The organism is Cellulomonas sp. P4_H4 (genome assembly GCF_056400865.1).
Genome location: NZ_JBFUKL010000006.1, coordinates 171,178 through 228,833, shown reverse-complemented (window position 1 = coordinate 228,833; position 57,656 = coordinate 171,178). Strand labels below are relative to the sequence as shown.

41 protein-coding genes and 1 rRNA gene (1 of these 42 running past the window's edge) are annotated in these 57,656 nt (G+C 71.1%); 30 read left to right on the top strand and 12 right to left on the bottom strand.

Annotation, left to right across the window (positions count from 1 at the left end; translation table 11 throughout):
• Positions 1–125 precede the first annotated feature (125 nt).
• A 5S ribosomal RNA gene (gene rrf, locus AC1DPN_RS17255) occupies positions 126–242 on the top strand.
• Positions 243–393: 151 nt separating this feature from the next.
• Here rrf and AC1DPN_RS17250 read toward each other — a convergent pair.
• The 7 genes from AC1DPN_RS17250 to glgX form a co-directional block, all read right to left on the bottom strand.
• On the bottom strand, positions 394–840 hold the full coding sequence (locus AC1DPN_RS17250; RefSeq protein WP_477086001.1) for an AAA family ATPase: 447 nt from the start codon (positions 838–840) through the stop codon (positions 394–396).
• 9 nt (positions 841–849) lie between these two features.
• A complete protein-coding gene (gene glgB, locus AC1DPN_RS17245) occupies positions 850–3,033 on the bottom strand; it encodes a 1,4-alpha-glucan branching protein GlgB (RefSeq protein WP_477086000.1) in 2,184 nt (727 codons plus the stop codon).
• 87 nt (positions 3,034–3,120) lie between these two features.
• The gene (locus AC1DPN_RS17240) at positions 3,121–4,377 is read right to left on the bottom strand and encodes a maltokinase N-terminal cap-like domain-containing protein (protein WP_477085999.1); all 1,257 of its coding nucleotides are present in this window, start codon (positions 4,375–4,377) and stop codon (positions 3,121–3,123) included.
• A complete protein-coding gene (treS, locus tag AC1DPN_RS17235) occupies positions 4,374–6,125 on the bottom strand; it encodes a maltose alpha-D-glucosyltransferase (RefSeq protein ID WP_477085998.1) in 1,752 nt (583 codons plus the stop codon). Before treS ends, AC1DPN_RS17240 begins: the two co-directional genes overlap by 4 nt.
• Positions 6,122–8,149, bottom strand: coding sequence for an alpha-1,4-glucan--maltose-1-phosphate maltosyltransferase (locus AC1DPN_RS17230; RefSeq protein ID WP_477085997.1), 2,028 nt, complete (start codon positions 8,147–8,149; stop codon positions 6,122–6,124). The genes treS and AC1DPN_RS17230 overlap by 4 nt, the downstream gene beginning before the upstream one ends.
• Before the next feature lie 77 nt (positions 8,150–8,226).
• Positions 8,227–9,873 (bottom strand): FAD-binding dehydrogenase, encoded by a 1,647-nt coding sequence (locus tag AC1DPN_RS17225; RefSeq protein WP_477085996.1) that lies wholly within the window; start codon positions 9,871–9,873, stop codon positions 8,227–8,229.
• Between the two features lie 38 nt (positions 9,874–9,911).
• Positions 9,912–12,098: a glycogen debranching protein GlgX gene (gene glgX / locus AC1DPN_RS17220; RefSeq protein ID WP_477085995.1), complete on the bottom strand. Its 2,187-nt coding sequence runs from the start codon at positions 12,096–12,098 to the stop codon at positions 9,912–9,914.
• 103 nt (positions 12,099–12,201) lie between these two features.
• Between glgX and AC1DPN_RS17215 the strand changes: the two genes are divergently transcribed.
• The 3 genes from AC1DPN_RS17215 (at position 12,202) to AC1DPN_RS17205 (ending at position 14,503) form a co-directional block, all read left to right on the top strand.
• Complete coding sequence (locus AC1DPN_RS17215; RefSeq protein WP_477085994.1) at positions 12,202–12,996, top strand: electron transfer flavoprotein subunit beta/FixA family protein; 795 nt, start codon at positions 12,202–12,204, stop codon at positions 12,994–12,996.
• A 22-nt stretch (positions 12,997–13,018) separates the two neighbouring features.
• On the top strand, positions 13,019–14,011 hold the full coding sequence (locus AC1DPN_RS17210; protein WP_477085993.1) for an electron transfer flavoprotein subunit alpha/FixB family protein: 993 nt from the start codon (positions 13,019–13,021) through the stop codon (positions 14,009–14,011).
• A 63-nt stretch (positions 14,012–14,074) separates the two neighbouring features.
• A complete protein-coding gene (locus tag AC1DPN_RS17205; protein WP_477085992.1) occupies positions 14,075–14,503 on the top strand; it encodes a PLDc N-terminal domain-containing protein in 429 nt (142 codons plus the stop codon).
• 13 nt (positions 14,504–14,516) lie between these two features.
• Here AC1DPN_RS17205 and AC1DPN_RS17200 read toward each other — a convergent pair whose 3' ends face one another.
• Positions 14,517–15,509: a phosphotransferase family protein gene (locus AC1DPN_RS17200; protein ID WP_477085991.1), complete on the bottom strand. Its 993-nt coding sequence runs from the start codon at positions 15,507–15,509 to the stop codon at positions 14,517–14,519.
• Between the two features lie 93 nt (positions 15,510–15,602).
• On the opposite strand from AC1DPN_RS17200, the gene AC1DPN_RS17195 reads away from it, so the two are divergent.
• The 8 genes from AC1DPN_RS17195 to AC1DPN_RS17160 all read left to right on the top strand — a co-directional run bounded on the left by AC1DPN_RS17195 (position 15,603) and on the right by AC1DPN_RS17160 (position 26,187).
• Positions 15,603–16,778 carry a cysteine desulfurase family protein gene (locus AC1DPN_RS17195; RefSeq protein ID WP_477085990.1) on the top strand — a complete coding sequence of 392 codons (1,176 nt, stop codon included), beginning with the start codon at positions 15,603–15,605 and terminating at the stop codon, positions 16,776–16,778.
• Entirely contained in the window at positions 16,778–17,878 is a 1,101-nt protein-coding gene (mnmA, locus tag AC1DPN_RS17190) for a tRNA 2-thiouridine(34) synthase MnmA (protein ID WP_477085989.1), read from the top strand. The genes AC1DPN_RS17195 and mnmA overlap by 1 nt, the downstream gene beginning before the upstream one ends.
• Complete coding sequence (locus AC1DPN_RS17185; protein ID WP_477085988.1) at positions 17,875–18,900, top strand: uroporphyrinogen decarboxylase/cobalamine-independent methonine synthase family protein; 1,026 nt, start codon at positions 17,875–17,877, stop codon at positions 18,898–18,900. Before mnmA ends, AC1DPN_RS17185 begins: the two co-directional genes overlap by 4 nt.
• A gap of 50 nt (positions 18,901–18,950) precedes the next feature.
• A complete protein-coding gene (locus tag AC1DPN_RS17180; RefSeq protein WP_477085987.1) occupies positions 18,951–19,298 on the top strand; it encodes a hypothetical protein in 348 nt (115 codons plus the stop codon).
• A 40-nt stretch (positions 19,299–19,338) separates the two neighbouring features.
• Positions 19,339–21,537, top strand: a complete 2,199-nt coding sequence (gene ligA / locus AC1DPN_RS17175; protein ID WP_477085986.1) for an NAD-dependent DNA ligase LigA — start codon at positions 19,339–19,341, stop codon at positions 21,535–21,537.
• A gap of 34 nt (positions 21,538–21,571) precedes the next feature.
• Positions 21,572–22,867: a GNAT family N-acetyltransferase gene (locus AC1DPN_RS17170; RefSeq protein WP_477085985.1), complete on the top strand. Its 1,296-nt coding sequence runs from the start codon at positions 21,572–21,574 to the stop codon at positions 22,865–22,867.
• A 143-nt stretch (positions 22,868–23,010) separates the two neighbouring features.
• The gene (locus tag AC1DPN_RS17165) at positions 23,011–24,063 is read left to right on the top strand and encodes a LacI family DNA-binding transcriptional regulator (protein WP_477085984.1); all 1,053 of its coding nucleotides are present in this window, start codon (positions 23,011–23,013) and stop codon (positions 24,061–24,063) included.
• 147 nt (positions 24,064–24,210) lie between these two features.
• Entirely contained in the window at positions 24,211–26,187 is a 1,977-nt protein-coding gene (locus AC1DPN_RS17160; RefSeq protein WP_477085983.1) for an adenylyl cyclase, read from the top strand.
• A gap of 97 nt (positions 26,188–26,284) precedes the next feature.
• Here the strand turns inward: AC1DPN_RS17160 and AC1DPN_RS17155 are convergent, their stop codons facing one another.
• A complete protein-coding gene (locus AC1DPN_RS17155; protein WP_477085982.1) occupies positions 26,285–26,956 on the bottom strand; it encodes a ThuA domain-containing protein in 672 nt (223 codons plus the stop codon).
• A gap of 63 nt (positions 26,957–27,019) precedes the next feature.
• Entirely contained in the window at positions 27,020–28,204 is a 1,185-nt protein-coding gene (locus AC1DPN_RS17150) for an ROK family protein (RefSeq protein WP_477085981.1), read from the bottom strand.
• A 154-nt stretch (positions 28,205–28,358) separates the two neighbouring features.
• Here AC1DPN_RS17150 and AC1DPN_RS17145 point away from each other — a divergent pair, with 154 nt between their 5' ends.
• The 11 genes from AC1DPN_RS17145 to AC1DPN_RS17095 all read left to right on the top strand — a co-directional run bounded on the left by AC1DPN_RS17145 (position 28,359) and on the right by AC1DPN_RS17095 (position 47,544).
• Positions 28,359–29,843, top strand: a complete 1,485-nt coding sequence (locus AC1DPN_RS17145; RefSeq protein ID WP_477085980.1) for a sugar ABC transporter ATP-binding protein — start codon at positions 28,359–28,361, stop codon at positions 29,841–29,843.
• Positions 29,840–30,910 (top strand): ABC transporter permease, encoded by a 1,071-nt coding sequence (locus AC1DPN_RS17140; RefSeq protein WP_477085979.1) that lies wholly within the window; start codon positions 29,840–29,842, stop codon positions 30,908–30,910. The genes AC1DPN_RS17145 and AC1DPN_RS17140 overlap by 4 nt, the downstream gene beginning before the upstream one ends.
• Positions 30,911–30,971: 61 nt before the next feature.
• Positions 30,972–32,024 carry a substrate-binding domain-containing protein gene (locus tag AC1DPN_RS17135; protein WP_477085978.1) on the top strand — a complete coding sequence of 351 codons (1,053 nt, stop codon included), beginning with the start codon at positions 30,972–30,974 and terminating at the stop codon, positions 32,022–32,024.
• A gap of 85 nt (positions 32,025–32,109) precedes the next feature.
• Complete coding sequence (locus AC1DPN_RS17130; protein ID WP_477085977.1) at positions 32,110–33,282, top strand: Gfo/Idh/MocA family protein; 1,173 nt, start codon at positions 32,110–32,112, stop codon at positions 33,280–33,282.
• 2 nt (positions 33,283–33,284) lie between these two features.
• A complete protein-coding gene (locus AC1DPN_RS17125) occupies positions 33,285–34,286 on the top strand; it encodes a sugar phosphate isomerase/epimerase family protein (RefSeq protein ID WP_477085976.1) in 1,002 nt (333 codons plus the stop codon).
• Between the two features lie 194 nt (positions 34,287–34,480).
• Complete coding sequence (locus tag AC1DPN_RS17120; protein ID WP_477085975.1) at positions 34,481–43,186, top strand: hypothetical protein; 8,706 nt, start codon at positions 34,481–34,483, stop codon at positions 43,184–43,186.
• Positions 43,183–43,587 (top strand): pilus assembly protein CpaE, encoded by a 405-nt coding sequence (locus tag AC1DPN_RS17115; RefSeq protein ID WP_477085974.1) that lies wholly within the window; start codon positions 43,183–43,185, stop codon positions 43,585–43,587. The genes AC1DPN_RS17120 and AC1DPN_RS17115 overlap by 4 nt, the downstream gene beginning before the upstream one ends.
• Positions 43,588–43,646: 59 nt before the next feature.
• A complete protein-coding gene (gene gatC / locus AC1DPN_RS17110) occupies positions 43,647–43,946 on the top strand; it encodes an Asp-tRNA(Asn)/Glu-tRNA(Gln) amidotransferase subunit GatC (RefSeq protein ID WP_477038583.1) in 300 nt (99 codons plus the stop codon).
• Positions 43,943–45,454 (top strand): Asp-tRNA(Asn)/Glu-tRNA(Gln) amidotransferase subunit GatA, encoded by a 1,512-nt coding sequence (gene gatA / locus AC1DPN_RS17105; RefSeq protein ID WP_477085973.1) that lies wholly within the window; start codon positions 43,943–43,945, stop codon positions 45,452–45,454. Before gatC ends, gatA begins: the two co-directional genes overlap by 4 nt.
• On the top strand, positions 45,451–46,947 hold the full coding sequence (gene gatB / locus AC1DPN_RS17100; RefSeq protein ID WP_477085972.1) for an Asp-tRNA(Asn)/Glu-tRNA(Gln) amidotransferase subunit GatB: 1,497 nt from the start codon (positions 45,451–45,453) through the stop codon (positions 46,945–46,947). The genes gatA and gatB overlap by 4 nt, the downstream gene beginning before the upstream one ends.
• 51 nt (positions 46,948–46,998) lie before the next feature.
• Positions 46,999–47,544 (top strand): GNAT family N-acetyltransferase, encoded by a 546-nt coding sequence (locus AC1DPN_RS17095; protein WP_477085971.1) that lies wholly within the window; start codon positions 46,999–47,001, stop codon positions 47,542–47,544.
• On the opposite strand, the gene AC1DPN_RS17090 is transcribed toward AC1DPN_RS17095, so the two are convergent.
• Positions 47,532–48,878, bottom strand: coding sequence for a cryptochrome/photolyase family protein (locus AC1DPN_RS17090; protein ID WP_477085970.1), 1,347 nt, complete (start codon positions 48,876–48,878; stop codon positions 47,532–47,534). The genes AC1DPN_RS17095 and AC1DPN_RS17090 overlap by 13 nt on opposite strands.
• Before the next feature lie 36 nt (positions 48,879–48,914).
• Between AC1DPN_RS17090 and AC1DPN_RS17085 the strand changes: the two genes are divergently transcribed.
• Entirely contained in the window at positions 48,915–49,088 is a 174-nt protein-coding gene (locus tag AC1DPN_RS17085) for a hypothetical protein (protein WP_477085969.1), read from the top strand.
• 44 nt (positions 49,089–49,132) lie between these two features.
• Positions 49,133–49,801: a 4a-hydroxytetrahydrobiopterin dehydratase gene (locus AC1DPN_RS17080; protein ID WP_477085968.1), complete on the top strand. Its 669-nt coding sequence runs from the start codon at positions 49,133–49,135 to the stop codon at positions 49,799–49,801.
• Between the two features lie 77 nt (positions 49,802–49,878).
• On the opposite strand, the gene AC1DPN_RS17075 is transcribed toward AC1DPN_RS17080, so the two are convergent.
• Entirely contained in the window at positions 49,879–50,496 is a 618-nt protein-coding gene (locus AC1DPN_RS17075) for a polysaccharide deacetylase family protein (RefSeq protein WP_477085967.1), read from the bottom strand.
• Positions 50,497–51,019: 523 nt separating this feature from the next.
• Here AC1DPN_RS17075 and AC1DPN_RS17070 point away from each other — a divergent pair.
• From AC1DPN_RS17070 to AC1DPN_RS17050, 5 genes are all read left to right on the top strand, one after another.
• A complete protein-coding gene (locus tag AC1DPN_RS17070) occupies positions 51,020–52,312 on the top strand; it encodes an extracellular solute-binding protein (protein WP_477085966.1) in 1,293 nt (430 codons plus the stop codon).
• Between the two features lie 8 nt (positions 52,313–52,320).
• Positions 52,321–53,334: a carbohydrate ABC transporter permease gene (locus tag AC1DPN_RS17065; protein ID WP_477085965.1), complete on the top strand. Its 1,014-nt coding sequence runs from the start codon at positions 52,321–52,323 to the stop codon at positions 53,332–53,334.
• Positions 53,334–54,221 carry a carbohydrate ABC transporter permease gene (locus AC1DPN_RS17060; protein ID WP_477085964.1) on the top strand — a complete coding sequence of 296 codons (888 nt, stop codon included), beginning with the start codon at positions 53,334–53,336 and terminating at the stop codon, positions 54,219–54,221. The genes AC1DPN_RS17065 and AC1DPN_RS17060 overlap by 1 nt, the downstream gene beginning before the upstream one ends.
• A gap of 131 nt (positions 54,222–54,352) precedes the next feature.
• On the top strand, positions 54,353–56,755 hold the full coding sequence (locus tag AC1DPN_RS17055; RefSeq protein WP_477086005.1) for a beta-xylosidase/alpha-l-arabinosidase: 2,403 nt from the start codon (positions 54,353–54,355) through the stop codon (positions 56,753–56,755).
• Positions 56,752–57,656: the 5' portion of a glycoside hydrolase family 43 protein gene (locus AC1DPN_RS17050; protein WP_477085963.1), read on the top strand. Its footprint extends 658 nt past the window's final position; the window shows 905 of its 1,563 coding nt (coding positions 1–905); it begins with the start codon at positions 56,752–56,754; the stop codon falls past the right edge of the window. Before AC1DPN_RS17055 ends, AC1DPN_RS17050 begins: the two co-directional genes overlap by 4 nt.

Here is a 57,656-nt window from a genome sequence, read left to right as displayed (position 1 = left end):
CCCTCGCAGCTGACCGGTACTAATAAGCCGACAACTTCATCACATTCATTCAAGTCAATGTGCTACGCGTCCACTGTGCGGTTCCCGAGAGACGAACGGGAACCCGTTTGACAACTCGACAACGTTACGGCGGTCATAGCGAAGGGGAAACGCCCGGTCCCATTCCGAACCCGGAAGCTAAGCCCTTCAGCGCCGATGGTACTGCACTCGCCAGGGTGTGGGAGAGTAGGACGCCGCCGGACATCATTCGGGAAAGCCCACCCCTTCGGGGGTGGGCTTTTCCTGTTTCTGCAGGTCGTCGACCGGTGGCCGGCGGATTGGATGTGCCGTTGTCGCGGCCATTGTTCGGTCGGCTGAGAGCCGTCATGGTGCGCGCGATCCGGGTGGCTCTGGTCAGTGCGTCGCGAGAAGCTGTTCGACCGCGTCGGCGAGCTCTGCGACCGGGTGGCGGCCGTCGAGCTCCATGTCAGCGCCCACGCGGAGGAGCGGTTCGACCGTCGTGACGTAGCGGGCGATGTCTGCGCGTTCCTGTGACGACTTTCCGTACGGGTTGTTGGTCCGGTCGGCCACGCGCTGCAGGAGCACCTCGAGGGGAGCGCTCAGCAGGACGACGTGCTCGAACCGGTCGTAGAAGCGGCCCTGGTTCTCCACCGTTCCCCCGACGACGATGTCTGGGTGGGTGTCGAGCAGGTGCGCGATCCGCGGTTCGTCCCAGGTGCCGTCGGGCGAGATCCAGCTGCCCTCGTCGGTCTCGATGCACTCGTGGCCACGCCGGCGTAGCTCGTCGAGAAGCGTCGTCTTTCCGGCACCGGACATGCCGGTGAGCAGGATCCGCGGCATGTGATGCGGTCAGCTGCTGGCTTCGAAGACCACGACTCCGAGCGGGGGGACGCGGATCGAGGCCGAGGCGGGTCGACCGTAGTGCGCGACGTCCTCGGCCTGGATCTCGCCGAGGTTGCCCACCCCGGAGCCTCCGTAGGCCTCGGAGTCGGAGTTGTAGATCTCGCGCCACGTCCCACCCTGCGGCAGGGCCAGTCGGTACTGCTCGTGCGGGATGCCGGCGAAGTTGACGACGACCGCCACCGGTGGCACGCCGAGGCCCTTGCGGAGGTAGGCGAGCGTGTTGCGGAAGGCGTCGTCGGAGTCGATCCACTCGAAGCCCTCGGGGCTGTGGTCGAGCTGCCAGAGCGCAGGGGTCTCGCGGTAGACGCGGTTCAGGTCTGCGACGGACCGCAGGACGCCCTGGTGGGCGGGGTCGTTCAGGGCGTGCCAGTCGAGCGAGCGCGACTCGGCCCACTCGGTCTGCTGGGCGAACTCGCTGCCCATGAAGAGCAGCTGCTTGCCGGGGTGCGTCCACTGGTAGCCGAGCAGCAGTCGGACCCCTGCCAGCTTCTGCCAGTGGTCGCCGGGCATCCGCTCGTAGAGGGAGCCCTTGCCGTGCACGACCTCGTCGTGGCTGATGGGCAGCACGAACCGCTCGGAGTACGCGTACACCATCGAGAACGTGACCTCGTTGTGGTGGTAGCGCCGGTGCACGGGCTCCTCGGCCATGTAGCGGAGGGTGTCGTTCATCCAGCCCATGTTCCACTTCAACCCGAACCCGAGGCCGTTGCCGTCGGTCGGGGCGGTGACGCCGGGCCAGGCGGTGGACTCCTCGGCGATCATCATGATCCCGGGCGTGCGGCGGTAGGCCGTGGCATTGGCTTCCTGGAGGAACGAGATGGCGTCCAGGTTCTCGCGGCCGCCGTACTGGTTGGGCCGCCACTGGCCGGCCTTGCGGGAGTAGTCGAGGTAGAGCATCGACGCGACGGCATCGACGCGCAGGCCGTCGACGTGGAACTCCTCGAGCCAGTACGTCGCGTTGGCTACGAGGAAGTTGCGGACCTCGGCGCGGCCGAAGTTGAAGACGTAGGTACCCCAGTCCGGGTGCTCGCCGAGCAGCGGGTCCGGGTGCTCGTACAGGGAGGTGCCGTCGAAATGGGCCAGGGACCACTCGTCCTTGGGGAAGTGGGCGGGCACCCAGTCGACGATGACGCCGATCCCCGCGCGGTGCAGGGTGTCGACGAGGTACCGGAAGTCGTCGGGGTGGCCGAACCTGGAGGTGGGCGCGTAGTACGACGACACCTGGTAGCCCCACGAGCCTCCGAACGGGTGCTCGGCCACGGGGAGCAGCTCGATGTGCGTGAAGCCCAGCGACAGCACGTGCTCGGTGAGCTGGTGCGCGAGGTCGCGGTACGACAGCCCGACGCGCCACGAGCCGAGGTGCACCTCGTAGACGCTGATCGGGGCCGTGTGCGGGTCGCGCGAGGTCCGGGAGGTGATCCAGTCCTGGTCGTTCCAGACGAATCCCTCCTCGATGACGACGGAGGCTGTCGCGGGAGGGATCTCGGTGCCACGAGCCAGCGGGTCGGCCTTCTGCCGCCACGAGCCGTCCTGGCCGAGGATCTCGAACTTGTACCGCGCGCCTGCGCGAACACCGGGAGCGAAGATCTCCCAGATGCCGCTGTCGCCGAGCGATCGCATGGCGTGCGACGCGCCCTGCCAGTAGTTGAAGTCGCCGACCACGCGGACGGCTCGGGCATTGGGAGCCCAGACGGCGAAGGACGTGCCGCTGACCTCACCGAGCTCGCCCGGGTAGGTGCGCACGTTGGCGCCGAGGACGGTCCACAGGGTCTCGTGGCGGCCTTCGCGGACGAGGTGGCGGTCGAGCTCCTGCACCGTGGGCAGGAACCGGTACGGGTCGTCGGCGACCGTGGTCAGTGCGTCGTACGTGACCTCGAGCCGGTAGTCGGGCACCTCGGCGACCGGCAGCACCGCCACCCAGATGCCGTCCTGCTCGTGACGAGCCGGGATCCGTCCGGACGCGGTCACCACGACGACCGCGTCGGCGAGCGGCCGAAGCGTGCGGATCGTGATGCCACTGCCGCCGGCGTGTGGACCAAGCACGTCATGTGGCGCGTACGACGCGCCGAACGCGACGGTGCGCAGCACGTCTGTGTCGACAGGGACCGGGGACGGTGCGGCCGGGCTCATCCCCCTACCCAACCACCCGCGAGGCGTTTGCGCAGGTCCGTAGCCTGAGTGACCTGCGACACCTGGTCGGAGACCCGGGTTCAGCGGTCACCTGGGCAGCGTGCCCGTGAGGCGCTCCAGGCCCGCGATCGGGATGGGTATCCAGGCAGGACGGTTGCGAGACTCGTACACGACCTCGTACAGGGTCTTGTCGAGCTCGAGCGCCCGCAGGAAGGTCGTCTGGTCGCCGGGGCCGTACCCGGCCAGCAGCCCTTCGCGCGCTTCCGAGGTCCACTGCGCGGCGGCGTCCCCGGTCAGCCCACCGACCGCGGCCGCATAGTCGATGGACCGGAGCAGGCCGGCCACGTCCCGCACCGCGAGGTCCGGCCTCGTGCGCTGTGCCAGGGGCGCGAGCGGCTCGCCCTCGAAGTCGGTGATGAACCACGTCCCGTGCGAGCGGAGCACCTGGCCCAGGTGGAGGTCGCCGTGCACGCGCTGCCGTGGGGGAGCGGTGGGCAGGCTGCGGACCTCGGCCACGGTGCTCGCGACCCCGTCGGCGAACCGGGCCAGGGAGGGCACTGCCGAGAGCGCCCAGGCGAAACGGTTCTCCAGGGCCCGTGCGACCTCTTCCGTCGAGGACGGTGAGTCGCCGTACGCCTCGACGAGCGCCTCGTGCATCCCGCGCGTCACCGAGCCGAGGGCAGTGGCGGGGCCGACGAAGGACTCGCCGCGGCGCGCGACCTCACAGGCCAGCTCGAAGCCGTCCTCCGCAGCGTCCACGAACGAGGCGAGCACGCCCAGGTAGCCCGGCTCGTCGGCACCCGGCCAGGTCGCCTGCAGCCACGCGAGCGGCGCAGGGACGTTCGGCCACCCCGTGGCGACGAGCCGTCGCGGGACGTCGACGTCGGGGTTCTCCCCGGGCGCGATCGCCCGCAGGACCTTGAGGATGCCGTCGCCGACGACCACCGAGGTGTTCGACTGCTCGCCGCTGATCATGCGGGCCGTCGACGGGTCGGCATCGATTCCTGGCCCGTCGGCCGCTGCGAGCCAGGCCCGCAGGAACGACGGGTGCGCTGCGCCGTCGAACAGGGGGAGACCGTCCAGCAATCCGACGACGTCGGCACCGGAGTCGTCGGTCTCGTCCGCCGACCCGCGGACCAGCGGGACCTGCAGCACCACGTCGATCGAACCCGCGCGCACGCGGACCAGCAGGATGCGCACGTCGTCGGCAAGGTCGATGCCCCCCACGACCGACAGGTCCGCCGGGACGTTCTTCGCCGGGTACCACCGCCGCTTCGGCAACCACTCCCGGACCGCCTCCAGGAGTCGGTCGTCGTCGGGCGTGATCCGGGCGGTGAGTGTCATGGTGACGTCAGTTCCAACCAGTAGAAGTCGCGCGATCCCAAGGTGAACGAGCAGGTCCCGTCGGGTCCGACGGCCGGGAAGTCAGCCCCGCCGAACACGTCGTGCATGGCCCAGCCGACGCGGCTGGACAGGGTGATCGTCGCGGCGCGCGCGGTCGCGGCCATGTTCGCGACGACCAGCAGCGTCTCGCCGGGGGTGTGCCGACAGAAGGCCAGGACCGAGTCGTTGTCGCTGGCCAGGACCTCGAACTCGCCGGCTCCCAGGGCGGGGTGCTGGCGGCGGACCGTGAGCATGCCGCGCACCCAGTGCAGCAGCGAGGTGGGCTGGGCCAGCTGCGCCTCGACGTTGGTGTGGCTGTAGTGGTGCACGAGCGACTGGACCAGCGGGAGATAGAGCTTGCCGGGGTCGGCGGTCGAGAAGCCCGCGTTGCGGTCCGGGGTCCACTGCATCGGTGTACGGACCGAGTCGCGGTCCGGCAGCCAGATGTTGTCGCCCATCCCGATCTCGTCGCCGTAGTACAGGCACGGGCTGCCGGGCAGGGACAGCAGCAGAGCGTGCGCGAGCTCGATCTCCTTGCGGGAGTTGTCGAGCAGCGGGGCGAGGCGTCGTCGGATCCCCACGTTGGCGCGCATCCGGGAGTCGGGCGCGTACCAGCCGTACATCGACGCGCGTTCTTCGGTGGACACCATCTCGAGGGTCAGCTCGTCGTGGTTGCGCAGGAACGTGCTCCACTGCGCACCGTTCTTCGGGATCGGCGGGGTGTCGGCCAGGATCTCGGTGATCTGCGTGGCCCGCTGGTCGCGGATGCCGTAGTAGATGCGCGGCATCACCGGGAAGTGGAAGCACATGTGGCACTCGGGCTCGTCGTCGGTGCCGAAGTAGTGCACGACGTCCTCGGGCCACTGGTTGGCCTCGGCCAGCATGATCCGGCCGGGGAACTCCTCGTCGAGCATCCGCCGGACCGTCCGCAGGAACGCGTGCGTCTCGGGGAGGTTCTCGCAGTTGGTGCCCTCGGCCTCGAACAGGTACGGCACCGCGTCGAGCCGGAAGCCGTCGACCCCGAGGCCCAGCCAGAACCGGCCGACGTCGAGCATCGCCTCGACGACCCGGGGGTTCTCGAAGTTCAGGTCGGGCTGGTGGCTGAAGAACCGGTGCCAGAAGTACTGGCGACGGACCGGGTCGAAGGTCCAGTTGGACGTCTCGGTGTCGACGAAGATGATGCGCGCGTCCTGGTAGCGCGTGTTGTCGTCGGACCACACGTAGAAGTCGCCGTAAGGACCCTCGGGGTCGGAGCGTGACGCCTGGAACCACGGGTGCTGGTCGCTCGTGTGGTTCATCACGAGGTCCACGACGATCCTCATGCCGCGGGCGTGCACCTGCTCGATGAGCTCCGTGAAGTCGGCCATCGTGCCGTACTGGGCGGCGACCGCGGTGTAGTCGGCCACGTCGTAGCCGCCGTCGCGCAGCGGGCTGGGGTAGAACGGCGGGAGCCACAGGCAGTCGATGCCGAGCCACTGCAGGTAGTCCAGCCGGTCGATCAGACCGCGGAGGTCGCCGCTGCCGGCACCTGAGGAGTCGGCGAACGTGCGGAGCATGACCTCGTAGAACACCGCGGTGCGGTACCACTCCGGATCCTGCACGAGGCCCGACTGCTCGGTCGTGGTGGGCAGGGGGAGGTGCCGGCTCGGCAGCGAGAGCTGCGACGTGATGGGCGGCGGCTCGCGAACCCTCCGGACCGAGTCCGTCATGGCGTCACCAGACGGATGACGTGCGCCGCACGGACGGCAGGGTCAAGCCGCACGAAGGCGGGGGACGACCACTCGTAGGCCTCGTCGGACAGCACGTCGTGCGCGACGACCGTGCGTCCCGGCGCGATGCCGAGCGCGGCGAGGTCCAGCTCGACCCATGCCTCTCGGGGCGCGGACGTGTCCAGGTTGACGATGACGAGGATGGTGTCGTCGCGACCGGTGGGCGAGTGGTCGGCCGACAGGTGTCGTGAGAACGCCACGATCGCGTCGTCGGACGTCGAGTGGATGCGCAGGTTGCGCAGCTGCTGCAGCGCGGGGTGGTTGCCGCGGATCTCGTTGAGCCTGCCCAGCAGCAGGTTGATACCGATGGGGTCGGCGACAGCCCACATGCGGGGCTTGAACTCGTACTTCTCGTTGTCGATCTGCTCGTCGACGCCCGGTCGCGGGACGTTCTCGACCAGCTCGTAGCCCGAGTAGATGCCCCACGTCGGCGCACCGAGGGCGGCCAGGATCGCCCGCACCGCGAAGCCCCGCACGCCCGTGGCCTGCAGGTACGGCGGCAGGATGTCGTGCGTCGTCGGCCAGAAGCTCGGCCGCATCCAGCTCCCCTGCTCGCCCGACACCTCGGCCAGGTACTCGACGATCTCGGTCTTGGTGTTGCGCCAGGTGAAGTACGTGTACGACTGGTGGAAGCCGATCTTGGCCAGCGTCTGCATCATCGCCGGCCGCGTGAACGCCTCGGACAGGAAGATGACGTCGGGGTGGTCCGCCTTCACGGAGGCCAGGATCCGCTCCCAGAAGTCGAGCGGCTTGGTGTGCGGGTTGTCCACGCGGAAGAGCGTCACGCCGTGGTCGATCCAGACCTGCAGCACCCGGCGGATCTCGTGGTAGATGCCCTCGGGGTCGTTGTCGAAGTTCAGCGGGTAGATGTCCTGGTACTTCTTCGGCGGGTTCTCGGCGTACGCGATCGTGCCGTCCGCGCGCGTGGTGAACCACTCGGGGTGCGAGGTGACCCAGGGGTGGTCAGGCGAGCACTGCAGCGCGACGTCGAGCGCGACCTCCATGCCGAGCGCACGGCTCTGAGCTACGAAGAAGTCGAAGTCCTCGAACGTGCCCAGCGAGGGCTCGATCGCGTCGTGCCCACCGTCCTTCGAACCGATGGCGTACGGCGATCCTGGGTCGCCCGGCTCGGCGTCGAGCGCGTTGTTGCGGCCCTTGCGGTGCGTGGTGCCGATGGGGTGCACGGGTGTCAGGTAGACCACGTCGAAGCCCATCCCCGCGATCCGGGGCAGGTCGAGCGCGGCCGTGCGCAGCGTGCCGGTCGTCCAGCTGTTCGTGTAGTAGTCGTAGGTCGCACCCGCCGAGCGCGGGAAGAACTCGTACCACGCGCCGGCAAGAGCCAGGGGCCGGTCCACGACGAGCGGGTACGACGGTGACGCCGACAAGGCCTCCCGGATCGGATGCGCGTCGAGCGCCGACCGCACGTCCGACGTCAGTCCCGCGGCGAGGCGGTCGCCCGGCGGCCTGGTGAGGTCCCGCAGTCCGGCGACCGCGTCGAGCAGCACCGACGCGATGCCCTTCGCGCCCTTGCGGCGGCTGGCCTTCTCGAGCAGCAGCGCACCCTCCGCGAGCATGAGCTCGACGTCGACGCCCGCCTCGACCTTGATCGACGCGTCGTGCGCCCACGTGCCGTACGGGTCGGACCATCCCTCGACGCGGAACGTCCAGGTGCCCGTGCTCGTCGGGACGACGCGTGCCTCGAACCGGTCGAGCCCGGGCGCGATGTCCACCATCCGGGCGCTCGCGCGGTCGACGCCGGTCGGGTCGGTGAGCACGACCGTCGCGCCGACGGCGTCGTGCCCCTCGCGGAACACCGTCGCGCGAATGGGGACCGCCTCGCCGACGACGGCCTTCGCGGGGAACCGCCCGGCTTCGGCGACGGGCGATACGTCCACGACAGGGATGCGGCCGATGTTGGAGACCGTCGGGGGGTTCTTGCCGACGGGTCCGGAGGAAGTCGTCACAGTCCCGAACCTAGCCGCAGGTCCAGGTGGCGGGCATCTGGAGGCGCGACTTTGGGATGCGTGCCGTGCCACGCGTCTCAGCGCAGCTGCGCCGCCAGCGCACGCCCCGTGGTGCGCCCCGTGAACAGGCAGCCCCCCAGGAACGTGCCTTCGAGGGCGCGATGACCGTGCACGCCGCCACCGCCGAAGCCCGCGGCCTCCCCGACGGCCCACAGGCCGGGCAGCACGTCGCCGTCCGGACGCAGGACACGACCCTCGAGGTCGGTGTGGAGGCCACCGAGCGTCTTGCGCGTGAGGACCGACAGGCGGACCGCGAGCAGGGGGCCGTGCGCCGGGTCGAGCAGGCGGTGCGGCTTCGCCACGCGGATCAGGCGGTCGACGACGAAGCGACGGGCCATCGCGGTCGCGACGACCTGCGGGTCCTTGCCCAGACCCGTGGTGACCTGCTGGTCGCGAGCCTCGATGAGCTGCTGGAGCGCCGCAGCGTCGATCCGGTCGGTGCCGGACAGCGCGTTCATCTTCGCGGCCAGCTCCGTCGGGCTGTCCGCCCAGAGGAACTCGTCGGACTTCTCGGCGAACGTCTCGACCGGTCCGACGGCACCCGGCTTGACCCGGTCGAGCAGCAGGCGCAGGTCCTTGCCGGTCAGATCGGGGTTCTGCTCGGACCCGGACAGGGCGAACTCGGCGCCGAGGATCGTCTTGTCGAGCACGAACCACGAGTGGTCGTCGCCGCGCGCGGTGAGGTGCTGCAGCGCGCCGAGCGAGTCGAACCCGGGGAAGAGCGGCGCGGGGAGCCGGTTGCCGTCCGCGTCGAGCCACAGCGAGCTGGGTCCGGCGAGGATGCGGATGCCGTGCCTGCGCCACACGGGCGAGTGGTTGGTGATGCCCTCGGGGTAGTGCCACATGCGGTCCTCGTGCACGACGGCGGCGCCCGAGTCGCGGGCCGCCTCGATGCCCGAGCCGTCCACGTGGTCGGGCACGCCCGACAGCATCCTGGCCGGCAGGGCGCCCGCGGACGGCAGCCACCTGGCGCGCACGAGATCGTGGTTCGCGCCGATGCCGCCGGTCGCGATGACGACGTCGGTCGCGTCGAGCTCGAACGGGCGGACCACGGTGCGGGTGCTCGGCACCGCGCGGTCGACGCCGTCGGACGCGAGCACGTCACCGCGCACACCCGTGACGACGCCGTCGGTCGTGACCAGACCCGTGACACGGTGCCGGAACCGCACGTCCACCAGCCCCGCGCGTCGAGCGTCGAGCAGCGCGCGGACGAACGGCTCGAGGATCCCCGGGCCCGTGCCCCACGTGACGTGGAAGCGCGGGACGGAGTTGCCGTGCCCGCCTGCCTCGTACCCACCGCGCTCGGCCCACTGCACGAGGGGGAACCAGCGCACGCCTTGGTCGGCGAGCCACGAGCGCATGTCCCCCGCGGCGAACGACACGAACCCCTCGGCCCACGCGCGGCCCCAGCGGTCGTGGTCGCCGAACTGCGCCGACCCGAACCAGTCGGCCAGGGCGAGCTCGGCCGAGTCCTTGACTCCCAGGCGACGCTGCTCGGGGGAGTCCACCAGGAACAGCCCGCCGAACGACCAGAACGCCTGCCCGCCCAGCGAGGCTGAGTTCTCGGCGTCGAGCAGCGTGACGTGCCGGCCGGCGGCAACGAGCTCGGCGGTGGCGACGAGCCCGGCGAGGCCCGCGCCGACGACAACGACGGTGTTGGTCATGGGCGTCACGGTACGCGTCTGGACGGATGTCCAGGAAGTTAGCCGAGCACGTACACCCGCATGCTCATGGGCTCGATCACGGTCGCCTCGCCCGGTTCGGCGTGCAGCCCGCCTTCGATGGCCGCAGCGGCCTCCTCGTTCGGGTGCTCCCAGACCGAGTCCCACGCGAGGCGCCACCGACCGCCGTGGTCGTCGGCAAGGACGAGGTGCATCGCGTCGAGCGACCCGTTGATCACCAGCAGGACGGTGTCCGCGTCCGGCCCCTTCGTGCTGCGGACCATCTGGAGCGTGCGCACCGACGGGTCGTGCCAGCGGGCGTGGTCGAACGGGATGCCGAGCGCGTCGTACCAGGCCAGGTCCGGTCTCGTGTCCGCCGCGTCCGACCGGCCGGAGAAGAACTCCTCGGCGCGCAGCGCGGGGTGCTCGCGACGGAGCAGGAGCAGCCAACGGGCCGTGGCGAGCATGTCCTTGCGCCATGGCAACAGGTCCCAGCGCATCCAGGAGATCTCGGAGTCCTGGCAGTAGGCGTTGTTGTTGCCCTGCTGCGACCGGCCCATCTCGTCGCCGGCCGTGATCATGGGGACCCCCGCGGCGAGCACGAGCGTGGCGAACAGGTTGCGGATCGACCGGCGGCGCAGCGGCACGATGTCGGCCGCGGGGGACTCCCAGCCGACCGGCCCCTCGATGCCGTGGTTCCACGACCGGTTGTCGTCGGACCCGTCCCGGTTGTGCTCGCCGTTGCCCGCGTTGTGCTTGTGGTCGTACGCCACCAGGTCGGCCATGGTGAAGCCGTCGTGCGCCGTCACGTAGTTGACGGACGCGACCGGCCCGCGGGACAACGGCGGGTCGCTGTGCCCGAACAGGTCGACCGACCCGGACAGGCGCGTCGCCAGGTCGCGCACACGGTGACCGGGCAGGCCGTGCGCGGCGCGAGCAGGGTCGGCGAGCCAGAACGAGCGGACCGCGTTGCGGAACCGGTCGTTCCACTCGCCGAACGGCTCGGGGAACTGACCCGTGCGCCAGCCGCCGGGGCCCACGTCCCAGGGCTCGGCGATCAGCTTGAGCCCGTGCAGGGTGGGGTCGGTCGACATGGCGACCAGCGCGGGGTGGTCGGGGGAGTAGCCGCCTCCGTCGCGACCCAGCGTGACGGCCAGGTCGAACCGGAAGCCGTCGACGCCCACGACGTCCGCCCAGTACCGCAGCGAGTCCATGGTCATCCGGACCACCTCGGGGCGGCGGAAGTCCAAGGTGTTGCCGGTGCCGGTCACGTCGTCGAGCGCGGCGGGCGCTCCGCCGAGGTGCGCGTAGTACGCCGAGCTGTCGAGGCCGCGCCACGAGACGTGCTGGCCGGGCAGGCCGCCCTCGCACGTGTGGTTGTAGACCACGTCGAGCAGCACCTCCAGCCCCGCCTCGTGCAGCGCGTGCACCGCGGTGCGCAGCTCGTCGAGCACGGCGGCGGGACCGGCGGCACGCGCCGCGGCCGTGGCGTAGTCCGCGTGCGGGGCGAAGAAGCCGAGCGTGCTGTAGCCCCAGTAGTTGCTCAGGCCCTTCTCGATGAGGTGCGGCTCCGAGGCGAACGCGTGGATGGGCAGCAGCTCGATCGCCGTCACGCCGAGACCGAGCAGGTGGTCGACCACCGACGGGTGCGCCAGCCCGGCGTAGGTGCCCCGGAGCTCCTCGGGCATGCGGTCCGAGAGCAACGTCAGACCGCGGACGTGGGCCTCGTAGATCACGGTCCGCGACCACGGCACCCACGGACGGTTGCTCGTCGGGTCAGGGCTGGTCAGCTCGCGGGGATCGACGACGACGGACAGCGGGACGAAGCCGGCCGAGTCGATCTCGCTCGCATCGCCGTAGGGGTTGCCCACCAGTCGCTCGTCGACGACGTGCCCGTAGGTCTCCGGGCCGTAGCCGAGCTCGCCCACGAGGCCGCGGGCGTACGGGTCGACCAGCAGCTTGGCGGGGTTGTAGCGATGCCCCGCGGCGGGCTCCCACGGACCGTGAGCGCGGAACCCGTAGCGCTGGCCCGCGACTACGCCCGGGACGCTCGCGCTGAACACTCCGTGCACCGGCCCCTCGAGACGGACGCGACGTTCCTTGGTCCCGTCGAACAAGCACAGATCGACCGCGGTCGCGTGCGCGGCGTACACGGCGACGTCCACGCCTTGGTCGGTCACGTGCACGCCGAGGTGCGGGGGGCGACGGCGTGGGGAAGGCGAGGTCACCTCGACATTGTGGGGGAACCTGCGCGTACTTGTGCGACCGGCATGTTTCCGGCAGGCGACACAGGCGCCTTGTGCACCCGCCGCGGCAGGTAACCTTCCGCGGGTGAGGATCGTCGTGTGCGTGAAGCATGTCCCGGACATCCAGTCGGAGCGGGCACTGGGCCCCGACAACCGCGTGGTGCGGGACGGGGGTGACGGAACCATCAACGAGCTCGACGAGAACGCCCTCGAGGCGGCCATCGCGCTCGTCGAGGCGAACGACGGTTCCGTCGTCGCCCTGACCGTCGGTCCCGACGACGCGGCCGACGCCGTGCGCCGTGGGCTGCAGCTCGGTGCCCAGGAGGCCGTGCACGTCGTCGACGACGCCATCGGGGGGTCCGACGCCGTCGGCACGGCCCGTGTGCTGGCCGCCGCGATCAAGCACCTGGACGCGCAGGAGCCGGTGGACCTCGTCCTCACGGGCATGGCCGGCCTCGACGCGCTCACCTCGCTGCTGCCGACCGCGATCGCCGAGCTGCTCGACCTTCCGGCGCTGCCGCTGGCCGCCGAGCTCACGGTCGACGTCGACGCCCGCACGGTGCGCGTCCGGCGGAACCTGGACCACGCCTCGGAGGTGCTCGAGGCCTCCCTGCCCGCCCTCGTCTCGGTCACCGACCAGGCCAACGAGCCGCGCTACCCCGGCTTCAAGGGCATCATGGCCGCCCGCAAGATCCCGATCACGACCCTGACGCTGGCGGACCTCGACGTGGACGCCTCGAGCGTCGGCTCGCTCGGGGCCCGCACAGAGGTGCTCGACGCCGCCGCCCGACCGCCGCGCGAGAACCGCGTGCTGATCAACGACACCGGTGACGCCGGCGTCCGGCTCGCCGCGTACCTCGTCGACAACCAGCTCGTCTGACCTTCCAGAACAGGACCCTGCTGTGACCGTCGCCGCACACCCGCCCGTGCTCGTCCTCCTCGACCACACCGAGTCCGGCGCCCTGCGCTCTCCGGTCCGTGAGCTGCTGACGCTGGCCCGCGAGCTGGCGGGCGGCGAGGCCGTGCACGCGGCCTGGGCGCTGGACGGAGTCGAGCCGTCGGCCGAGGTCGTCGCCGAGGTGGCGTCGCTCGGTGCCACCCACGTGCACCGGCTGGCCGCGGACGCCGACCTGCACCTGTCCGCCGTGCTCGCCGAGGCGCTCGCCTCGCTGCTCGACTCCACGGGCGCCGGTCTGCTGCTGCTCGAGGCGTCGTTCGAGAACTCGGAGGCGGCTGCCCGCCTCGCGATCGCGACCGGAGCCGGCGTCGTCACGGACGCCGACACGTTGTCCCTGGTCGACGGCCGGTTCGTCGCGGCCAAGACCGTCTTCGCCGGCACCTGGACCACGTCGTGCGCGATCACGGCGCCGCTCGCGGTCGTCACCGTCAAGCCCAACAGCGTCGTGGTCTCGACCGTCGACGGCGGTGCGCCGGTCGTCACGGAGCACGCGGTGACCGTGAGCGACAAGGCGCGCCGGGTCGTGCTGGTCGAGCGGACCGTGCGCCCCGAGAGCGGCCGCCCCGACCTGGGCAGCGCGAGCATCGTCGTGGCCGGGGGACGCGGCACCGAGGGCGACTTCTCGCTCGTCGAGGAGCTCGCCGACGTGATCGGCGGCGCTGTCGGCGCGACGCGCGTGGCCACCGACGAGGGCTGGATCGGGCACGACGCGCAGATCGGCCAGACCGGCGTCACCATCGCGCCCAAGCTCTACGTCGGCATCGGTGTCTCCGGTGCGGTGCACCACCGCGGCGGCATGCAGGCCTCCGGCACGATCGTCGCGGTCAACTCCGACCCCGACGCCCCGATCTTCGAGATCGCGGACTTCGGCGTCGTCGGCGACCTGTTCACGGTCCTGCCGCAGGCCGTCGCGGAGATCCGTCGCCTGAAGGGTTGAGCCGATCCGGGGAACCGGCTGACGGCGCACGCATCCCTCCGCTACGGTGCGGCTCAGTTCCGCGTGATCGTCGCGTCGGAGCCTGACCAGGGGGGCACCGTGCTGCGCGTTCTGCCGTATGTCATCGAGATCGCGCTGCTGGTCTACTGCCTGATCGACTGCATCCAGACGGACGAGTCGCGGATCCGGAACCTGCCCAAGATCGCGTGGGTGTTCGTCATCATCATCCTGCCGATCATCGGGTCGATCGCCTGGCTCGTCGCGGGACGGCCCGAGCACTCGTCACGTGGGCGCCAGGTGCCGTGGCCGTCGACCCGGACCGCCGGGTACCCCGAGTACGAGCGGCCGCGCTACGGCTCGCCGGACGACGACCCGGAGTTCATCGCGAGCGTGAAGCGGTCCGACGACGACCACGAGAAGATGCTGCGCGACTGGGAGCAGCAGCTGCGTGAGCGTGAGTCGAAGCTCCCCAAGGACGACGAGGACCGCTAGCCCGCTCGAGCGGTCAGGACAGGTCGCGCAGCCAGCGCAGCGTCGCGACCGCCTGGGCGGCCTGGAAGCGACGCAGGTTCGGGATGCCCAGCGGCGCGGGCTGGCGCGAGCCCCACGCGAAGTACCCGGCGAGGCCGGCGAGAGCCGCGCGCAGCTCGTCGTCGTGCACCCCGTCGGAGACCGCGTGGCTGCGGAAGTTCTTGGCCGCGTCGCCACCTCCCTGCAGCGCGACGCTCGGGAGCATGAAGGCGAGGTCGAGCCAGGGCGCGCCCACGCTGGCGTGCGGCCAGTCGATCAGCCAGACGCGGTGGTTCTGGTCGGGGTCGATCAGGACGTTGTCAGCGCGCAGGTCTCCGTGCACGAGCGCGTCGCCCGAGCACACGCGCAGCGACTCCTGCTCCCAGAGGACGAGCTGCTCGCGGTTGTCGAGCGCCCACCGGCCGAGCTCGCCACCCACCTCGGCGTAGCCCTCCTGGACGACGTCGTCGAGCGCGGTGAGCTTGCGCCACCCGGTGAAGTCCTCGGCGAGCTGGTCGTCGGTGCGGGGCAGGTGGTGCCCGGGCAACGGCTCCGCGTCTGCGAGCGCTCCCAGCGCGTCGGCGACGGCCTCCAGGTCTGCGGGCTTCCAGGGCAGCTCGGGGGAGCGGCCGTGCACGACCTCGAACCCGAGGATCACCCAGTCGTCGTCGTCGGACGACCACAGCAGCGGCGGCGCGGGCACCTGCGGGGGAAGGCTGTGCGCGACGCGGATCTCGGCGCGGGCGAGGTCGGGAGACAAGGGGTTCTGCTCCCCGGAGACCGCCTTGACGAAGACGCCCCGCCCGTCGGCCAGCTCGAGGACCGCCGCGAAGCCCGGGCTGAAGCCGCTGGTGGCGCTGATCTCGGCGGTGACCTGGGAGCCCGCGAGCTCCGCGATCCGGGTCCGGATGTGCCGGGGGAGGTCGCGCCAGTCCAGACGCTGGCCACTGAAGGCAAGCGGCAGGGCGATGACGTCGTCGGCACTCACGCGCACATCCTGCCAGGTGAAGTCGGGACGCTGACGGGCCATCCCACCTACCGGCTGCACAGGTGGGCTCGGATCCGTTCGTAGACTGGGCGCGTGAGCGTGTATCTCGACCATGCGGCGACCACGCCCATGCTCCCGGAGGCCACGCGGGTGCTCACCGAGCAGCTCGCGCGCACGGGCAACCCGTCGTCGCTGCACGCGTCCGGTCGGGCCGCGCGGCGCGTCGTCGAGGAGTCGCGCGAGTCGCTCGCCGCATCCCTGGGGGCACGCCCCAGCGAGGTCGTCTGGACCGGCGGCGGGACCGAGGCGGACAACCTCGCCGTCAAGGGTCTGTTCTGGGGCCGACGAACCCACGACCTGCGACGACGCCGGATCCTCGTCTCGGCGGTCGAGCACCACGCGGTCCTCGACCCGGCCTTCTGGATGGCCGAGCACGCCGGTGCGGAGCTGGTGCTCCTGCCGGTCGACGCGGACGGCGTGCTCGTCGTCGACGCCCTGCACGAGGAGCTGGCCGCGCACGCCGACGAGGCGGCCCTGATCTCGGTCATGTGGGCCAACAACGAGGTCGGCGCGCTGCAGCCGCTGGCCGACGTGGTCGCGCTCGCGCACCAGTTCGGCGTGCCCGTGCATGCCGACGCCGTGCAGGCCGTCGGGCAGGTCCCCGTCGACTTCGGGGCGTCCGGGCTCGACGCGATGACGCTCACCGGGCACAAGGTCGGCGGACCGGGCGGCGCAGGCGCGCTCCTCGCGCGGCGTGGCCTCGAGCTGACGCCGGTGCTGCACGGTGGCGGGCAGGAGCGCGGGGTGCGGTCCGGGACGCTGGACGCGGCGCTCGTGGCGTCCTTCTCGACGGCCGTGGTCGCCGCCGTCGCCGGGCAGGCGTCCTTCGCCTCGCGCGTGGGGGCGCTGCGCGACACGCTCGTCGACGGCGTCCTCGGCTCGGTCCCCGGTGCGACTCTGCGTGGCCCGCGCTCCGAGCGGCTCCCCGCGAACGCGCACTTCACGTTCGCCGGCTGCGAGGGGGACTCGCTGCTCTACCTGCTCGACTCCGCAGGCGTCGAGGCGTCGACCGGGTCCGCCTGCCAGGCCGGCGTGCCGCGCCCGAGCCACGTCCTGCTCGCCATGGGGGTGGACGAGCTCGACGCGCGTGGTGCGCTGCGGTTCAGCCTCGGCCACTCGTCGGTCGCGTCCGACGTCGACGCGCTGCTCGAGGTGCTGCCCGCCATCGTCGACCGCGCGCGTGCCGCCGGGATGGCGACGGTCTCCTGATGCGCGTCCTCGCAGCCCTGTCCGGGGGAGTCGACTCCGCCGTCGCGGCGGCGCGCGCGGTCGACGCCGGGCACGACGTGGTCGGCGTGCACATGGCCCTGTCGCGCACGCGCGACCAGTTCCGCACCGGCTCACGGGGTTGCTGCTCGATCGAGGACGCCGGAGACGCCCGGCGGGCCGCCGACGTGCTCGGCATCCCGTACTACGTCTGGGACCTGTCCGAGAAGTTCGAGGACACCGTCGTCGCGGACTTCGTCGCCGAGTACCAGGCGGGGCGCACGCCGAACCCGTGCGTCCGGTGCAACGAGCACATCAAGTTCGCCACGCTGCTCGACAAGGCCGTGGCGCTCGGATTCGACGCGGTCGCGACGGGGCACTACGCGCGTGCCGTCGTCCTGCCCGACGGAACGCGTGAGCTGCATCGCGCGGTGGACTCGGCCAAGGACCAGTCGTACGTGCTCGCGGTGATGGGGCCTGACCGCCTGGCCCGCTCGCTGTTCCCGCTCGGCGACGTCGCCTCCAAGGAGGAGACGCGGCGCGAGGCAGCCGCGCGCGGGCTGTCGGTGTCCGCGAAGCCCGACTCCTACGACATCTGCTTCGTGGCCGACGGCGACACGCAGGGCTTCCTGCGTTCGCGGCTGGGGTCGCAGCCGGGGGACATCGTCGACGAGTCCGGCACGGTGCTGGGCGAGCACGACGGCGCGTACGCGTACACCGTCGGGCAGCGCCGCGGGCTCTCGATCGGGCACCCCGCCGCCGACGGGAAGCCGCGGTACGTGCTCTCGGTCGAGCCGGTGAGCAACCGGGTCGTCGTCGGCTCGGCCGCCGACCTTGCGGTGGATGTCGTCCAGGCCGACCGCGCCGTCTGGTTCGCCTCCGTGACGGGGGACTTCGACTGCTCGTTGCAGGTCCGGGCGCACGGGGCCGCGGTGCCCGCGCGAGCTTCTGTGCTCCCGGACGGCTCCGTCTCGGTGTTCGTCGACGGCGCCCTGCGCGGCGTCGCACCCGGGCAGTCCGCGGTCCTGTACGACGGCACCCGCGTCCTCGGTCAGGCGACCGTGACCGCCACCAGCCGCGCCGCCGTCGGCGCAGCGCGGTGAGCCGGCCGTCGGTCACCGGCTCCGGGCCGTGGCCGGGTACCGACGCGCTCGAGGCGCAGAGCGTGGTCGTCGGCGACCTGCTGGACACCCCGTCGGAGGTGGCGGGGCTGCCGTTCGGCGTGACTCTCGCCGACCGCGGGCCGTGGAGCGACCCCGTCGGACGGGCCGCCGCACTGCTCGCCGACCTGCCCACCGAGCTGGGGCCGCACGGATGGAAGCTCGCGTCGCACGACGGTGGTGACCTCGGGCGGGCGCAGTCGTTCGTCCGGGAGGACCTCGACGCGCTCGCGGTCGCGGCGCACGGGTACGTCGGCCGGTTCGTGGTGCCGGTGCTCGGTCCGATGACGCTCGCCGCGTCGCTGTACCTCGCGCGGGGTGACCGCGTGCTGTCCGACGCCGGTGCCGTGCGCGAGCTCGCGGCGTCGCTCGGTGCCGGGCTGTCCGATCATCTGGCCGCCCTGCGTCGTGCCGTGCCGGGGATCGAGCCCGTCGTGCTGCTGCACGAGCCGCTCCTGGCGCAGGTGATGGCCGGGGTGCTGCCGTCGTTCTCGGGGTACTCGGCGCTGCGGTCAGTGCCCGGGCCGGTCGCGGCGTCGCACGTCGAGGCGGTCGCCGACTCCTGCCGTTCCGCCGGCGCGACGTCGGTCGTGGTGCACGGTGGCACCGCGTGGACGTCGCTCGGGGCGATCCGCGCCTCGCGTGCCGACGGCTTCGCGCTCGCGGTCACCTCCCTGGACGACCGGTCGTGGGAACGCGTCGCCGAGCTCGTCGAGGGGGGCCTGGCGTTCTGGCCCGAGCTGCCCCCGCAGGCGTCGTCGCAGTGCGCCGGACCCGACGTCGCGGGTCAGGCCGACCTGCTGATGCGCCCGTGGCGGTCGGTCGGGCTGCCGGCGACCGGGTTGCGGGACGTCGTCCTGCTCACCGGCGACGCGACCGGCCGGGGGACGCCCGACGACGCCCGCGCGGTGCTGGCCGGGCTGGTCCGTGCCGCGCGTCTCGTCGCAGAACGAGCCGAGTCCTGATGCGCGGGTCGCTCGTCGCGCGTACCTCCCCTCAAGCCCGTGGAGCCCTGATGCGCCGCTCTCTCGTCCTGCTCGTCGCGTCCGGAGCCGCGATCGTCGGCCTGGTCCTGCTCCTGGTCGCCTTCATCGGCGTCGGCGCGAAGACCCTCGAGATGCAGCAGACGTCGGACATGCCCTGCCTGCAGGCGTACACGGCGGACCTGCCGGGTGCAGACGTGCGGTACACGGCCTTCCCGCCGCAGAGCATCTGCACCTACGACGTCGACGGTTCGAAGACGTCGGTCGTCGTCGCGTCGGCCTCGGCGGTGACGTCCGGACTGGGGTGGGGGCTCGCGCTCGTGGGCGGCGGCGTGTGCATCGGGATCCTGCTCGCGCCACGGTTCCGCCGCACGACCTGAGCTGCGCTCGGGTGTCGGTGCCGCAGGCCATGATGGGTTCGTGAGCGAAGAGATCGACGACGCCCCTGCGCCCGTGAGCGCGTCAGCCGACCGGGAGATTCCTGCCGAGGCCCGGCACCGCTGGAGCGAGCTGGCGGAGCTGGTCAACGCGGACCAGTTCGCGTACTACCTGCGCGACGCACCGGTGTCGTCGGACAAGGAGTACGACGAGCGCCTGCGCGAGCTCCAGGCCCTGGAGGACGCACATCCCGGGCTCCGCACGCCGGACTCGCCGACGCAGCGCGTGGGCGGCACGTTCTCCACGGAGTTCGCCTCGGTCAGCCACGTGGAGCGGATGCTGTCGCTCGACAACGCCTTCTCCGACGAGGACATCGCCTCCTGGGCCGAGCGGGTGCGCCGTGACCTGGAGGCGGACGCGCAGCTGCACTACCTGTGCGAGCTCAAGATCGACGGTCTGGCCATCGCGCTGCTGTACGAGAAGGGCCGCCTGACCCGGGCCGCGACCCGTGGGGACGGACGCACCGGTGAGGACGTGACGCTCAACGTGCGGACGATCTCGACGATCCCGGACGTGCTCGCCGGGGACCCGACGACGCACCCCGACCTGATCGAGATCCGCGGCGAGGTGTTCCTTCCGGTCGAGGCGTTCGCGCAGCTCAACGCCGCGCAGGTCGAGGCCGGCAAGAGCCCGTTCGCCAACCCGCGCAACGCGGCGGCGGGGTCGCTGCGGCAGAAGGATCCCCGGGTGACGGCGTCCCGCGACCTGCGCATGTACGCCCACGGGATCGGGGCGCTGCGCTGGCCCGCGGGCGGCGGGCTGGGCATCGAGCGTCAGTCGCAGGTGTACGACCTGCTGGCGTCGTGGGGTGTGCCGGTCTCGGGGCACTCGCGCGTGGTCGAGGGGCTGGACGGCGTGCGGGAGATGATCACGCACACCGGGGAGCACCGGCACGACGTCGAGCACGAGATCGACGGCGTCGTCGTGAAGGTCGACGAGATCGCGCTGCAGCGGCGGCTCGGCGCGACCAGCCGGGCGCCCCGGTGGGCGATCGCCTACAAGTTCCCGCCCGAAGAGGTCAACACCAAGCTCCTCGACATCCAGGTCAACGTCGGACGCACGGGCCGGGTCACGCCGTTCGCTGTGATGGAACCGGTGTTCGTCTCGGGGTCGACCGTGGCGATGGCGACGCTCCACAACGCGAGCGAGGTCAAGCGCAAGGGCGTCCTGATCGGCGACACGGTGGTGCTGCGCAAGGCGGGCGACGTGATCCCCGAGGTCGTCGGGCCCGTGACCGACCTCCGCGACGGGACCGAGCGCGAGTTCGTCATGCCGACGCAGTGCCCGTCGTGCGGGACGACGCTCGCGCCCGCGAAGGAGGGCGACGTCGACATCCGTTGCCCCAACCAGCGCTCCTGCCCGTCCCAGCTGCGCGAGCGGTTGTTCCACGTCGCCTCACGGGGAGCGTTCGACATCGAGGCGCTGGGGTGGGAGGCGGCCAGCGCACTCCTGAACGCCGGGGTGGTCACCGACGAGGGTGACCTGTTCTCACTCGACGCCGACGCTCTGCGCCGCGTGCCGTTGTTCACGCTGTCGACGAGCTCGAAGGTCGGTGGTGTCGTGCGCGACGCCGGAGACCTCAACGCGACCGGCACCGCCCTGCTCGGCAACCTCGAGCACGCCAAGGAGGCGGCGCTCTGGCGCGTGATCGTCGCGCTGTCCATCCGGCACGTCGGGCCGACGGCGGCCCGCGCTCTCGCCCAGCACTTCGCCTCGATCCCCGCGATCGCGCTCGCCTCCGAGGAGGAGATCGCCGCAGCCGAGGGCGTCGGGCCCACCATCGCGGGCGCCGTGGCGGCGTGGTTCGAGCAGCCCGGCGAGCAGGACAAGTGGCACGCGGCGATCGTCGAGAAGTGGGCGGCCGCGGGTGTGCGGATGACCGAGGAGCGCGACGAGTCGGCACCACGGACGCTCGAGGGGCTGACCGTCGTGGTGACCGGTGGGCTGGAGCGGTTCAGCCGGGACGGCGCCAAGGAGGCGATCCTGGCTCGCGGCGGGAAGTCGGCGGGCAGCGTCTCCAAGAAGACCGACTACGTGGTGGTCGGCGAGAACGCCGGGTCCAAGGAGACGAAGGCGCGCGAGCTCGGGCTGCGGATCCTCGACGAGGCCGGTTTCGAGCTGCTCCTCGCGCACGGCCCGGCGGGCGTGGGCGACACCGCTGACGGGGCGGCGGCGGAGTGAGCAGGCCCGAGGGGTGGCATGTGAGGGTGGCACCGTGAAGGTGGCGCGGGCGACCGGGCCGACGGTCCGGCTGGCGCGGCCCGAGGAGATCCCCGGTGCCGGCGCCCTGACCGCGGAGGCGTACCTCGCGGACCGGCTGCTCGACGAGGACGACGAGTACGAGGCCCAGCTGCGGGACGCGTCGAGGCGTGCCCGCGAGGCGATCCTCCTGGTCGCGACGGTGCCGAACGAGGACGCGGCGGACAGTCACGACGTCGTCGGCACGGTGACGCTCGCGCCGTACGGGACGAGCTATGCCGAGGTCGCGGAGCCAGGCGAGCTCGAGGTGCGCATGCTGGCGGTCGCTCCGCAGGCGCGCGGCAGGGGGATCGCCGAGGCTCTCATGCGTGCGGCACTCGGCCACGCGGTCGCGTCCGGCGCGCGACGTGTGGTCCTCTCGACGCTGGACTCGATGGTCACGGCGCACCGGCTCTACGCGCGGCTCGGGTTCGTGGTCGTGCCGGAGCGTGACTGGGGGCACGAGTACATCCACCTGCGCGTGCAGACGTGGACACCACCCGAGGCGCCAGGGGCTCTCCTCGAGTCGCGGACGTGGCCGCCGCTGCGCGTCGTCGAGGCGGACGGCTGGCGCATCGGGATCTCGGACGGGCTGACGCGACGCGCGAACAGTGCTCTGATGGTCGACGTGCCCGCAGACCCGGCGCTCGCGCTGGACCGCGTCGAGAAGGTCTACGCGGACGCCGGCCTGCCGAGCGTCGTCCGCGCCCCGCGCCCGCACGCGCCGGGGACGGACGCAGAGGAGCGGGCGTGCTCGGACATCTCAGCACTGCTCGATGCCCGCGGGTACACGACGGCCTCCGAGACGGACGTGCTGGTCCGGTCACTGGTCGACGAGCCCGCCCTGCCGGATCGGCTCGACCTGCCGGGCGTGCAGATCGCGGTCCGCGACGAACCGGATGACGCGTGGCTGGCTCTGTGGCTCGGCGTGAAGGACGCCGCGGCGGATCGGAGCACCGGACACGCCATCCTGACCGGCGCCCCGGCGCTCTACCTGTCGATGACGTCGACCCACGACCTGGTGCCGGTCGCCGTCGTGCGGGCGGCGTTCGCAGACGACTGGGTGGCGCTGTCGTGCCTGGTCGTCGACGGCTCCGCACGTCGTCGTGGTCTCGCCCGTGCGCTGACCCTCGCGGCCTTGCACGAGGCGCGTGAGCGCGGAGCACGGCGGGTGTTCCTGCAGGTCGAGGCGCACAACGCGGCCGCGGCTGCGCTCTACTGGGGGCTGGGGTTCCAGCCCGCGGACCGGTACACCTACCGCGAGCGCCACTAGGCGGCCGGGGACGGGGGACCCGTGCTGGTCGGCACCCGGCGCCGCGAACCCGGTCGGGGCGGGAGACCGTGACCGGTGTCGTCGTTTTCCTGGCCTGGCCGCTACGGTGACGCACAAGTGGCAGCCGAGGGGAGTCGTTCAACGTGGCGGTCGACATCCGCGAGGTCGCTCGCCGCAGCGGGGTCTCGGTCGCCACCGTGTCCCGTGCACTCAACGGCCGTCCCGGTGTGAGCGCGGACACGCGCGCACGCGTCGCGCAGGTCGCGCGCGAGCTCGGCTACCTGCCCAACCAGCAGGCGAGGTCACTCGTCCGTAGGCGGTCCGACACCGTCGGCCTCATCTGGGACACCGGCTACGCGTCCGCCGGCATACGGACACTGTTCCTCCAGGATCTGCTCGTCGGGTTGAAGCTTGCGCTCGCGGACACGGGCTACCACCTGATGCTGGTGTCCCCGAAGGCCGCCGCCGAGGACCTGCACGCGTTCGAGCACGTGGCCGCACAGCACGGCCTCGACGGCGTCGTGCTCATGGGGGTCGACGAGCATCTGCCCGCCGTCGACGCGCTCATCACGTCAGGTCTGCCGGTCATCGGGCTCGACCTGCCGGTCCGCGGCATCCGCGCGAGCTATGTCAGCACCGACAACAGGGCGGGGGCCGCCCTGGCGGTGCGGCACCTGGCGGCGCTGGGCCACCGACGCATCGCCACCATCGCCGGCCCGGCCGACCAGCTGCCCGCCATCGAGCGGCTGGCGGGCTACACAGAGACGATGGCGGAGCTCGGGCTGGCGGTGCCGGACGGGTATGTCGTGCACGGCGACTACTTCCTGGACACAGGGCACGAGGCGATGACCGCGCTGCTTGCTCTCGACGTCGCACCGACCGCCGTCTTCGTCGCGGGCGACAGCATGGCCGTAGGCGCGTGCCGCGCGGTCAGCGAGTCCGGGCTGCACGTTCCGCGCGACGTCTCGATCGTCGGGTACGACGACGTCGAGATCGCGGCGGTCGTCCGGCCGGCGCTGTCCACGATCAGGCAGGACTTCCTCGCGATGGGCAAGGCCGCCGCCGAGCTGCTCACGGACCTGATCACGGCACGGCACGCGGGCGAGACCCCGACCGAGGGGTCCACGCAGCCACGACTGCTGCCGGCGGTCCTGGTCGCCCGGGAGTCGTCGGGGCCGGTCCCCACCAGCCCCTAGCGGGTGTTCCGCGGGGCCCGGACGGAATCCGTGCGCCCGAATGATGGTGGTTCGGTCGACGTGCGGCTCTTGGGCGCCTATATTCCGAACGTAAACGTTTCCATGCCCGTTTTCGCCGTCTCGACAGAAGGTAGGACAACGATGTCCGTGCCCACCCCTCACCCCAGCAGGGTGCGTCGACGGATCGGCCGCCAGGTGCTGATCGGCCTGACCGCCCTGTCCATCGGCATCGCAGGAGCCACTGGCGCCGGCGCCCAACCGACGCCCGGATCGAGCTCTCCCGACCTCGGCCCGAGCGTCACGATCTTCGACCCGAGCATGTCGACCGCCGACATCAAGGCCAAGTTCGACGCGATCACTGCCGCTCAGTTCAACAACGAGTTCGGCCCGCGTCGCGACGCGATCTACTTCCTCCCGGGCACCTATGGGACCCCCGAAGCGCCCTTGAACGTGCAGGTCGGCTACTACACGGAGGTGGCCGGGCTCGGCGCCTCGCCGACCGACGTCGTCATCAACGGCACCATCAACGTCTACAACCGCTGCCTCGCGGACGCCGAGACGAGCAACTGCATCGCACTGACCAACTTCTGGCGGTCGATGTCCAACCTGACCATCAACGTCAAGGGCGGCCTGACCGACGTGCTGGGCGAGGCCGCGCCGCGTCCCTCCTGGTGCACCGACACCGAGTTCTGGGCCGTCTCGCAGGCTGCGCCGCTGCGCCGCGTCAACATCAACGGCGGCCTGTCGTTCATGGACTACTGCTCCAACGGCCCGCAGTACGCGAGCGGCGGGTTCATGGCCGACTCCAAGAGCAACGCGGCCGCGGTCGTCAACGGCTCCCAGCAGCAGTGGTACACCCGCAACAGCGAGATCACGTCGTGGTCGAACGCCGTGTGGAACGCGGTCTTCTCCGGTGTCGTCGGCGCTCCCGCGGAGACCTTCCCGAGCCCCAACCCCTACACCGTGCTGGACACGACCCCGGTCAGCCGTGAGAAGCCGTACCTGTTCGTCGACGCGGCGGGCACGTACAACGTCCGGGTCCCCTCCGCTGCGGTGAACAGCAAGGGCATCACCTGGGGCGCCGGCCTGACGCCGGGACGCACCCTGCCGATCAAGGACTTCTTCGTCGCGAAGCCGGGCGACTCGGTGCAGAAGATCAACAGCGCCCTGGCCAAGGGGCAGAACCTGATCCTGACCCCGGGCGTCTATGACGTCGCCACGACGATCAAGGTCAAGCGCGCCGACACGGTCGTCCTGGGCCTGGGCTACGCGACCCTCCACTCGATCGGCGGAGCAGTGCCGCTCGAGATCGCCGACGAGGCCGGTGTCATCGTCGCCGGCATCACGGTCGACGCGGGCGAGGTCAACTCGGCCGCCCTCCTCCGGGTCGGCAAGAAGAACGGGCAGGGGCACTCCAACCGTGCCGACGCCACAAACCCGACGACCCTCAGCGACGTGTTCTTCCGCGTCGGCGGCCCGTACATCGGCCGCACGGACGTCGCGCTCGAGGTCAACTCCGACAACGTCCTGCTCGACCACGCGTGGGTGTGGCGTGCCGACCACGGCGACGAGGGGTTCCCGACGGACACCGTCGTGCGTTCCGCGATCGACGCTCAGCGCGCGGCCGACGGTCTTCCGCTGCTCAACGACGACGACACCCGGTGGGTGACGAACACGGCGCGCAACGGCGTCGTCGTCAACGGTGACAACGTCACGGCGACCGGCCTGTTCGTCGAGCACTTCCAGCAGTACAACACGGTCTGGAACGGCGAGAACGGCACCACGATCTTCTACCAGAACGAGCTGCCGTACGACCCGCGCACGCAGGCGGACTGGACGACGCCGGACGGCACGCTCGGCTACGCCGCCTACAAGGTCGGGGACAGCGTCACGACTCACCACCTCTACGGTGGCGGCGCCTACGTCTTCAACCAGAACAACCCGTCGGTCATCTCCGAGAACGGCTTCGAGGTGCCGACGACTCCCGGCGTCCAGGTGAAGCACGTGATGACCGTCAACCTCAGCCAGGGCACCATCCGCCACGTCATCGACGGTGTGGGCACCCAGGCCGACAACACGAACACAGGCACGCCGCAGTTCGTGACGCAGTACCCGGCGCCGTGACGACGTACGCCGGGTAGTCCGCAGCACGACGGCGCCGGTGCATCCCAGTGATGCACCGGCGCCGTCGTGTGTCCCGGCGGGCCGACCGCCGACTGCGTCAGCCGGCGGAACGGGCCGCCCACAGGAAACCGCGTTCGATGATCGTGCGGACGGGCGGCAGCTCGAGGTCGGCCAGGAAGTGCCCCGGCGCACAGACGAAGACTCGGCCGTCGCCCCAGTGGCGCTTCCAGACCGCGGGCGAGGTGACCGGCGCGTGCCACTTGTCGTCGGGACCGGGCGTGATGGTCGTGGTCGCGAGCACGTCGTTGAGGTCGTCGGCGAGCAGCCAGTACTGCTCGGAGTGCAGGCTGAAGTCCGAGAGGCCCTCGACGACCGGGTCGTCGGCACGCCCGGGCACGACGTTGACGGTGTGGTCGACGATCCCACCCGGATGCGCCGCGAACTGGGCGCCGACGAGCTGCAGGTAGTCGGTGGCCATCCGGAACGAGTCGATGACGCCGCCGTGCCAGCCTGCGAACCCGGTCCCGGCGGCGATGGCGTCGCGCAGGCCGTGCAGCTCGTCGGCGAGGATCTCGCCCATGGTCCAGCACTGCACGACGAGGTCGGTCGACGCCATGAGGGACGCGTCCGCGTAGACCTCCAGGGACCCTTCGACGACGACGTCGAAGTCGTGCTCGCGCAGGAACGGCACGAAGAGGTCGACCGCCTCCTCGGGTGCGTGCCCGTCCCACCCGCCACGGACGACGAGCGCTCGGCGTTGCTGTGACACGGGGTGCTCCTAGGGGATGAGGGCGTCGGTGGCCACGGAGAAGACGGGGGACGTGCCGGCTGTTCAGGAGATGAGCGAGTCGATGGCCGCCGCGGACAAGACGTGCTCAGAAGCCATCGCCGACGCCCCCAGCACGCCGGCGCGGCCCTTGGTCCGGGACGCGACGATGCGCAGGTGCTGCGTGGCGAGCGGCAGTGACCGACGGTAGACGACCTCGCGGATGCCGGCCAAGAGGTGCTCGCCGGCCTCGGCGACGATGCCGCCGATGACGATGACCGACGGGTTGAGCATGCTGACGCAGGCAGCGAGCACGTCGCCGATGCGCCGGCCGGCCTCACGGACCTCGCGGCTGGCATCGGGGTCGCCCGCGCGGACGAGGGCGACGACGTCGGCGCTCGTCCGCGCGTCGACGCCGATCGCGCGCAGCGCGTCGGCGATGGCCGGCCCGCTGGACACGGCCTCGAGGCAGCCGAAGTTGCCGCAGCGGCACGGCAGGTCCGCGCCGCCGGGGACGGCGATGTGGCCGAGGTCGCCCGCGGCACCCTGCGCACCGCGGCGGATCTGCGCGTCGGAGATGATGCCGGCGCCGATCCCGGTGGCCACCTTGACGAAGAGCAGGTGGTCGACGGTGGGCCACTGCGAGGTGTGCTCGCCGAGGGCCATGACGTTGACGTCGTTGTCGACGAGCACGGGGACGTGCGCGAGCCGGCGGGACAGGTGCCCGGGCACGTCGGCGTCGTCCCAGCCGGGCATGATCGGCGGGTTGATGGGTCGCCCGGAGGAGTGCTCGACGGGTCCGGGGAGCCCGACGCCGACGCTGACGAGGTCGGTCAGCGGCCGCCCGGCGGTCGCGAGCAGGTCGAGGCCCAGCGCGACGACGCGGTCGAGCACGATGCCCGGACCCTCCGCGATCGCGATGGGCTCACCGACCTCCGCGAGCACCGTGCCGACCAGGTCGGTGAGCGCGAGGCGCGCGTGCGTGGCACCGAGGTCGACAGCGAGGACGACTCGCGCGGCGGGGTTGAACGCAAAGGTGGCGGGCGGCCGACCGCCCGTGGAGGTGGCCTCTCCGGCAGGTGCGACGAACCCTGAGGCGAGCAGCAGCTCGACTCGCGCGGCGATCGTGGAGCGGGCCTGGCCCGTGAGAGTTGCCAGGTCAGAGCGGGTGCGCGGCTGGCCGTCGCGGAGCAGCTGGAACATCTCCCCGGCGCCCGTCGGCCTGGGGGCGAACTTGAGGAGCTCGTCCATGCGCACAGTGAACCATTTCGTCTTGTGTAGGTCACGTTCGCATAACTCTGACACACATCTATCGACTTTTGCTTGACGGGCGACAGAAGTCGGTCCTACGTTCTCCGACATGGTCAGTGCAGACCCCACGCAAGACACACCAGTGCTGCTGCAGATGCGCGGCATCGTCAAGCACTTCCCCGGCGCCCGGGCGCTCGACGGCGTCGACCTCGAGATCCGGGCCGGCGAGGTGCACTGCCTGCTCGGTCAGAACGGCGCGGGCAAGTCCACGCTCATCAAGGTCCTGGCGGGCGCGCACCAGCCCGACGAGGGCGAGATCCTGGTGGACGGCAAGCCCGTCACCATCCCGCACCCGGTCGCGGGCCTGAAGCTCGGCATCGCGACGATGTACCAAGAGCTCGACGTCGTCGACGGCCTGACGGTCGCGGAGAACATCTACCTCGGGCACGAGCTCGCGGTCGGTGGCTTCTCTCAGCGGCGGGCGGCGACGGCGCACACGCGGGCGATCCTCAAGCGACTCGGCCACGGCGACATCTCGCCGCACCGTGAGGTGGGCCAGCTGTCCGCCGCCGGCAAGCAGATCGTCAGCATGGCTCGGGCCCTGTCGCACGACGCCCGCGTCATCGTGATGGACGAGCCGTCGGCGGTGCTCGACTCCGAAGAGGTCGAGAACCTGTTCCGGGTGGTCCGCGAGCTCACGAGCTCGGGCGTCGCCATCGTCTACATCTCCCACCGGCTCGACGAGATCCGGCAGATCGGCGACCGGATCACGGTGCTCAAGGACGGCCGGACGGTCGCGACGAGCCTCGCCGTGGCCGAGACCCCGACGGCCGACCTCATCCGGTTGATGACCGGCCGCAACGTCGAGTACGCGATCCCCCCGCGCCCGCGGGTCTCCGACGACGCAGCGACGCTCCTGCACGTCGAGGGTCTGGGCCTGGCGGGCTCGTTCAGCGACGTCTCGTTCGACGTGCGCGCGGGCGAGGTCGTCGGCCTCGCCGGGCTCGTCGGATCGGGCCGCACGGAGATCCTCGAGACGATCTTCGGCGCTCGCAAGCGGACCGCGGGCACGGTGGCGGTCGGGAACGAGACGCTGCGCGCCGGCTCCGTGAGCGGGGCGGTCAAGGCAGGCATCGGGCTGTGCCCCGAGGAGCGCAAGAGCCAGGGCCTGATCCTCGACGAACCGGTCTACCGGAACATCACACTCTCCACCTTCGCGCGAACCGCATCCGCGTCGTTCCTGGACGAGGGCGCTGAGCGCCGCGTCGCCAAGGAGCAGATCGACGCGCTCGACGTCCGACCGTCCGACCCCGCTCGCGCTGCACGGACGCTGTCCGGCGGCAACCAGCAGAAGGTGCTCCTCGCGCGCTGGCTGGTGCACGGCTGCCGGGTCCTGCTCCTGGACGAGCCCACCCGAGGCGTCGACGTCGGCGCCCGGTCCGAGATCTACGCCCTCATCGCGGAGCTCGCGAAGGGCGGCGCCGCGGTCGTCGTGGTGTCCAGCGAGATCGCCGAGGTGATCGGGCTGTCCGACCGGATCCTCGTGGTCTCCGAGGGTCGCGTGGTCCACGACGGGCCCGCGACCAACATCGACGAGCACCGCGTGCTCGACCTCGTCATGGAAGGAAGTGCCGCGTGAGTGAGCAGACGACCCCGGGAGCAGCCGTACCCGGCCAGTCCATGACCGACGCCGCCGTGGCCGAGCCTGTCCAGGCCAACGGTCCCGCGAGAGCGCCCCGCAGGGGGATCCTGCACGGCCCGGCCGGACGGAACCTCGGCCTGGTGATCGCCCTCCTCGCCATCTGCATCTTCGGCGTGGCGACGGCCGGAGAGCGTTTCGCGAGCATCGACAACGCGCTCACCATCCTCCGTCTCGCCTCGGTGACCGGGGTGGTGAGCATCGGGATGACGTTCGTCATCATCGGCGCCGGGATCGACCTCTCGGTCGGCTCGGTGATCGGGCTCGCGTCCGTCTGGGCGTCCACGCTGGCGACCCAGACGATGGCGCAGGACCTCAACTGGGGCGTGATGGTCGTGACCGCGCTCGCGGTGGGTCTCGCCGCGGGCCTGGTCAACGGGGTGCTCATCGCCTACGGCAAGGTCGTCGCGTTCATCGCGACCCTCGCCATGATGGTCTCCGCCCGCGGCCTGGCCGAGATCATCGCCCAGCGCAAGACCCAGGTGGTCTCGGTCCAGGGGTTCCTCGACTTCTTCCGCGGCGACCTGATCGGGATCCCGACGCTCGTCTGGATCTTCGCTCTCGTCTCGCTGGCCGGGTGGATCCTGCTCAACCGCACCACGTTCGGCCGGCGCACCATCGCGGTCGGCGGAAACCCCGAGGCGGCCCGTCTCGCGGGCATCAAGGTCAAGCGCCACACGATGTACCTGTACGCGCTGTCCGGCCTGACGGCGGGCATCGGCGGCGTGATGATGCTCGGCCGCACCACAGCCGGCAGCTCCACGAACGGCTTGTTCCTCGAGCTCGACGTCATCGCCGCTGTCGTCGTCGGCGGCACGCTCCTGATCGGCGGCCGCGGCACGATCGTCGGCACCGTCCTAGGCGTCCTGATCTTCACCACGCTCTCCAACGTGTTCACGCAGAACAACTTGTCCAGCTCGGCGCAGGCCGTGGCCAAGGGCGTGATCATCGTCGGCGCCGTGCTGCTCCAGCAGCGCATCGCAGGTCGCTCCCCCGCAAGAACCTGACGACACCACGTCGTCGACAAGCAGCACCTCACCCCGCACGTCCGATCAAGGAGGATCAGTCATGTCCGCACCTCTGCGCCGCAAGTGGCTCGCCGTCGCCGGCGCCACCGCAGCCTTCGCCCTCATCGCCGCCGGCTGCACGTCCAACACCCCGGAGCCGGAGGACACCCCCGCCGCCGAGGCGCCGGCCGCAGCCGCGGGCGGGAACGACGAGCCGGGCGACACGGTCACCATCGCCTTCTCGGGCCCCGCCGCCGACCACGGCTGGCTGGGCGCGATCAACTCTGCCGCCAAGGCCGAGGCTGAGAAGTACTCCGACGTCGAGTTCAAGATGGCTGAGGGCACCAACGACGTCAGCGTGCAGATCAGCCAGATCGAGCAGTTCATCAACGACGGCGTCGACGCGATCGTGCTCCTGCCGAGCGACGGCGCGGCACTGACCGAGGTCGCCACGAAGGCGATGAACGCGGGAATCCCCGTGGTCAACGTCGACCGTGAGTTCAGCGACCCGAATGCGGCCCGCACCACGGTGCTCGGCGACAACTACGGCATGGGTGTGAGCGCCGGCGAGTACATCTGCGAGCAGATCGGCGGCACCGCCGGTGCCAAGGTCGCCGAGATCGCGGGCATCGACTCGCTGCCGCTGACGCAGGACCGCAGCCGGGGCTTCAAGGACGCGCTGACCAAGTGTGGTCTCAAGGTCGACGCCCGTGTCGCCGCGGACTTCACCGTCCAGGGCGGCGAGGAGGCGGCCGCCGAGCTGCTGCAGGCTCAGCCGAAGCTCGACGCCATCTGGAACCACGACGACGACCAGGGCATCGGCGTGCTGGCGGCCATCGACGCCGCGGGTCGCGACGAGTTCTTCATGGTCGGCGGCGCCGGCTCGAAGAACGCCATGGACGCCATCAAGGCCGACGACACGGTGCTCAAGGCGACGGTCATCTACCCGTCCACGCAGGGAGCCGACGGCGTCAAGCTCGCTCGGCTGCTCGCGCAGGGCAAGGGCATGAGCGACCTGGTGGACAGCGAGGTTCCCCGCACCGTCCAGCTGTACGCGCCCATCGTCACCAAGGAGAACGTGGACCAGTACCTGCCCATCGGCTTCGCGTCCTGACCTCCGACCACGCCGGTGCTGCCGGGTGGGCCGTCCGCGGCGGCACCCGGCAGCACCCGGCAGCACCGACAGAAAGGCAAGAGGCATGACAGACCGTCTCGGCGTCGGCATGGTCGGCTACGCATTCATGGGCGTCGCGCACTCGCAGGCCTGGCGCAACGCACCGCACTTCTTCGACCTGCCGCTGCGTCCGGACATGGCGGCGATCGCGGGTCGCGACGAGGCTGCCGTGACCGCTGCGGCGACGCGGCTCGGCTGGTCGAGCGTGGAGACGGACTGGAAGGCGCTCGTCACACGCGACGACATCGACCTGGTCGACATCTGCACGCCCGGCGACACGCACGCCGAGATCGCCATCGCGGCGCTCGCGGCGGGCAAGCACGTCCTGTGCGAGAAGCCGCTCGCCAACTCGGTGGCCGAGGCCGTCGCGATGGCGGAGGCCGCCGAGCAGGCTCGCGCGAACGGGCAGCTCGCGATGGTCGGGTTCACCTACCGGCGCGTGCCCGCCATCCAGCTCGCCCGTCAGCTCGTGGCGGACGGCCGGATCGGTGCCGTGCGGCACGTGCGCGCGCAGTACCTGCAGGACTGGATCGCGGACGCGAACGCGCCGCTGTCGTGGCGCCTGGACAAGCAGAAGGCGGGCTCCGGAGCGCTCGGCGACATCGGTGCGCACATCATCGACCTCGCGCAGTTCGTGACGGGCGAGTCGGTGACCGGTGTCTCGGCGATCCTGGAGACGTTCGTGCACGAGCGGCCGGTGGCCGAGTCGTCGAGCGGGCTGCACGGCACGGCCGGCACGTCGACGGGTCCGGTCACCGTGGACGACGCGGCGATCTTCCTCGGCCGGATGTCCGGCGGGGGACTGGCCACGTTCGAGGCGACCCGGTTCGCGTGGGGCCGCAAGAACGCGATCCGGCTCGAGATCAACGGCTCGGCGGGCTCGCTGGCGTTCGACTTCGAGGACATGAACGTCCTGCACTTCTTCGACGTGGCGCAGCCCGCTGTCGAGGCCGGCTTCCGGCGCATCGTCGTCACGGAGCCCGAGCACCCCTTCGTGGGAGCGTGGTGGCCGGCGGGACACGGGCTCGGGTACGAGCACGCGTTCACGCACCAGGCCGTGGACCTGGTGACGGCGATCGCAGAGAAGCGGCAGCCGGAACCCAGCTTCGCCGACGGGCTGCGGATCCAGCGTGTGCTGGACGCGGTCGAGCGGTCGGCGGACTCGAACAGCACGTGGACACCCGTGGAGGGGGACTGACGATGGCACGACCGATCACCCTGTTCACCGGCCAGTGGGCCGACCTGCCGTTCGAGGAGGTCGCTCGCCTGGCCAGCGGCTGGGGCTACGACGGCCTGGAGATCGCCTGCTGGGGCGACCACCTGGACCCGTGGCGCTGGGACGACGACGAGTACGTCGCGGGCAAGCTCGCGCTGCTCGAGAAGTACAACCTGAAGGTCTGGGCGATCTCGAACCACCTCAAGGGCCAGGCCGTGTGCGACGACCCCATCGACCAGCGACACCGGGACATCGTCTCGGACCGCGTCTGGGGCGACGGTGACCCCGAGGGCGTCCGGCAGCGCGCGGCCGAGGAGATGAAGCACACCGCGCGCCTGGCCGCGAAGCTCGGTGTCGACACGGTCGTCGGCTTCACGGGGTCGAGCATCTGGAAGTACGTCGCGATGTTCCCGCCGGTCGGCGCGGACACGATCGAGGCGGGCTACCAGGACTTCGCCGACCGCTGGAACCCGATCCTCGACGTGTTCGACGAGGTCGGCGTCCGGTTCGCTCACGAGGTGCACCCGAGCGAGATCGCGTACGACTACTGGACGACCGTGCGCACGCTCGAGGCGATCGGGCACCGGCCGGCCTTCGGGCTCAACTGGGACCCCAGCCACTTCGTCTGGCAGGACCTGGACCCGGTCGGCTTCCTGTGGGAGTTCCGGGACCGGATCTACCACGTCGACTGCAAGGACACGAAGAAGCGTCTGGGGAACGGCCGCAACGGCCGGCTCTCCAGCCACCTGCCGTGGGGCGACCCGCGGCGCGGCTGGGACTTCGTGTCGACCGGCAACGGGGACGTGCCCTGGCAGGACTCCTTCCGGGTGCTCAACTCGATCGGCTACGCGGGGCCGATCTCGGTGGAGTGGGAGGACGCGGGGATGGACCGGCTCGTGGGGGCTCCGCAGGCCCTGGAGTTCGTCCGTCGCAACGCGTTCGACCCGCCTGCTGCCTCGTTCGACGCGGCGTTCAGCACGCGCTGAGGGGGCGCGCACGCGCGGGAGAGCGTGCGCGTCCGGGGGAAAGGACGAGCGTCGTCCGCGCCGTGGTTGAGGGGCCACGGCAGCGGACGACGCTCGACCTGCGTGTAGGTGCTAGCCCACCGGATGGGTCAGGAGTGACAGGTGAGACGCCGGCATTTCGGGCCAAACCTTGAGAAATCAGGCAGCATACGAGGATGACTGGCACCCACGCGGTCCAGGACGTGCGTGCCCGGTGGATGCGTACGTCGGTGCTGGCCTGCGTGCTCGCCCTGGTGGGCGTGCTCTTCGGGCCGATCACGGTGGCCGTCGCGGCGCCCGGGATCCAGCTGTCCAAGGACGCACCAGGAGAGGTGCTGGCGGGCGAGCCGATCACCTACACGCTCACGGTGACCAACCCGCCGAGCAACCCGGACGCCGCCCCCGAGTACAACCTCGCGTTCCGCGACGTCATCCCCCCGGACGTCAGCTACGTGGGCGGCTCGACGACCCCGGCCGGCGCGGGCGACCCCGTCGAGGTGGTGGATCCGGACACCGGCCAGACGACCCTGACCTGGTCGAACGTGACCGACCTGTCGGTCAATGGCACGACGGTCCTGACGTTCCAGGTGCTGCCCGACCCGGCGGTGTACCCCGTCGGGACGACCGTCGAGAACACTGCCGACGTCTACAGCAGCACCGACCCGTTCGTCGCCCCGGAGTTCGACGAGCTCGGCGTGATCGTGCCGGACACGGCCACGGAGAGCGCGACGTCGAACCCGACCACGACCGTCATCTCGGCCCTGCAGATCACGAAGTCCGAGCCGAGCCCCGAGGGCGAGCTGCTCCGAGGGGTGCACGACAACGACACGGTCTACTCGCTCACCGTCGAGACGGCACCGGCGGGCGGCAGCAGCGGGCTCGTCGTGACCGACTACATCCCGGCGCGGCTCGAGTACCTGGGCTGCGGCGGCGTGGACAACTCGGCCGCCCCCGAGTACCCGGGTGCCGCGTCGCTCGACGCGACTCCCGTGCCCGCCGACTGCCTGACCCCGACCTCGGTCACGACGGTCCAGGACCCGCCGCCGAACGGGACGACGACCTACCCGGCCGGGGTCTACACGCGCGTGCAGTGGACGGTCCCGGACCTCGCGGCGTCGAGCAGCTTCACGCTCCGCTACGCGGCCGGTGTCCCGCTGCGCGCGAACGTCCTGTTCCCCGACCCGGCACCGGGCGGGCTGCTCCAGACCGCCAACCTCGACAACAACACGGGTGCCTCGACGCGCGAGACCGCCACCGAGCAGTCCGCCACGAACGTCGCGCAGGTCACCGGGACGTTCGCGGGGACGACCGCGCCGGGTGTCCCGCCGACCGTCTCCGCCTCGGACACGCTCACCGTGTCGGTCGAGGACGTGCGGATGCGCAAGAGCGCCGACCGCACCCAGTTCAGCTCGGGTGGGACCGTGCGGTACACCCTCACGGTCGAGTCGAGCGAGTACGTGAGCGCGTCCGGCATCGTGCTGGCAGACACGCTGCCGAACGGGACGTGCCCGCTGGGGGGCCCGGGAACCAACTACACACCGGCCGCCAACCCGTCCTGCGCGGGCGCGCTGGCCACGGTGCCGTCGGTGCCGTTCGCAACGGTCGACTTCAACGCCGACGGCACCTTCGACCTCACGTTCGACCCGTTGGCCGAGGGTCCGGACGCGACGACGACCGTCTCCTACTCGGCGGCGATGCTCCCGACCTACCTCGGCGGCACGCTGGTCGGACAGGCGACCTCGACCGGCGACACGTTCACCAACCACGCGTCGCTCACGGCCACCACGACGCCGGTCGCTGGAACGGGGGAGACCGGGACGGTCCAGGTCGACGACCAGTCCGAGTGGACCCTGACCACGGGCTCGGAGTCGATCGACAAGCTGATCGCGCCGCGGTCGCTCTCGGGCGGGACGTGCCCGACGGACGCGAGCGTCTACGGCGAGCCGTCCGCGTTCGCGCCCGACGAGACCCTGTTCCGCAAGGGTGACCGCGTCTGCTACCTCCTGACCGTCAGCTTCTCGCCCCTGACCGAGACCCGCAACGCCCAGGTCACCGACTTCCTGCCGCCGTCCATGACGTACGTGAACGGGTCGGCGACCGCGGCGAGCACCAGCTCCGATGCACCGTTCAGCGTGAGCTCGACGACGACCGCCGTGCGGTTCCTGATCGGCGACGCCGGACCGGCGGGGAACCGGTTCGTCGCGCCGGGCGCCGTGTTCGCGGCCGTGATCCAGGCGAACGTGACCAGGGCGGCTCCGGGCACGACGGCGCTGACCAGGTCGAACCTGATGAAGCTGCGCGCCGAGAACTCCGCCGGGATCGCCCAGACGCTCCGGGACAGCCTCGTCATGCAGGGAGCGCCCGTCCCGCCGGTGCAGGTGGTCAAGGGCGTCGAGTCGGTCGACGCCCCCGCGAGCGGCCCGAACCCCGTGAACAGCAACGTCGACGGCTCCGAGGTGCGGGCGAGCTCCGTCGCGACGTTCCGCATCGACGTCACCAACGCCGGCACCGCGGGTACCGCGAACGGCTACGAGGTGGGCGCGCTCGACGTCTGGGACAAGCTGCCGGTCCAGCTCACGTGCGACGACGTCGACGAGAGCACGGTGCGGTTCGAGCCACCGCAGACGGTGGCCCCGACGGTCGTGTGCACCGACCCCGGAGAGCCGGGGCACCCCGCGTTCCTCGGTTCCGCGGACCTGAGCCTCCTGCGCGTGACGTTCCCGATCGACGGCACGCAGCCGGACCTCTCGGGGCAGGGCATCGGCCCGGGGGCGACCCAGTCGATCCTCTACGACACGACGATCCCCGACCCGGCGGGCGTGGGCACCGTGTACACGGACACCGCCTACGTGCGCAGCTACGAGGCGCTGACCAACGTGCCCGGCGGTGGGACGGTGACGTTCTACCCCCGGCAGAACGTCGACCTCACCGTGCTGCCGACGCAGTGGGACGCGCCGGCCGCCTCCGACCCGTCGAACGTGAGGGTGCCCGGTCCCGAGGTCGACAAGGCCGGTACGACGTCGATCGTGGAGACGAACAACGACCTCGAGAACGAGGCGACGATCGGCGAGCTCGTCACCTACACCTACGGCGTGCGGATCCTCGCGGGGACGGCGGCCTTTGACGGGACGCTGCGCGATCCGTTGCCCACGGGGTTCGACCAGGTCGGCGCCGCCACGCTGACCTATCACCCGGACGCCGACAGCGCCGCGACGGCGCCCGTCCCGGCAGGCGTCTCGGTCGACCCGGGCACGGGGACGGTGACGTTCCCGCCGACGTACAACAACGCCACCGCGCTCGACCAGCGCTTCGAGGTGGTGCTCACGGCCCGGGTCACCGCGGCAGCCATGAGCACGACGCAGAACAACCTGCAGGCGATCAACACCGCTCGGTTCGACAGCCTGGCCACGCTCGGCGGCTCGGCGCTCCCGCCGGCGACGGCCTCGTGGACCATCACGATGCGTCAGCCGCGTCCGGACGTCGCGAAGGCGAACGACGCGGGCGGGCCCGTGCCGGGCGGGACGACGATCGCGTACACGGTGACGGCGCGGAACGTGAACACCGACGGCTCGGGCACCGCCCGCACGCCGCTGCACGACACGTTCCTGGTCGACTGCCTGCCCGCGGGGATGATCTTCGACGCCTACGGCCCCGACCCGGGCGACGCACCCGCACCGGGCGGCACCGCGAACGGCTGCGCCGCGGGCACCACCGCCCTCGTGTGGGACGTCGGCACGATCGAACCGGGCGCGACTGTGACGCGCACGTACACGGCCGACGTCCCCCTCGACGCCGTCGCGGGAACGTCCTACGTCAACAACGTGACGCTCTCGGGCTCGACGCTCGACGACGGCAAGACGAGTCCGACAGAGCCCGACAACGACGACGAGCGCGTCGGCACCGACACCGCCTTCTCGACCGTCCCGATCGTCGGGGCGAGCATCGTCAAGTCGGTCACACCCGACCGCGCGACGATCGGCCAGGAGGTCACCTGGGACGTGAACGTGTTGATCGCCGCGAACACGACCTACTACGACGCCTCCCTGATCGACCAGGTCCCGTCCGGCGTGGTCGACACCGCGATCACGGACTACCGCTGCGCGATCCTCACCGTCCCGCTCACGCCCTGCACGGCCGTCCCGGTGCGGCTCGACGACGCGGACGGACCCGGCGGCTCGACGATCGTCGGCTGGAACTTCGGCGATCTCGCGCCGAGCCCGAACCGTCGCCTGGTGTCCGTGACCTACATCGGAACCATCGCCGACGTGCCGGAGAACGTGGCCGGAGTGACGCTCACCAACACGGCCAGAACCGCGTGGAACCAGACCGCGGACAGCCCCAACGACGACCCCGAGTCGGCGGCCGGACCGTTCGACGCGACGGGTGACTCGGCGAGCGCGACCGTGACCGTCATCGAGCCGGACGTGACGATCGACAAGGTCGTCGGCGACCCGACGCCCGGGCCGGCCGACCGGTTCGAGTACACGATCACGGCGCGCAACTCCGCGGACCCGACGTCGAGCGACTCGTGGAACGGCGTCCTGGTGGACACCGTTCCTCTCGGGGTCGTGGTGGACCCCGACAGCATCGCCTTCGGTGGCGTGCTCACCGGTGACGACCCGGTGCGCGGCGGCGGCACGATCACCTGGGACACGCGCGGCCTGGCCATCGCCTACCCGCCCGGTGCTGAGGTCACGGTCACCTACGAGGCCACGCTCGCACCGTCGGAGGACATCGACGCGACGCCGTTGGAGAACTCCGTCCAGGTGACCAACTACGAGTCGCTCGAGTCGGGGGGCCGCGTGTACGTCGGCCCGACGGCGACGGCGCAGGTCACGCCCGCGTTCCCGCAGCTGACGACGGCGAAGACCGCGGTCTCGGCGGCGCCCGCATACATCGGGTCGCCGTTCACCTGGCGTATCGGCGTGACGAACACGGGGGGCGCACCCTCGTACGGCATCGACCTGACCGACACCATCCCCTCCGGCTGGGAGTACGTGCCGGGCACCTCGCAGCTCACGACCCCCGCGGTGACGGCGGCGGCGCACGCCGATCCGGTCGTCAGCGCCGGCGTCGCGGTGTGGTCCGACCTGGGCACGCTGCAGCCGGGACAGACCGCGAGCATGACGTTCCAGCTCCGACCGACGAGCGCCGTCCTGCCGAACGTCGGCTCGACCGTCCCGCAGGTCAACCGTGCCCGTGCCGTCGGTGAGGACGCGACCGGTGAGACGGGGAACGCGGACGGCCCGTACGACAACCCCGAGGCGTCCGCCCAGACCCGCATCGACTCCGCCGACGTCCGGGTCACCAAGACCCATGCGTCGCCGGTCGTCGCGGGCGGCAACGCGACCTGGACCCTGACGGTCCGCAACAACGGGGCCGACGCCGCCGTCGGCCCGTTCGTCGTGACCGACACCCTGCCTCCGGGCGCGGGCTTCGTCTCGGCGTCGGGGACCGGCTGGACGTGCGGCGCCCCCGTCTCGGGCGTCGTCAGCTGCGCGAGGACCACGCCGCCCGGGACGCTCGCGTCGGGGGCGTCGTTCCCCGTGATCACGGTCGTGACCTCGATCCCGGCCGCGACGCCGAGCGGGACGACGTTCACCAACGCGGCGACCGCCAACGCGCGCACGTACGACCCGAGCACCGCGAACAACTCGACGACCGACTCGGTGACGATCACGACCAGTGCCGACCTCGCGAGCAGCAAGGCCCACGCGGGGCCGGGCGTCGCGGGCCAGGACACCGCGTGGACCATCGGCGTCCGCAACAACGGGCCGTCGGACTCCCAGCCCACGATCACGGTCAGCGACACCCTGCCGGCCGGGACGACGTTCGTCTCGGCGGTCGGCATCGGGTGGAGCTGCGCCCCGCCGGCCGGGCAGACGTTCTCCTGCACCCGGTCCACGGTGCTGGCCGCGGGTGCGGTCGCACCGCAGATCCTCGTCATCGCCCACATCGCCCCCGGCGTGACCGGCACCCTGACCAACTCGGCGACCGTCTCCGGTACCACGCCCGACCCGGTGCCGGGCAACAACACGGCGACGAGCCCGCTGACGGTCACCACGTCCGCCGACCTCGCGATCCAGAAGACCCACAGCGGGGCGTTCACGCCCGGCACGTCGGGTACCTACACGTTCGACGTGGTGAACAACGGGCCGTCGGACGCGGCCGCGGACGTCACGATCACCGACACCCTGCCCGACTACCTCACCTTCGTCTCGACGGTCGACCCGACGGGCACCTGGACCTGCTCGGCCGCCGGTCAGCTGGTCACGTGCACCTTGGCCGGGTCCCTGCCGCTGGGCGCGTCGACGACGGTGAGCATCGTGGTCGACGTCGACCCGACGGCCGGCGCGGGCTCGTTCACCAACACGGCGACGGTCGACTCACCGACGCCGGACCCGAACCCGGTGAACAACACCGACACCGACAACACCTCGTTCAGCTCGATCTCGGACCTCGCGCTCGACAAGTCGCACACCGGCCCGGTGGACGCCGGTGAGAACGTCGTGTGGACCCTGCAGGTCTCGAACCTCGGCCCGTCGGCCACGATCGGCCCGATCACGGTCGCCGACGGCCTGCCCGACGACGTCACGTACGTCTCGGCGACCGGTGTCGGCTGGGTGTGCTCGGCGGTCGACCAGGTGGTCACCTGCACGAGCGCTGACGGCATTGCCGCCGGCACGCCGGGATCGCCGGCGCTCGCCGAGCCCATCACGCTCACCGCGTTCGTCCACGCCGACGCCGGGCCGTCGATCATCCTCAACCAGGCGTCGGTGGACGGGCCGCAGGAGGACTCCGACCTCACCAACAACGACGCAGCCGACCCGGTGATCGTCCGCGACGAGGCCGACGTCAGCGTGGTGAAGGACGTCACCGGCCAGGCGCCGTACCTGGCGGGCGACGAGGTCACGTACTCGCTCACGGTCGGGAACGCGGGTCCGTCGGACGCGGACGACGTGCACGTCGTCGACACCCTGCCGCCGGGCATGTCCGGGGTGAGCGCGGCCGGAACCGGCTGGACGTGCACGGTCTCGGCGACCGAGGTCGTCTGCGACCGGGCCACTCTCGTGGCACCCGTCGCGCCCGACGCGATCACCACGAGCGTGATCACGGTGACCGCCCGCATCGGCTCGGAGGTGGCCGACGGCACCACGTTGACCAACACCGTCGTCGTCGGGACCTCCACCACCGACGCCGACCCGAGCAACAACACCGACGACGCGACCATCACCGCGAGCACCGAGGCCGACCTCGCGATCACCAAGACGCACCCGGCGGGCGGCGTGTTCGCAGGCGACGAGCTCGACTTCACGATCGCCGTCACCAACAACGGCCCGTCGGACGCGCTCGCCCCCGTCGAGGTCACCGACACGCTGCCGTCCGGGTTCACCTACGTCTCGTCGTCGGGACCGTGGACCTGCGTGCCGGACGGTCCGGGCACCACCGTCGTGTGCGACCTCGACGGTGTGACGTCGCTGGCCGCCGGTGCGACGGCGCCTGACCTGGTGCTCACGACGGCGGTCGACCCGGCGGCGCCCGCCGGCCCGGTGGTCAACACCGCGGCGGTCACGTCCCCGACGACCGACCCGGTCCCGGCGAACAACGCGACGGAGGACGAGGTCCTGGTCCAGCAGCTCGCCGACGTCAGGATCCTGAAGACCCACACGGGTCCCGTCCGGGTGGGCGACGACGTGACGTTCCACCTCACGGTGTTCAATGCCGGCCCGTCGGACGCGCGGGACGTCGTGGTGACCGACCCGCTGCCACGGGGCCTGACGTACGTCTCGGCAGCAGGCACCGACTGGACCTGCTCCACCGTGCTGTTCGTGGTCCGCTGCACCTACGACCTGCCGTTGCGCGCGAACGGCTTCGCACCGCAGATCGACCTCGTCGTCACGGTCGGACCCGAGGCGTTCCCGACGGTGAAGAACACGGCCGACGTGGAGACCAGCACCGAGGGCGACAACCGCGGCGACAACGTCTCGACGGACGACCTCGCGATACCGCCGCAGGTCGACCTGTCGGTCACCAAGACCCATGACGTGGACTTCGGGGTGGGCCACGACGGCACCTGGAACCTCGAGGTCGCGAATGCCGGGCCGACCGACGACCCGGGTCCGGTGACGGTGACCGACACCCTGCCGGTGGGCACCACGTTCGTGTCGGGCACCGGCCCGGGCGTGACGTGCGCCGCCGCCGGGCAGGTCGTGACGTGCACGATCGCGGACGGCGTGACGATGACGACGCCCGTGCCGATCACCCTGGTGGTCTCCGTCCAGGCCGCGGCCGCGCCGTCGGTGAGCAACGCGGTGGTCGTCACGACGCCGAACGAGGACGTCGACCCCGACAACAACACGGCGACCGACGACGTCGCCGTGACCGGGCAGTCCGACCTGGCGATCGAGAAGACCGCGGTCGGCCTCCCGGGTGCGCCGGCGGTGTTCGACGTCGTCGTCACCAACCTCGGACCCAACGCGACGACCACCCCGGTGATCGTGACCGACGAGCTGCCGGCAGGGATGACCTACGCGAGCGCCGCGGGCGCGGGCTGGACCTGCAACGCGGTCGCGAACGTCGTGACCTGCACGTACACGCCGACGCTCGCGGTCAACCAGGCGGCGCCGCCCGTCCGGGTGTCGGCGACCTTGAACGTGGCACCGGGCACCAAGGTCACGAACGTCGCCACGGCGACCGGCGGGCAGCCGCTGTGCCCGGTGTGCGACCCCGTGTACGTCCAGGACGACGCGACGGTCGTCGCCCCGGACACCTCGCTCTCGGCGACAGGGACGGACGCCGTCGCGTGGGCGGTCCTCGCGTTCCTGCTGCTCGGAGGCGGCGTCCTGCTCGTGGTCGTCGCCCGACGGAGGCAGGTCACATGATCAGCGTCGCTCGCGCCGAGCAGCTGAGCGCCGCCGGGGTGCGCTGGGTCCCGCGCCCGGGGGACTCGTTCGCGGTCCGGGTGCTCGAGGACCAGGTCTTCACGATCGCGGACATGGTGGTCGAGCCGCGCGAGTACCCGAGCGGCACCGTCCTGGGGTTCAACGGGACCACCGAGTGGGCGCTCGACTCGGTGCGCCAGGAGGACGCCCTGTGGCTGCCGCGCGAGGACCAGCTGCGTGAGCTCCTGGGCGGCACCTTCCGCAGCCTGGCCCGCTCGACGTTCGGCGGCTACCAGGTGCTCGTCGAGCTTGCGGGCCGCCCCGAGCAGGTGTTCAGCGCCGACGACGCGGCGGACGCCTACGCGCAGGCGCTGCTCGCGCTGGTCGCCGCTGCCGCCTGACGGGACCGGGCGCGGGCTCGTTCGCGGTGCGGCGACCGAGCCCGACTAGACTCCCAGCCATGTCCACCCTCTCTCGCGACGAGGTCGCGCGCGTGGCGGGCCTGGCACGGATCGACCTGACGCCGGCGGAGCTCGACCGCCTCGCGGGCGAGCTCGACGTCATCGTCGAGTCGGTCGCCCGCGTGAGCGAGATCGCCACGTCCGACGTGCCGGCCACCAGCCACCCCCTGCCGCTGACCAACGTGTTCCGTGCCGACGTGCCCGAGGCCCCGGTCGACCGGGACCTGGTCCTGGCGTCCGCGCCGGCGTCGATCGACGGCAAGTTCGCGGTCCCGCAGATCCTGGGGGAGGACGCGTGACCGACCTGACGCGGATCTCGGCCTCCGCGCTCGCGGACGCCCTCACCAAGAAGGACGTGTCCAGCGTCGAGGCGACGCAGGCGCACCTCGACCGGATCGCCGACGTCGAGCACGCGGTGCACGCGTTCCTGCACGTGAGCGGCAAGGAGGCGCTGGCGGTCGCCGCCGACGTCGACGCGCGCCGGGCCGCGGGGGAGCCGCTGCACGCGCTCGCGGGCGTCCCGATCGCGGTCAAGGACGTCGTCGTGACCAAGGGTCTGCCGACGACGGCCGGGTCGAAGATCCTCGACGGCTGGGTGCCGCCGTACGACGCGACCCTCGTCGAGCGGATCAAGGCCGCCGGTCTGCCGATCCTGGGCAAGACGAACATGGACGAGTTCGCGATGGGTTCCTCGACGGAGCACTCCGCCTACGGCAACACGCACAACCCGTGGGACCTCGACCGGATCCCGGGCGGTTCGGGCGGCGGCTCGGCGGCCGCGGTCGCCGCGTACGAGGCTCCCTTGGCGATCGGCACCGACACCGGCGGCTCGATCCGTCAGCCGGGCGCCGTCACGGGCACCGTCGGCGTCAAGCCGACGTACGGCTCGGTCTCCCGCTACGGGCTCATCGCGATGGCGTCGTCGCTGGACCAGGCCGGTCCCGTCACGCGCACGGTGCTCGACTCCGCGCTGCTGCACGAGCTCATCGGGGGTCACGACCCGCGCGACAGCACGTCGATCGACGAGCCCCTGCCCGGCCTCGTCGCCGCGGCCCTCGCGGGGGCGTCCGGTGACCTGTCCGGCCTGCGCGTCGGCGTCATCACCGAGCTGCAGGGCGAGGGCTACCAGCCCGGCGTGCTCGCGCGGTTCCAGGAGTCCCTCGAGATCCTGCGCGGCGCGGGTGCGGAGATCGTCGAGGTGTCCTGCCCGCACTTCGAGTACGCCCTGGGCGCGTACTACCTGATCATGCCGAGCGAGGCGTCGAGCAACCTGGCCAAGTTCGACGGCATGCGGTTCGGCCTGCGGGTCGTCCCGGAGGACAACCCGACGGCAGAGCGCGTCATGGCCGCCACCCGTGGCCAGGGCTTCGGCGACGAGGTCAAGCGCCGGATCATCCTGGGCACCTACGCGCTCTCCGCGGGCTACTACGACGCCTACTACGGCTCGGCGCAGAAGGTCCGCACGCTCATCCAGCGTGACTTCAACGCCGCGTTCGAGAAGGCCGACGTGCTCGTCTCCCCGACGGCACCGACGACGGCGTTCAAGCTCGGCGAGAAGCTCGACGACCCGCTCGCGATGTACCTGAACGACGTCGCGACGATCCCCGCGAACCTGGCCGGCGTCCCCGGGATGTCGCTGCCGTCGGGACTGTCCGACGACGGCCTCCCGGTCGGGTTCCAGATCCTGGCGCCCGCCAAGGCGGACGACCGGCTGTACCGCGTCGGGGCGGCGCTCGAGATGCTGCTCGAGACGGAGTGGGAAGGGCCGCTGCTGTTGAAGGCTCCGGAGCTGGAGGTCGCGCGATGAGCGCCCTGGTCGACTACGACGACGCCGTCGCGCGCTACGACACGGTCATCGGGATCGAGGTGCACGTCGAGCTGGGCACGCGCACCAAGATGTTCGACGGCGCCGAGGTCACGTTCGGTGCGGAGCCGAACACGCAGGTCACGCCCGTCTCGCTGGGCCTGCCTGGCGCGCTGCCCGCCGTGAACGCGACCGCCGTCGAGTACGCGATCCGCATCGGCCTCGCGCTGAACTGCTCGATCGCCGAGAGCTGCCGGTTCGCCCGGAAGAACTACTTCTACCCGGACGTGCCCAAGAACTTCCAGACGTCGCAGTACGACGAGCCCATCGCCTTCGAGGGCTGGGTCGACGTCGAGCTGGACGACGGGAGCATCTTCCGCGTCGAGATCGAGCGCGCGCACATGGAGGAGGACGCCGGCAAGAACACCCACATCGGTGGGTCCGACGGCCGCATCCACGGCGCCGAGTACTCGCTGGTGGACTACAACCGCGCGGGCATCCCGCTGGTGGAGATCGTCACCAAGCCGATCGAGGGTGCCGGTGCTCGTGCTCCCGAGGTCGCGCGCGCCTACGTGCAGACCCTGCGCGACATCTTCCGTGCGCTGGGCGTCTCCGAGGCGAAGATGGAGCGCGGCAACGTGCGCGCCGACGTCAACGTGTCGATCCGTCCCACGCCGGAGTCGGCGCTCGGCACGCGCACCGAGACCAAGAACGTCAACTCGTTCCGGTCGGTCGAGCGGGCCGTGCGGTACGAGGTCAGCCGGCAGGCGGGCGTGCTCGACGACGGCGTCGCGATCATCCAGGAGACGCGCCACTGGCACGAGGACACCGGGACCACCGCGTCCGGTCGCGTGAAGTCGGACGCCGAGGACTACCGGTACTTCCCGGAGCCCGACCTGGTGCCGATCGCTCCCGACCGCGCGTGGGTCGAGGAGATCCGTGCGGGTCTTCCGGAGATGCCCGCCGCGCGCCGACGCCGGCTGCAGGCCGAGTGGGAGTACGCCGACGCCGAGATGCGCGACGTGGTCAACGCCGGGGCCGTCGAGCTCATCGAGACGACGATCGCCGCGGGCGCCAGCCCGGCCGCCGCACGCAAGTGGTGGATGGGCGAGCTGGCCCGCACGGCCAAGCAGCAGGAGGTCGAGCTCGAGGCCCTCCCGGTGACGCCGACGCAGATCGGCCAGCTGCAGAAGCTCGTCGACGACGGCCTGATCAACGACAAGCTGGCCCGCCAGGTGCTCGAGGGCGTGCTCGCGGGCGAGGGCGACCCGGCCGACGTCGTGGCCGCGCGCGGCCTGGGTGTCGTGTCGGACGACGGGCCGCTGCTCGACGCGATCGATGCGGCGCTGGCGGCGCAGCCGGACATCGCCGAGAAGATTCGGTCGGGCAACCTCGGACCGGTCGGCGCGATCATCGGCGCGGTCATGAAGGCGACGCGCGGACAGGCCGACGCCGGACGTGTGCGTGAGCTGCTCCTGGAGCGCATCGGCTCGTAACACCCCGGGCACATGCCGGCCGTAGGGTCGGCTCACCGAGAGGAGCGGACGATGGAGAAGCCCACGCTGCAGGGCGAGATGATCGTGCTCCGACCGATCCGCGCGAGCGACGCGGACGCGATGTGGGAGATGCTGGCCGACCCCGAGGGCAACCGCCTGACGGGCACGACGGCGACGTTCACGCGCCAGCAGATCGACGCCTGGTGCGCGAGCCGTGCCACGGCCGAGGACCGGTACGACTTCGCGGTGACCGTGGACGGCGACGACACGTTCCGCGGCGAGATCGTGCTGAACGAGGTCGACGAGTTCGTCGGCTCCGCCAACCTGCGCCTGTCCATGGGGCCGCAGTACCGCGGGCGTGGCTACGGCACCGAGGGCATCCAGCTCGTCCTCGGCATGGCGTTCGACGGCCTCGGTCTGCACCGGGTCGAGCTCGACGTGCTGAGCATCAACGCGCGGGCCAAGTCGCTGTACGAGAACATCGGCTTCCGCATCGAGGGGCGCAAGCGCGACGCCTACCGCGACGGCGACGGCTGGTGCGACGCGATCATCATGGCGATCCTCGAGGACGAGTACCGGGCGGCTCAGCTCGACTGACCTCGTGCCCGGTGGAAGTCGTCGAGCGCGACCTTCCGTTCGGCCGCGTGGTCGACGATCGGGGCCGGATATTCCGTCGGCTGGGTGCGCAGCTTCCACGGTTCGTGCACCGCGGCGCCCTCGACGCCGCGCAGCTCGGGCACCCACTCGCGCACGTACGCGCCGTCCGGGTCGAACTTCTTGCCCTGCGTCGTCGGGTTGAACACCCGGAAGTACGGTGCCGCGTCGCGTCCGGTGCCGGCGACCCACTGCCAGTTCAGCTGGTTCTGTGACACGTCCCCGTCGACCAGCCACGCCATGAAGTGCTCAGCGCCCCGCTGCCAGCGCACGTGCAGGTCCTTGACCAGGAACGACGCGACAACCATCCGGACCCGGTTGTGCATCCAGCCGAGCGATCGCAGCTGCCGCATGCCCGCGTCGACGATCGGGTAGCCGGTGCGACCGGCCGCCCAGGCCTCGAACGCGGCGTCCCCGGTGTCCCACGAGTCCTCGGGCACGACCGTCCGCAGCGAGCGCCGTGCGGCGCCGGGGTGGTGCCAGAGCACGTCGGCGTGGAACTCGCGCCAGGCGAGCTCGGAGCGGAACGTGGTCACGTCGACCGGTACCCGCGCCAGGTCGGCGAGGAGCGTCCGCGGGTGCAGCTCGCCGTACTTCAGGGGGATCGAGAGCCTCGACGTCGTGTCGAGGTCGGGCCGGTCGCGCTGCGTGGCGTAGTCGGCGAGGTCGTCGCGGACGAACGCCGCCCAGCGCTCGCGCGCCGCGAGCTCGCCCGCCTCGGGCAGACGGACGTCCGTGGTCGGCGTCCCCGGCAGCCCGTCGGACCGCATCGTCGCCCAGGGCACCGTCGACGGCAGACGGGCCGGGGCGGCCCAGCCGTGGTCGAGCCAGGCGCCGCGGAACGGCGTGAACACCTGGAAGGGCGTCCCTCCCTGCGTGGTGAGGCGGCCCGGCGCGACGGCGTATGGGGAGCCTGTACGCACCAGCGGGACGCCCAGCGACCGTTCCACCCCGTCGTCCCGACGGCGCCCGTACGGTTCGGTCGCCGCCGTCACGTGGACGGACGGAGCCTGGACTGCTCGCACGACCTCGGGGACGACCTGCTCGGGCTGCCCGTGGCGAAGGACGAGGCGTCCGTCCGTCGCCTCCTCAAGGGCACGCAGGGACCGGGCGAGATAGGCGAGCCGGGGTGAGCCGGCGGAGCGCCAGAGGCTCGGGTCGACGACGAACAGGGGCACGACCTCGTCGTCGAGTGCGCGAGCCTCCTCGACTGCGGCCAGCAGCGCGGGGTTGTCCGCCAGCCGCAGGTCGCGGCGGAACCAGTGGATCGTCGGCACCCGGCGACGGTAGCCCGACGGGGGACGTGGCGCCCCGTGAGCACCGCGGGGGTGGTGCGGGACGCCCGACGTCGCCCCGCCGCGTACTTCGGCGTCATCGGTCTCGTCGCCCTGGCGTTCGCCGGAGGGATGTTCGCGCTCGCGCCCTGGGTCACACGACACATCAAGGCGGGCGCCGACACCGAGTCCGAGGCCGCGCTCCAGCACTGAGGCAGCGGAAGCGTCTGTCGGCCCCCGGTGGCAGGGTGGGGCGCATGACCGACACCACTCTCCTGCGCCACTCCGAGGTCACCGCGGCGGTCGACGACCGACACTGGCGCGTGCTGCTGCAGACCCTCCGGGCGACGTTCTCGGCGCCCGACTTCTCGACCGCTGCCGCGTTCGTCGCCCGCGTCGCGGAGGCCGCCGACACCGCGAACCATCACCCGGACGTGGTCCTGCGCTGGGGCCAGGTCACGGTCACCACGACGAGTCACGATGCCGGCGGACTGACGCAGCGGGACGTCGACCTGGCGGCGACGCTGAGCGCGCTCGCCGACGAGCTGGGCCTGACCGGTGACGTGCCGCGCAGCGAGACGCTCGAGATCGCGGTCGACGCGCTCGACATCCCGGGGGTCAAGCCGTTCTGGACCGCGGTGATGGGGTACCAGGTGAGCCCGCACCAAGAGCTCGACCTGGTGGACCCCGCGGGGATCGGGCCGACGATCTGGTTCCAGCAGATGGACGAGCCCAGGCCGCAGCGCAACAGGATCCACTTCGACATCGTGGTCCCGCACGACCAGGCCGAGGCGAGGGTCGCGTCGGCGATCGCGGCCGGAGGGCACCTGGTCAGCGACACCCGAGCCCCGGCGTTCTGGATCGTCGCGGACCCGGAGGGCAACGAGGTGTGCGTGTGCACCTGGCAGGCGCGCCATCGCAGCTGAGAGGGCAGACCGAAGGCCCCGGATCGGTGTGGAGGAGGAGGATCCGGGGCCCTCGGCGTCTCGGGGGACGCTCGGCGCTAGTCGCCCGTCGGCAGACTGAACGTCCAGCCTGCCGCGAGGCGCTCGGTGACGACCGTCTGCACCGCTGCGAGGGTGCCCGAGCGGTCACCGCCACCGTCGTGCGCCAGGACGAGCTCGCCGGGCTTCATCGCGGCGCGCAGGTTCGCGGTGAGCGTCGGGACGTCCTGGGTGGACCAGTCGTCGATGGTGTTGACCACGCCGAGCGGCTGCATCCCGAGCGACACGGCGACCGCCGCGGTCTGGCCCCAGCTGCCGTTCGGGGCGCGGAAGTACGGCACCGGAGCCGTCGGATCGCCCAGGGCGTCCCGGATGATCCGCAGGTTCTCGACGAGGTCGGCCCCGACCCGCTCCGGCGTCCAGGTGCCCATGTCCGCGTAGGACGTGGAGTGGTTGCCCAGGGTGTGACCGTCGTCGACGATCCGCCGGAGGATCGCCGCCCCGCCGGGCGCCTGGATGTTCTGGCCGATGACGCAGAACGTCGCGTGGATGCCGTGCTCACCGAGGAAGTCCAGCAGCGCGGACGTGGTGGCGCCGTTCGGGCCGTCGTCGAACGTCAGCGCGGTGACGGCGCCTCTGCCGCGTGCCGCGGTCACCGGGGTGGTGACGGGGTTCATGGCGCCTCCGGGGGCGTCGGTCGAGCCGCTCAGCGCGTGACCACGACGTCGTCGGCGGGGAGGTAGGAACGGGTCTCGAGGCGCCGATGCCGCTGGTCCGAGGCGCGAAACTCGACATCGATTTAGATAACGTTATCCATTCGCGAGGCCACGCGCCAGGTGTGGGTCGCGCCGGCCCCCCGCCGCCACCGGCGGATCGCGCGCCGGCGCTCGACCCGGGTAGGGTGCGTCCGTTAGTAAAACGTTATCGATAACGTTTGACTTGGTCGCGTCGCCGCTGCGACAGTGGGTCTGCGCCCACCGTCAGTGGGGACGGGAGCGCATGTTGGAGAAGGAGACTGCACCACTGTGACGGTGGTGCCGCCCTTGCAAGGCGGACGCAGATCGGCACGGATGCCGACCTGCGGCGGTGACAGGCAGTGCGGACAGCACGGCGCGCGGGCTGAGGCTCGGGTGGCAGCGGCGGTCCGCCCAGCAAGGGCCAGCTTTCACTCTGTGTAACTCGACGAAGAGGACAGATCTCATGATTGCTCGCAAGCTCCTGGCGGTCTCAGCCGCCTTGGTGATGAGTGCCGCGGGGCTCAGCGCCTGCAGCGGCGGGGACGACGGCGGTAGCGGCGAATCAACCGGCGGCGACACCGAGATGACCTTCTGGCACAACTCCACGACCGGTGAGGGCAAGGCCTACTGGGAGTCCACCGTGGCGGACTTCGAGGCCGCGAACCCGGGCGTGACCATCAAGATCCAGGCCATCCAGAACGAAGACATGGACGGCAAGCTGCAGACCGCGCTGAACTCCGGCGACGCGCCCGACATCTTCATGGCCCGCGGCGGCGGCAAGCTGGCCGATGTCGTCGAGGCAGGTCAGGCGCAGGAGGTCGTGGTCGACGACGCGACGCGCACGGCGGTCGGGGACGCGGCATTCAACGCGTTCACCATCGACGACACCGTCTACGGCATGCCGATGTCGATCCTCCCGGGCGGCATCTACTACAGCAAGGACCTGTTCGAGCAGGCCGGCATCACCGACACCCCCAAGACCATCGAGGACCTCGAGGGTGCGGTCGACAAGCTCAAGGCGGCCGGTATCTCCCCGATCGCCCTCGGCGCCAAGGACGCCTGGCCGGCGGCCCACTGGTACTACTTCTTCGCGCTGCGCGCCTGCTCGCAGGAGACCCTCGACAAGGCCGCCGCGGACATGACGTTCGACGACCCGTGCTGGGAGAAGGCGGGCGACGAGCTCGCGGCGTTCTCCGAGACCGATCCGTTCAACGAGGGCTTCCTGACCACCTCGGCCCAGCAGGGCGCAGGCTCGTCGGCAGGTCTGCTGGCGAACCACCAGGCGGCGATGGAGCTCATGGGCGCCTGGGACCCGGGCGTGATCGCGTCCCTGACTCCCGACAAGAAGCCGCTCGCGGACCTGGCCTGGTTCCCCTTCCCGGCCATCGACGGCGGTGACGGTGCCGACGGCGCCATGATGGGCGGCCTCGACGGCTTCTCCTGCTCGAAGGACGCTCCCGCGGAGTGCTCGAAGTTCCTCAACTTCGCGATGCAGAAGAAGTACCAGGAGGGCTACGCCAACGCGTTCCACACGCTCCCTGCCAGCCAGGAGGCGCAGGGCGTCGTCACCGAGCCCGCACTGCTGGACGTGCTCGCGTCGTACAACGAGGCGCCGTACGTCTCGCTCTGGCTCGACACGCTCTACGGCCAGAACGTCGGGAACGCCCTCAACGCCGGCGTCGTGAACCTGCTCGCGGGCCAGGGTGACTCGGCGGCGATCGTCCAGGGCGTCAAGGACGCGGCGGCGAAGGAGTAATCGACAACATGAGCGACTCTTTGGGCGAGGGCAAGCTCGCCGTGACCTCGCCCGAGGGTTCCTCGGTGGACGGGGACGGGGCCGACGTGGCCTCGTCCCCGGTCCGCCGGGCCGGGGGCTCCCCCTGGCGCCAGCGTCTCGAGATCAGCCTTCTCGCTGGTCCCGCCGTGGTGATGTTCCTGGCGTTCGTCATCTTCCCGATCGTCCTGGGCGCCTACTACGGATTCTTCAAGTGGAAGGGCTTTGGCAAACCCACCAACTTCGTGGGGCTGCAGAACTACGTCACGATCCTGTCCGACTCGACGTTCCAGGACGCCGTGCGGCACAACTTCGTGATCGTGATCCTGTCCCTGGTGCTCCAGGGGCCCGCCGCGATCCTGCTCGCTCTTCTGCTCAACCAGAAGATGCGCGGGCGCTCGATCGTGCGCGTCCTGATCTTCGTGCCCTACGTCATCTCCGAGGTGATCGTCGGCACCGGCTGGAGCCTCATGCTCCAGACCAACGGCGCGGTCAACGACGTGCTCGTCAAGATCGGGCTGCCGAACTGGACCGTCGACTGGCTGTCCGACCCGAAGGTCGCGATGGCGTCACTGATGATCATCATCACGTGGAAGTACATCGGGTTCGCCGTGATCCTGTTCCTGGCCGGGCTGCAGAGCATCCCCGAGGAGCTCTTCGAGGCCGCGGCGATCGACGGGGCGAGCTACTGGCAGAGCCAGCGGCGGATCACGCTGCCGCTGCTCGGCCCGACGATCCGGATCTGGGCGTTCCTGTCGATCATCGGAGCGCTGCAGCTGTTCGACCTCGTCTACATCATCTGGGGGCAGTACGTGGCTGCGACGGCCGGCACCTCGACCATGGCCACGTACATGGTGGTCAACGGTCGCAACGCCGCGAACTACGGCTACGGGAGCGCGGTCGCCGTGGTCCTGTTCATCATCTCGCTCGTCGTCGCCTTGACCTACCAGCGGTTCGTGCTGCGGCGCGACACCGAGGGCGCACTCACGGAAGGAAAGAAGTGATGACGGCGACCACCGCGCCACCGCTGAGCCCGACGGCCCCGCGCCCGCTGGCCGGTCGCAAGCGGCCGAGCCTGAGCCGGGCGGGGTGGGCGACCTACGTCATCGCATGGACGCTGGTCGGCCTCTGCATCGCCCCGGTGCTGTACATCATCATCGGCGGCTTCCGGACGAACGCCGAGATCACGGTGGACCCCTCCGGTTTCCCGACCAAGTGGCAGTTCGTCAACTACTCCGAGGTCCTGAGCAGCCCGATCTTCTGGCGCCAGGTGGGGAACTCCGTGATCTGTGGGCTCTTCACGACCCTCGGGGTCGTCATCCTGGGCGTGGCCGCCAGCTTCGTGCTCGCCCGCTACAACTTCAACGGGCGCGCGGCCCTGTATGCGCTCTTCGCGGCCGGGCTGATGTTCCCCATCACCGTGGCGATCACACCGCTCTACATCATGATCCGCGGGCTCGGTCTCAGCGACAGCCTGGCCGGCATCATCCTCCCGCAGATCGCCTTCGCGCTGCCGACGACGATCATCATCCTGGTGCCGTTCCTACGAGCCATCCCCAAGGAGCTCGAGGAGGCTGCGGCGATCGACGGCGCAAGCCGGCTCGGGTTCTTCTTCCGGATGGTGATCCCGCTGTCGATCCCGGGTGTCGTGACCGTCGGGATCCTCGCCTTCATCGCCAGCTGGAACAGCTACCTCCTCCCTCTGTTCATCCTCAACAACGAGGACTCGTACACCCTGCCGCTCGGGGTCCAGGCCTTCGCGTCGCAGTACTCGGTGGACACCGCCAGGGTGCTCGCGTTCACGTCGCTGTCGATGATCCCCGCGCTCCTGTTCTTCACGATCTTCGAACGCCGCATCGTCGGTGGTCTCACCGGCGCGGTGAAGGGCTGACACCGGCCCGAGCCGATGGTGGCGCGCCGAGGCACGCCACCCTGCGGTCGCCTGTCCGTGCAGTCCCCAGTGGACGCACCCCGTACTTCATCGACGAAGGAGAAGGGCCTGTGGTCGACCCCGTACCCGCCATGCCCCAGGTGTCCGATCGTGTGCGTGCGCTGCACGCGCAGATGACGCTCGAGGAGAAGCTGGCCCAGCTCGTCGGCTACTGGCTCGACCAGGAGGGCACGGTCGCGCCCATGCAGTCGGAGATGGCGGCCGGTCAGCAGGCGTCGAGCAAGCTCAGCGAGACGACCCGGCACGGTCTCGGCCACTACACGCGCGTGTACGGAACCCGACCGGTCGACCCGGCCGAGCGTGCAGCCTGGTTGTGGGCCGAGCAGCGCAGGCTCAAGCGTGAGACGCGGCTGGGCATCCCCGCGCTCGTCCACGAGGAGTGCCTCACCGGCCTCGCCGCGTGGCAGGCAGCCACCTACCCGACGCCGCTCGCCTGGGGAGCGTCCTTCGACCCCGAGCTCGTGCACGACGCCGCCCTGGCGATCGGTGACTCGATGCGCGAGCTGGGTATCCACCAGGGCCTCGCCCCCGTCCTCGACGTCGTGCGCGACCCGCGGTGGGGGCGCGTCGACGAGTGCATCGGCGAGGACCCATACCTCGTCGGCACCATCGGCACGGCCTACGTCCGGGGTCTGCAGGAGGCGGGCGTGCACGCCACGCTCAAGCACTTCGTCGGCTACTCGGGCTCGAAGTCGGGGCGCAACCACGCCCCGGTGAGCGCAGGTCCCCGCGAGATCGCGGACACGTTCCTCCCGCCGTTCGAGATGGCGATCCTCGAGGGCGGTGCCCGGTCGGTGATGAACTCCTACACCGACATCGACGGCGTCCCCGTGGCGGCTAACTCCGAGTACCTGACGTCCCTCCTGCGTGAACGGTGGGGCTTCGACGGCGTCGTCGTGGCCGACTACTTCGCGGTCGCGTTCCTGCAGGTCATGCACGCGGTCGCCGCCGACCGGGGCGAGGCCGCTGCTCTCGCGCTCGAAGCCGGCATCGACGTCGAGCTGCCCACGGGCGACGCCTACCTGACGCCGCTGGCGGACCGGATCCGCGCGGGCGCGTTCGACGAGCGCTTCGTCGACCGTGCGGTGCTGCGCGTGCTCGCGCAGAAGGAGGAGCTCGGGCTGCTCGAGCCCGACGCGTTCGAGGACGAGCCGCCGACCGACGTCGACCTCAACTCGCCGCGGCACCAGGAGCTGGCCCGCCGGCTCGCCGAGGAGTCGGTCGTCCTGCTGTCGAACAGCGGCGTGCTGCCTCTGAACGGGTGGACGACCGCGCCCGCGCGCGTGGCCGTCGTCGGCCCGAACGCGCACCGCGCGGAGGCGCTCATGGGCTGCTACTCGTTCGCCAACCACGTGCTGGCGCACCATCCCGAGCTGCCGATGGGCTTCGAGATCCCGACGGTGCTCGAGGCGTTCGGCCCGGCGTTCGACCGGGCCGGCCTGGCACGAGCAGAGCTGGTGTTCGCCGAGGGCTGTGCGGTCGAGGGCGACGACACCGCGGGGTTCCCCGAGGCCGTCGCAGCCGCCGAGGGTTCCGACCTCGTCGTCGTGGTCGTGGGTGACCAGGCGGGCCTGTTCGGCCGGGGCACCGTGGGGGAGGGGAACGACTCCGAGTCGCTCGACCTGCCGGGTGTCCAGCGCCAGCTCGTCGAGACGCTGGTCGCGACCGGCACCCCGGTGGTCATGGTGCTGCTCACCGGTCGCCCGTACGCGGTCGGCTGGGCGCTCGACGGCCCGGGTGCTCGCCCGAACGCGGTGCTCCAGGCGTTCTTCCCCGGCGAGGGTGGCGGGTTGGCGATCGCCGAGGTCGTCACGGGCGCGGTGAACCCGTCCGGTCGACTGCCGGTCTCCATGCCGCGCTCGGCCGGCGCGCAGCCGTACTCCTACCTCCACCCGATCCTCGGTGGTCCTTCGGACGTCACGTCGACGGACTCCACGCCGCTGCGCCCCTTCGGCTTCGGCCTCTCGTACACGCAGTTCTCGTACTCGGACCTCGTGGTCGACGCGTCCGTGCGCTCGAGCGGCACCTTCACTGCTTCGGTGACGGTGACGAACTCGGGAGCCCTGGCGGGTGCCGACACCGTCCAGCTCTACGGGCGCGACGTGCAGGCCACGATCGCCCGACCGGTGGCCGCGTTGCTGGGCTACGCGCGGGTCGACCTCGCCCCCGGTGCCTCCAGCCGCGTGACGTTCTCGGTCCCGACGACGCGGTTCGCGTTCTCCGATCGTCGCCTCGTCCGGATCGTCGAGCCCGGGGACGTCGAGGTGTGGATCGGCTCTCATGCCGCCGCCTCGCTCGCGCCCACCAGCACGAAGGAGTCCACGGGTGGCGTCATCACCAACGGCAGGGTGACCGAGGCTCGCGAGCTGCCAGGCACGGCGACGGCACGCGCACGCCTGACGATCACCGGCGACGTGCACGACGTCACGACGACCGACCCTCGTTCTGTCGAGGTCAAGGTCGTCGCTTCGTGACCGTGGTCCCCAACCCGGTGCTGCCTGGCTGCTACCCGGACCCGACGATCTGCCGGGTCGGAGACGTCTACTACCTCGTCACCTCGACCTTCGAGTACTTCCCCGGCCTACCGGTGTTCCGCAGCGAGGACCTGGCGAGCTGGGAGCAGATCGGTCACGTCGTCGACCGGCCGGGCCAGCTCGACTTCGACGGCATCGCGTCCTCGGGGGGGCTCTACGCACCCACGCTCCGGCACCACGACGGCACGTTCTGGCTCGTGTGCACCCTCGTCGACCAGTCCGACCCGACGCGGGGCGGAAACTTCGTGATGACGGCCACCGATCCCGCGGGACCGTGGTCCGACCCGGTGTGGCTCGACGCGGACGGCATCGACCCCTCGATCTTCTTCGACGACGACGGCCGCGTGTGGGTGCACGGCACCCGGTTGGCCCGCGTGCCCGAGTGGCACGACCAGACCGAGGTCTGGGTGCGTGAGCTCGACCCCTCGACCATGTCGCTCGTCGGGTTCGAGCACGTCATCTGGAACGGGGCGCTGCTCGACGTCGTCTGGGCAGAGGCACCGCACCTGTACAAGGTCGACGGCACGTACTACCTCCTGGCCGCGGAGGGGGGAACGGAGTTCCACCACGCCGTCTCGGTCGCGCGCTCCGACTCGGTGACCGGCCCCTACGTCGGCAACAAGGGCAACCCGGTCCTCACCCACCGGCACCTCGGCAGAGGGTCCGAGGTCGTCGGCGTCGGCCACGCCGACCTCGTGGAGGCTGCGGACGGAACCTGGTGGGCCGTCCTGCTGGGCATGCGGCCGTACGGCGGCTACCACTACAACCTCGGCCGGGAGACGTTCCTGGTGCCGGTCGTCTGGGAGGACGGGTGGCCGGTGTTCGCCCCCGGCATCGGGCA

Excerpts from the sequence above, each read along its gene's own strand:
- AC1DPN_RS17250 (WP_477086001.1), bottom strand. The coding sequence starts at position 840 with ATGCCGCGGATCCTGCTCACCGGCATGTCCGGTGCCGGAAAGACGACG.
- glgB (WP_477086000.1), bottom strand. The coding sequence starts at position 3,033 with ATGAGCCCGGCCGCACCGTCCCCGGTCCCTGTCGACACAGACGTGCTG.
- AC1DPN_RS17240 (WP_477085999.1), bottom strand. The coding sequence starts at position 4,377 with ATGACACTCACCGCCCGGATCACGCCCGACGACGACCGACTCCTGGAG.
- treS (WP_477085998.1), bottom strand. The coding sequence starts at position 6,125 with ATGACGGACTCGGTCCGGAGGGTTCGCGAGCCGCCGCCCATCACGTCG.
- AC1DPN_RS17225 (WP_477085996.1), bottom strand. The coding sequence starts at position 9,873 with ATGACCAACACCGTCGTTGTCGTCGGCGCGGGCCTCGCCGGGCTCGTC.
- mnmA (WP_477085989.1), top strand. The coding sequence starts at position 16,778 with ATGCGCGTCCTCGCAGCCCTGTCCGGGGGAGTCGACTCCGCCGTCGCG.
- AC1DPN_RS17180 (WP_477085987.1), top strand. The coding sequence starts at position 18,951 with ATGCGCCGCTCTCTCGTCCTGCTCGTCGCGTCCGGAGCCGCGATCGTC.
- AC1DPN_RS17150 (WP_477085981.1), bottom strand. The coding sequence starts at position 28,204 with ATGGACGAGCTCCTCAAGTTCGCCCCCAGGCCGACGGGCGCCGGGGAG.
- AC1DPN_RS17145 (WP_477085980.1), top strand. The coding sequence starts at position 28,359 with ATGCGCGGCATCGTCAAGCACTTCCCCGGCGCCCGGGCGCTCGACGGC.
- AC1DPN_RS17135 (WP_477085978.1), top strand. The coding sequence starts at position 30,972 with ATGTCCGCACCTCTGCGCCGCAAGTGGCTCGCCGTCGCCGGCGCCACC.
- AC1DPN_RS17130 (WP_477085977.1), top strand. The coding sequence starts at position 32,110 with ATGACAGACCGTCTCGGCGTCGGCATGGTCGGCTACGCATTCATGGGC.
- AC1DPN_RS17125 (WP_477085976.1), top strand. The coding sequence starts at position 33,285 with ATGGCACGACCGATCACCCTGTTCACCGGCCAGTGGGCCGACCTGCCG.
- AC1DPN_RS17120 (WP_477085975.1), top strand. The coding sequence starts at position 34,481 with ATGACTGGCACCCACGCGGTCCAGGACGTGCGTGCCCGGTGGATGCGT.
- AC1DPN_RS17115 (WP_477085974.1), top strand. The coding sequence starts at position 43,183 with ATGATCAGCGTCGCTCGCGCCGAGCAGCTGAGCGCCGCCGGGGTGCGC.
- gatC (WP_477038583.1), top strand. The coding sequence starts at position 43,647 with ATGTCCACCCTCTCTCGCGACGAGGTCGCGCGCGTGGCGGGCCTGGCA.
- gatB (WP_477085972.1), top strand. The coding sequence starts at position 45,451 with ATGAGCGCCCTGGTCGACTACGACGACGCCGTCGCGCGCTACGACACG.
- AC1DPN_RS17095 (WP_477085971.1), top strand. The coding sequence starts at position 46,999 with ATGGAGAAGCCCACGCTGCAGGGCGAGATGATCGTGCTCCGACCGATC.
- AC1DPN_RS17080 (WP_477085968.1), top strand. The coding sequence starts at position 49,133 with ATGACCGACACCACTCTCCTGCGCCACTCCGAGGTCACCGCGGCGGTC.
- AC1DPN_RS17075 (WP_477085967.1), bottom strand. The coding sequence starts at position 50,496 with ATGAACCCCGTCACCACCCCGGTGACCGCGGCACGCGGCAGAGGCGCC.
- AC1DPN_RS17070 (WP_477085966.1), top strand. The coding sequence starts at position 51,020 with ATGATTGCTCGCAAGCTCCTGGCGGTCTCAGCCGCCTTGGTGATGAGT.
- AC1DPN_RS17065 (WP_477085965.1), top strand. The coding sequence starts at position 52,321 with ATGAGCGACTCTTTGGGCGAGGGCAAGCTCGCCGTGACCTCGCCCGAG.
- AC1DPN_RS17060 (WP_477085964.1), top strand. The coding sequence starts at position 53,334 with ATGACGGCGACCACCGCGCCACCGCTGAGCCCGACGGCCCCGCGCCCG.
- AC1DPN_RS17055 (WP_477086005.1), top strand. The coding sequence starts at position 54,353 with ATGCCCCAGGTGTCCGATCGTGTGCGTGCGCTGCACGCGCAGATGACG.